The organism is Kribbella voronezhensis (assembly GCF_004365175.1).
In the GTDB taxonomy this organism is placed as follows: domain Bacteria; phylum Actinomycetota; class Actinomycetes; order Propionibacteriales; family Kribbellaceae; genus Kribbella; species Kribbella voronezhensis.
The window spans coordinates 686,184-743,854 of the sequence record NZ_SOCE01000001.1; the positions used below are offsets into that span (position 1 = coordinate 686,184).

General features: G+C 68.8%; 42 protein-coding genes and 1 riboswitch (1 of these 43 only partly in view). Of the genes, 22 read left to right on the plus strand and 20 right to left on the minus strand.

The genetic code is table 11. The features are described 5' to 3' along the window. Both EV138_RS37835 and EV138_RS03075 read right to left on the minus strand, forming a co-directional pair. Positions 1 to 3,417, minus strand: partial view of a PKD domain-containing protein gene (locus EV138_RS37835; RefSeq protein WP_238157934.1) — the 5' portion only. Its footprint begins 171 nt before the window's first position; 3,417 of the gene's 3,588 nt are visible here — the first part of the coding sequence; it begins with the start codon at positions 3,415 to 3,417; its stop codon lies beyond the left edge, outside the window. A 311-nt stretch (positions 3,418 to 3,728) separates the two neighbouring features. Then, positions 3,729 to 7,079 (minus strand): PKD domain-containing protein, encoded by a 3,351-nt coding sequence (locus tag EV138_RS03075; RefSeq protein ID WP_133976932.1) that lies wholly within the window; start codon positions 7,077 to 7,079, stop codon positions 3,729 to 3,731. A gap of 391 nt (positions 7,080 to 7,470) precedes the next feature. On the opposite strand from EV138_RS03075, the gene EV138_RS03080 reads away from it, so the two are divergent. Genes EV138_RS03080 through EV138_RS03115 form a run of 8 tightly spaced genes read left to right on the plus strand, consistent with a single transcriptional unit; the run spans position 7,471 to position 18,266 of the window. Beyond that, on the plus strand, positions 7,471 to 8,880 hold the full coding sequence (locus EV138_RS03080; protein ID WP_133976933.1) for an O-antigen ligase family protein: 1,410 nt from the start codon (positions 7,471 to 7,473) through the stop codon (positions 8,878 to 8,880). Further along, positions 8,877 to 10,106, plus strand: a complete 1,230-nt coding sequence (locus EV138_RS03085) for a hypothetical protein (RefSeq protein ID WP_133976934.1) — start codon at positions 8,877 to 8,879, stop codon at positions 10,104 to 10,106. Before EV138_RS03080 ends, EV138_RS03085 begins: the two co-directional genes overlap by 4 nt. Then, positions 10,103 to 11,017, plus strand: coding sequence for a sulfotransferase family protein (locus tag EV138_RS03090; RefSeq protein ID WP_133976935.1), 915 nt, complete (start codon positions 10,103 to 10,105; stop codon positions 11,015 to 11,017). The genes EV138_RS03085 and EV138_RS03090 overlap by 4 nt, the downstream gene beginning before the upstream one ends. Continuing rightward, positions 11,014 to 12,324, plus strand: a complete 1,311-nt coding sequence (locus EV138_RS03095) for a GumC domain-containing protein (RefSeq protein WP_166678471.1) — start codon at positions 11,014 to 11,016, stop codon at positions 12,322 to 12,324. The genes EV138_RS03090 and EV138_RS03095 overlap by 4 nt, the downstream gene beginning before the upstream one ends. After that, positions 12,324 to 13,277 (plus strand): glycosyltransferase family 2 protein, encoded by a 954-nt coding sequence (locus tag EV138_RS03100; RefSeq protein ID WP_133976937.1) that lies wholly within the window; start codon positions 12,324 to 12,326, stop codon positions 13,275 to 13,277. The genes EV138_RS03095 and EV138_RS03100 overlap by 1 nt, the downstream gene beginning before the upstream one ends. Beyond that, a complete protein-coding gene (locus EV138_RS03105) occupies positions 13,274 to 15,316 on the plus strand; it encodes a hypothetical protein (RefSeq protein ID WP_166678472.1) in 2,043 nt (680 codons plus the stop codon). The genes EV138_RS03100 and EV138_RS03105 overlap by 4 nt, the downstream gene beginning before the upstream one ends. Beyond that, positions 15,316 to 16,917, plus strand: coding sequence for an oligosaccharide flippase family protein (locus tag EV138_RS03110; protein ID WP_166678473.1), 1,602 nt, complete (start codon positions 15,316 to 15,318; stop codon positions 16,915 to 16,917). The genes EV138_RS03105 and EV138_RS03110 overlap by 1 nt, the downstream gene beginning before the upstream one ends. Then, entirely contained in the window at positions 16,914 to 18,266 is a 1,353-nt protein-coding gene (locus tag EV138_RS03115) for an RCC1 domain-containing protein (protein ID WP_133976940.1), read from the plus strand. The genes EV138_RS03110 and EV138_RS03115 overlap by 4 nt, the downstream gene beginning before the upstream one ends. A gap of 147 nt (positions 18,267 to 18,413) precedes the next feature. On the opposite strand, the gene EV138_RS03120 is transcribed toward EV138_RS03115, so the two are convergent. The 10 genes from EV138_RS03120 to EV138_RS03170 all read right to left on the minus strand — a co-directional run bounded on the left by EV138_RS03120 (position 18,414) and on the right by EV138_RS03170 (position 29,507). Then, on the minus strand, positions 18,414 to 19,610 hold the full coding sequence (locus EV138_RS03120) for a glycoside hydrolase family 26 protein (protein WP_133976941.1): 1,197 nt from the start codon (positions 19,608 to 19,610) through the stop codon (positions 18,414 to 18,416). Positions 19,611 to 20,308: 698 nt separating this feature from the next. Further along, positions 20,309 to 22,033, minus strand: a complete 1,725-nt coding sequence (locus EV138_RS37565; RefSeq protein ID WP_202866604.1) for a CBM96 family carbohydrate-binding protein — start codon at positions 22,031 to 22,033, stop codon at positions 20,309 to 20,311. Positions 22,034 to 22,098: 65 nt separating this feature from the next. Next, positions 22,099 to 22,268: riboswitch (cyclic di-AMP (ydaO/yuaA leader) on the minus strand. A 379-nt stretch (positions 22,269 to 22,647) separates the two neighbouring features. Then, complete coding sequence (locus EV138_RS03135) at positions 22,648 to 23,193, minus strand: glycosyltransferase (protein ID WP_133976943.1); 546 nt, start codon at positions 23,191 to 23,193, stop codon at positions 22,648 to 22,650. After that, positions 23,190 to 23,663, minus strand: a complete 474-nt coding sequence (gene pssD, locus EV138_RS03140; RefSeq protein ID WP_202866605.1) for a PssD/Cps14F family polysaccharide biosynthesis glycosyltransferase — start codon at positions 23,661 to 23,663, stop codon at positions 23,190 to 23,192. Before pssD ends, EV138_RS03135 begins: the two co-directional genes overlap by 4 nt. Next, the gene (gene cysN / locus EV138_RS03145; protein ID WP_238158394.1) at positions 23,660 to 24,904 is read right to left on the minus strand and encodes a sulfate adenylyltransferase subunit CysN; all 1,245 of its coding nucleotides are present in this window, start codon (positions 24,902 to 24,904) and stop codon (positions 23,660 to 23,662) included. The genes pssD and cysN overlap by 4 nt, the downstream gene beginning before the upstream one ends. Positions 24,905 to 24,912: 8 nt before the next feature. Then, complete coding sequence (gene cysD / locus EV138_RS03150) at positions 24,913 to 25,818, minus strand: sulfate adenylyltransferase subunit CysD (protein WP_133976944.1); 906 nt, start codon at positions 25,816 to 25,818, stop codon at positions 24,913 to 24,915. Next, on the minus strand, positions 25,815 to 26,582 hold the full coding sequence (locus EV138_RS03155) for a 3'(2'),5'-bisphosphate nucleotidase CysQ (protein WP_133976945.1): 768 nt from the start codon (positions 26,580 to 26,582) through the stop codon (positions 25,815 to 25,817). The genes cysD and EV138_RS03155 overlap by 4 nt, the downstream gene beginning before the upstream one ends. A 77-nt stretch (positions 26,583 to 26,659) precedes the next feature. After that, on the minus strand, positions 26,660 to 27,892 hold the full coding sequence (locus tag EV138_RS03160; RefSeq protein WP_238157935.1) for a sugar transferase: 1,233 nt from the start codon (positions 27,890 to 27,892) through the stop codon (positions 26,660 to 26,662). 533 nt (positions 27,893 to 28,425) lie between these two features. Then, positions 28,426 to 28,701: a PspA-associated protein PspAA gene (gene pspAA, locus EV138_RS03165; protein ID WP_112240191.1), complete on the minus strand. Its 276-nt coding sequence runs from the start codon at positions 28,699 to 28,701 to the stop codon at positions 28,426 to 28,428. Further along, complete coding sequence (locus EV138_RS03170) at positions 28,698 to 29,507, minus strand: PspA/IM30 family protein (protein ID WP_112240189.1); 810 nt, start codon at positions 29,505 to 29,507, stop codon at positions 28,698 to 28,700. Before EV138_RS03170 ends, pspAA begins: the two co-directional genes overlap by 4 nt. A 183-nt stretch (positions 29,508 to 29,690) precedes the next feature. Here EV138_RS03170 and EV138_RS03175 point away from each other — a divergent pair, with 183 nt between their 5' ends. The 14 genes from EV138_RS03175 (at position 29,691) to EV138_RS03240 (ending at position 43,978) form a co-directional block, all read left to right on the plus strand. Then, on the plus strand, positions 29,691 to 30,278 hold the full coding sequence (locus EV138_RS03175) for a DUF3043 domain-containing protein (protein WP_133976946.1): 588 nt from the start codon (positions 29,691 to 29,693) through the stop codon (positions 30,276 to 30,278). 182 nt (positions 30,279 to 30,460) lie between these two features. Next, entirely contained in the window at positions 30,461 to 31,471 is a 1,011-nt protein-coding gene (locus tag EV138_RS03180; RefSeq protein ID WP_112240178.1) for an aldo/keto reductase family protein, read from the plus strand. After that, entirely contained in the window at positions 31,468 to 31,677 is a 210-nt protein-coding gene (locus EV138_RS03185) for a hypothetical protein (RefSeq protein WP_133976947.1), read from the plus strand. Before EV138_RS03180 ends, EV138_RS03185 begins: the two co-directional genes overlap by 4 nt. Positions 31,678 to 32,006: 329 nt before the next feature. Next, on the plus strand, positions 32,007 to 32,750 hold the full coding sequence (locus tag EV138_RS03190) for an SCO2322 family protein (protein ID WP_133976948.1): 744 nt from the start codon (positions 32,007 to 32,009) through the stop codon (positions 32,748 to 32,750). Beyond that, entirely contained in the window at positions 32,751 to 33,848 is a 1,098-nt protein-coding gene (locus tag EV138_RS03195; RefSeq protein WP_133976949.1) for an energy-coupling factor transporter transmembrane component T, read from the plus strand. Further along, a complete protein-coding gene (locus EV138_RS03200; protein WP_133976950.1) occupies positions 33,845 to 35,455 on the plus strand; it encodes an ABC transporter ATP-binding protein in 1,611 nt (536 codons plus the stop codon). Before EV138_RS03195 ends, EV138_RS03200 begins: the two co-directional genes overlap by 4 nt. Continuing rightward, positions 35,452 to 36,264, plus strand: coding sequence for an ECF transporter S component (locus EV138_RS03205; protein ID WP_133976951.1), 813 nt, complete (start codon positions 35,452 to 35,454; stop codon positions 36,262 to 36,264). Before EV138_RS03200 ends, EV138_RS03205 begins: the two co-directional genes overlap by 4 nt. Further along, complete coding sequence (locus EV138_RS03210) at positions 36,257 to 36,964, plus strand: bifunctional adenosylcobinamide kinase/adenosylcobinamide-phosphate guanylyltransferase (protein WP_133976952.1); 708 nt, start codon at positions 36,257 to 36,259, stop codon at positions 36,962 to 36,964. Before EV138_RS03205 ends, EV138_RS03210 begins: the two co-directional genes overlap by 8 nt. Next, positions 36,961 to 37,893, plus strand: coding sequence for an adenosylcobinamide-GDP ribazoletransferase (cobS, locus tag EV138_RS03215; protein ID WP_133976953.1), 933 nt, complete (start codon positions 36,961 to 36,963; stop codon positions 37,891 to 37,893). The genes EV138_RS03210 and cobS overlap by 4 nt, the downstream gene beginning before the upstream one ends. 170 nt (positions 37,894 to 38,063) lie before the next feature. Further along, the gene (locus EV138_RS03220) at positions 38,064 to 39,254 is read left to right on the plus strand and encodes an ROK family transcriptional regulator (protein WP_133976954.1); all 1,191 of its coding nucleotides are present in this window, start codon (positions 38,064 to 38,066) and stop codon (positions 39,252 to 39,254) included. Positions 39,255 to 39,355: 101 nt separating this feature from the next. Continuing rightward, complete coding sequence (locus tag EV138_RS03225; protein WP_112240150.1) at positions 39,356 to 40,429, plus strand: substrate-binding domain-containing protein; 1,074 nt, start codon at positions 39,356 to 39,358, stop codon at positions 40,427 to 40,429. Positions 40,430 to 40,504: 75 nt separating this feature from the next. Further along, the gene (locus EV138_RS03230) at positions 40,505 to 41,320 is read left to right on the plus strand and encodes an ATP-binding cassette domain-containing protein (RefSeq protein WP_112240148.1); all 816 of its coding nucleotides are present in this window, start codon (positions 40,505 to 40,507) and stop codon (positions 41,318 to 41,320) included. Beyond that, on the plus strand, positions 41,317 to 42,612 hold the full coding sequence (locus EV138_RS03235) for a sugar ABC transporter permease (RefSeq protein ID WP_133976955.1): 1,296 nt from the start codon (positions 41,317 to 41,319) through the stop codon (positions 42,610 to 42,612). The genes EV138_RS03230 and EV138_RS03235 overlap by 4 nt, the downstream gene beginning before the upstream one ends. Positions 42,613 to 42,763: 151 nt before the next feature. Further along, the gene (locus EV138_RS03240) at positions 42,764 to 43,978 is read left to right on the plus strand and encodes a low temperature requirement protein A (protein WP_133976956.1); all 1,215 of its coding nucleotides are present in this window, start codon (positions 42,764 to 42,766) and stop codon (positions 43,976 to 43,978) included. A 1-nt stretch (position 43,979) separates the two neighbouring features. Here the strand turns inward: EV138_RS03240 and EV138_RS03245 are convergent, their stop codons facing one another. From EV138_RS03245 to EV138_RS03280, 8 genes are all read right to left on the minus strand, one after another. Then, positions 43,980 to 46,844, minus strand: a complete 2,865-nt coding sequence (locus EV138_RS03245; RefSeq protein ID WP_133976957.1) for an AfsR/SARP family transcriptional regulator — start codon at positions 46,842 to 46,844, stop codon at positions 43,980 to 43,982. A gap of 86 nt (positions 46,845 to 46,930) precedes the next feature. After that, a complete protein-coding gene (locus EV138_RS03250) occupies positions 46,931 to 47,992 on the minus strand; it encodes an ABC transporter ATP-binding protein (protein WP_133976958.1) in 1,062 nt (353 codons plus the stop codon). Positions 47,993 to 48,000: 8 nt separating this feature from the next. Further along, a complete protein-coding gene (locus EV138_RS03255) occupies positions 48,001 to 49,191 on the minus strand; it encodes an ABC transporter ATP-binding protein (RefSeq protein WP_439648958.1) in 1,191 nt (396 codons plus the stop codon). After that, the gene (locus tag EV138_RS03260) at positions 49,188 to 50,180 is read right to left on the minus strand and encodes an ABC transporter permease (protein WP_133976959.1); all 993 of its coding nucleotides are present in this window, start codon (positions 50,178 to 50,180) and stop codon (positions 49,188 to 49,190) included. The genes EV138_RS03255 and EV138_RS03260 overlap by 4 nt, the downstream gene beginning before the upstream one ends. A gap of 94 nt (positions 50,181 to 50,274) precedes the next feature. Continuing rightward, the gene (locus EV138_RS03265) at positions 50,275 to 52,032 is read right to left on the minus strand and encodes an ABC transporter substrate-binding protein (RefSeq protein ID WP_133976960.1); all 1,758 of its coding nucleotides are present in this window, start codon (positions 52,030 to 52,032) and stop codon (positions 50,275 to 50,277) included. 41 nt (positions 52,033 to 52,073) lie between these two features. Beyond that, a complete protein-coding gene (locus EV138_RS03270; protein ID WP_133976961.1) occupies positions 52,074 to 53,081 on the minus strand; it encodes an ABC transporter permease in 1,008 nt (335 codons plus the stop codon). 400 nt (positions 53,082 to 53,481) lie between these two features. After that, positions 53,482 to 54,762 (minus strand): AfsR/SARP family transcriptional regulator, encoded by a 1,281-nt coding sequence (locus EV138_RS03275; RefSeq protein WP_133976962.1) that lies wholly within the window; start codon positions 54,760 to 54,762, stop codon positions 53,482 to 53,484. Next, entirely contained in the window at positions 54,759 to 57,563 is a 2,805-nt protein-coding gene (locus tag EV138_RS03280) for an AfsR/SARP family transcriptional regulator (protein WP_166678475.1), read from the minus strand. Before EV138_RS03280 ends, EV138_RS03275 begins: the two co-directional genes overlap by 4 nt. Positions 57,564 to 57,671: the final 108 nt, after the last annotated feature.

The window sequence follows — 57,671 nt, forward strand, 5'->3', positions numbered from 1 at the left end:
CGGCGGCACCAGCGAGGTCGTCGCGGACGACTTCTCGCCCCAGTAGCTGAGCAGCCGGGCCCCGGCCACCGTGGACGCCACGGTCGGTGTCGTGTGCGTCGTCCGGTTGACCGTCTCGCTGCCCGAGGCCGAAGCCGCGACCGGCGTGGTACCGGAGATTCCCGCATAGGCCAGCAGGGTGGTGTCGGCCTTGGTGGTCGCCGACGTGTTCACCCGTACCTGACTGCCGGCATCGGTAGCGGTGGCCGTCTTGCGCCAGACGCGACCGTTCTGGTTCGTCGACGACACGGTCTGGACCTGGGTCCAGCCGGCCGGCCCGGTCACGGCAGGCGCCGGATCGTTGTCACTGAAGAACAACAGCAACAGGTCGCCGGCGGACACCCCGGACGGAACGGTCACCGTGAACTGGGTCGCGTTCGCGTTCAGATTGTCGGCGCCCTTGAACGTGATCGGATCCGAGTTCGCCGTCGCCGACCGGGTGGTGCTGTCGGTGCCGCCCTCGCCGTCGTTGACGGTGAGCCCGATGGTGAAGGTGCCCGTGGCGGCGTACGTGTGCGAGGCCGTCACGCCGGTCGCAGTACCGCCGTCGCCGAACGTCCACGCATAGGAGCCGATCGGGCCGTCCGGATCGGTCGAACCCGATCCGTCCACCGAACACGTCAGCCCAGCACAGGAAACCGTGAAGGACGCTGTCGGCGTCGCGTTGACGTGCGTCACCGTGACCGATTGCGTCGCCTGCGCGGTGCCCCCGTCGTTGTCGGTCACCGTCAGGGTCGCCGTGTACGTGCCGGCCGCCGGGTACCGGTGCGCCGGGCTGGCCCCGGTGTCCGTCCCTCCGTCACCGAAGTTCCACGCGTACGACGTGATGGTGCCGTCCGGATCGGTCGAGCCGGCCGAGGAGAAGGCGCAGTCGAGATCGTTGCAGGTGACGCCCGCGTGCGCGACCGGTACCTGGTTCGGCGGAGTGCCGTTCGTGGACTGGAACAGGAACAACGTGTGCGCCCGCCAGTCGTCGGTGGACACCGTGGTGGACGATCCCGTCGGCGCACCGGTCGCGGACGACCAGTCGGAGCGCCGCAGGTTGCCGTCCGCCGAGTTCGCCCAGTAGATCGACGAGGGGGTGATGAACATGCCGTTCACCTTGGCGAAGTCCACGCCGGCGACGTTGCCGGTCGCGGTGAAGCGGTACGAGCCGACGACCCCGCTCTCCGGCGTGAAGTAGCGGTAGTACAGGTTCGACTGGCCGGCCAGCGTGTAGTAGAGCCTGCCCGCGTCGAAGAACATCCCGCTGATCTGGCTGACCTCACTGTGCCAGTCGGTCATCGGGACCAGCGCGTCGGCGGTATTGATGGCGGTCGCCGCGCCGAAGGTGGTGCCGTCGTAGCTGCGCCGCGTGAAGCTGCCGTCCGACGAACCGGCGTACAGGACGCCGTTGAGCATGAAGGCGCCACGGTTGTCGCGCCAGCTGATCCCGCCGTTCGGGGTCGAGGTGTGCGCCCCGAAGGTCGTCCCGTCGTACGCCGTCTTCGTCACCGCGTCGGCCGCACCGGTGTCGGTCAGGTCGGTGCGGACGATCTCGATGCCGTTGATCAGCGGGTTCTCCACCACGTTGGTCAGGCTGAGGTCCACGCTGCCGTCACTGGTGATGTCGAACGACTTCATCGTGCCGGTCTGGTCACCCGCGTCGGCGACGATGTCGTAGTCGTTGAGCACCGTGGTGCCCTCCAGCGACACGTCGAAGACGCGCTGGCCGACCGACGAGGTGCCGCCGTACCGGTTGGCGAAGTACAGCCGGACCTGCAGCGGTACGCCGTTCGGGACCGGGAAGCTCCAGGTCTGCGCACCCCATCGCTCGCTGTCGAAGATCGCCCGGGGTGTGGAGGCCGGAACCGTCGCGGCGACGTTCGGGACCGGGCTGTAGCCGGCCGTGTTGCTGCCCGCACCATGGTGTGAATCCGGCGCAGCGGCTGTATCGGCAGCCCAGTCGGACCCGCCGTCCGCTGCGCCGATCGCGTCACCGGCCGCGTTCACGCGGTACAGGATGCTCGGACTCGCAGCCGGGCCACGCGGACCGGCCGCGTAGATGTTGTTCGGCAGCCAGGAGGTGTTGTTCGGCTTGACCACCGTGCCGCCGGCGAGCGGGAAGAACGCGATCCGCGGGTGGTACTCGAAATTGGCGCCGAGGTGCTCGGTGTCCGAACCGACCCACAGGCCGGTCGAGGTGGAGTAGAGATCGAAGACGCCGACGCCGCGTTCGCGGGTCGGGTTCCAGGAGAACGGCAGGCCGTTGGCCGGGTCGAGCGCGGCGATGCCCTGCCGCGAGACCGCACCCGGACCAGGGCTGTCACCCGCGAAGGGGTTGTTCTGCCAGCGCTGGTGACCGCCCACATAGACAGCGGTGCCGGTCGCAGCCACGGCGTACGTCGTGTCGCCGCCGGTGTTGTCGATCCAGCGATAGGACAGGTTGCTGCCGCGGGCGCTGGTCTCCCAACGCGAGGTCGAGTCGCAGGCGACGTTCGCGCCGCCGTACGCGCCGGTGGTCGAGATGACGAAGTACGAGCCGTCCGGGGAGATGTCCAGATCGCGCATGTAGGTCTGGAAGGCGCCCGAGCAGCCGGTGGTGTAGAAGTTCGTCTGCCAGTTCTCCACCGCCGCGCTCGGGCCGGTGAGGTTCAGCATGAACACCTGGTGGTGCTGGACACCCTCGATGTCATTGAAGTTGCCGATGGCAACCAGCTCGCTGCCGTCCGGGGTGACGTCCATCTTCATCACGGTCGGCACGCCGCCGTTGTGGACGCCGGCGATCGCCAGGCCCATGAACGGGTCGAAGGCACCGGTGGTCGCGTTGACGGTGGCGAGAGCGGCCTGCGGCTGGTCCTGCACCGTGGTGAAGTAGCCGGCCAGCCAGAGCCGGTTGCCGACCAGGCGCATGTCCTTGATCCGGCCGTCCAGCTTCGGCGGCTTGAAGGTGGTGATCCGGGCGCCGGTGGTGGCGTTGATCCGCGCGGTGCTCGGTGAACCGGCGCCGCTGACGTTGTTGAAGTAGCCGCCGATGTAGACGGTCGAGCCGTCACCGGACGGAATGATCGTGGTGACCTCGCCGTCGGGATTCGGCACGAACGTGGTGCTGATCGCACCGGTGGTGGCGTCGAACGCGGCCAGGTTGTTCCGGGTCAGGACCGGTCCCCCGGTCGATGCCTGGATCTGGTGGAAGTCACCACCGATCAGGACGGTGTTGCCGATCTGCTGGATGGACTCCACCGAGCCGTCCAGCACGTTCGGCGTGAAGTTCGCCGGATCGGCGCTCACCAGCCGATCCTGTGGAACGTGAACGGCCTGGCTCGCCTGGACCGGGATCACCCAGGCCGGCACTGCCAGGGCGATCGCGAGCAGGACGGAATAGACACTTCTTCGCACGAGTTCCTCCCCCGGCCGGCGCACGAGCGTGCACCGGCCCCTTCCCCTGATACCGGCACCGAGATCCGGTGGCGGTCCCCCTTACACGGAGAGTTAACACCCGCCGGACGGCCGCGTCAGCACTTCGCCCGGAAATGATCGAGGTTTCTTTTTCACCTGCCGGACGAGCAATCCTGCAAACACCCCGCGTGACAAAGTCTGGCAATTCGATAACACCGGCACAGGTACTTCAAGAATGCGCCCCGGGTGGAAATGCCGGACAGCCGCCGACCGGTGAGGGTCGACGGCTGCCGGTACTGCGGGGTGGGGGGTCAGTTCGGCGCCAGCACCACCGTGAACATCAGCGCCCGGGCGGACGCGGAGTCTGCGACCGAGGTGAGGCCGCCGACGGTGCCCGGGACCACCGGGCTGTCGCTGTCCACGGCCAGCGCGGTGATCCGGCCGGAGCCGGAGCCGGTGCTGCTCGCCCGCGAGGTCGTCCCGGCCGGGACGGACAGCGTGGTGGTGAGCGACGACTTCTCCGCCCAGTAGCTGACCAGGCGGCCGCCGACAGTGCTCGTGGTGAGCGTCGGAGTGGTGTGCGCCGTCTGGCTGACCGTCTCGCTACCGGTCGCCGAGTTGGAGACTCCGGTAGCACCGCGGTACGCGAGCAGGGTGGCATCGGCCTTCGTCGCCGCCGACGTGGTCACCGCGACCGCGGTACCCGCGTCGGTCGCCGTCGCGGTCTTGCGCCACAGCCGGCCGTTCTGGTTGGTCGAGCCCACCGTCTCCACCTGGGTCCAGCCGGCCGGACCGTTGACGGTCGGGAGCGGGTCGTTGTCACTGAAGAACAGCAGCAACGTATCCCCGGCCGCGACTGCCGCCGGCACCGTGTTGGTGAAGGAGGCGGCGTTGCCGTTGACCCGGCTGGCGCCGACGAAGTCCACCGAGCGAGCCGGGTCGACGACCGCGACCGACCGCGTGGTCGACGCCGTCGCGCCGTCGTTGTCGGTCACTGTCAGGCTGACCGTGTACGTCCCGGCGGCCGCGTAGGTGTGCGACGCCGTGACGCCGGAGCCGGTGGCGGAGTCACCGAAGTCCCACGCGTACCCGGTCAGCGTGCCGTCCGGGTCCTGGGAGGCCGAGCCGTCCACCGTGCAGGCGAGGTTCGTGCAGTTGGTGGTGAAGCTCGCCGTCGGGCCCTGGTTGATCCGGGTCACCGTGACGGTGTGCGAGGTGGTGTTGGTACCGCCGTCGCCGTCGGTCACCGTGAGGCCGACCGTGTAGGTCCCGCTGGCCGCGTAGGTGTGCGACGCGGTGGCGCCACTGCCCGTCGCGCCGTCACCGAAGTTCCAGGCGTACGAACTGATCGGGCCGTCGGCGTCGCTCGACGCGGATCCGTCGAACGCGCAGGTCAGGCTGTTGCAGGTCTCCCCGAAGGTTGCCACCGGCAACGTGTTCACGTGGGTGACCACCTTGCTCACCGTCTTGGTGTTGGTGCCACCGCGGTTGTCGGTGACCGTCAGGCCGACCGAGTACGTGCCGGCCGCCGCGTAGTGGTGCGACGGGTTGGCGTCGGTGCTGGTCCCGCCGTCACCGAAGGTCCAGGCGTACGACGCGATGGTGCCGTCGGGGTCGGAGGAGCCGGCCGAGGAGTAGGTGCAGTTCAGGTCGGTGCAGTTGACCGCGGCCTGGGCCGTCGGCAACTGGTTCGGGCCCTGACCGGTCGCGTCCTGGTAGAGGAACAGCGTCCGGGAGCGCCAGTCGATGCCACCGGTGTTGAGCGACACCGCCGTACCGGCTACTGGTGCACCGGTGGCGGAGTTGAAGGTCATCTTGCGCAGGGTGCTGTCGCCGGACTGGGCCCAGTACAACTGGTTGCCCGCCAGGAACATGCCGGTCACGTTCGACCAGGTGATGCCGGTGACGTTGCCCGTCGCGGTGAAGACGTTCGCCCCGACCACGTCGCTCTCCGGCGTGAAGTACCGGTAGTACAGCGAGCTCTGGCCCGACCGGGTGTAGTAGATCCGCCCGGAGTCGAAGAACATTCCCGTGATGCCCTGCACCTCGCTGTGCCAGGTGGACATGTTGGTGAGCAGGTCACCGGTGTTGACCGCTGTCGGTGCCCCGAACGTGGTGCCGTCGAACGTGCGCCGGTCGAAGCCGCCGTTGGACCAGCCGGCGTACATCTGGCCGTTGAGCATGAACGCACCACGGATGTTGCTCCAGGTGATCCCGCCGGCCGGTACCGCGCTGAGCGGCGTCGCGGTGGTGCCGTTGTACGACGACTTGCTGATCGTGTTGTCGTAGCTCGGGATGAGGATTCCGCTGCGGCGACTGGCGACGAACACGTTGTTCGGCAGGGTCGGGGTGTTGCCCGGCGGGATCAGCCCGCCGCTGGTGAGCGGGAAGAACGCGATCCGGGCGTGGTACTCCGAGGCGCCGATCCGGTCGGTGTCGGAACCGACCCACAGGCCGGCCGGGGTCGGCAGCAGGTCGAAGACGCCGACGCCACGGTCCCTGGTCGGGTTCCACGACAACGGCAGTCCGTTGATCGGGTCGAGCGCCGCGATGCCCGGCCGCGAGACCGCACCCTGGCCGGGGCTGTCGGCCGCGAACGGGTTGTTCTGCCAGCGGGCGTGACCGCCGGTGTAGACGACGGTGCCGGTGATGGCGACCGCGTACGTCGTGTCGCCGCCGGTGTTGTCGATCCACTTGGCCGTCAGCCCGGATCCGCGCGCGTCGATGTTCCAGCGCGAGGTGGAGTCACAGGCGATCATCGAACCGCCGTACGCGCCGGTGGTGGAGATGACGAAGTACGACCCGTCCGGGGAGATGTCGAGGTCGCGCATGTAGGTCTCGAAGCTGCTCGAGCAGGCGGTGTTGTAGAAGTTGGTCTGCCAGTTCTCCACCGCGGCGGTCGCGCCGGTCAGGTTCAGCATCAGCGCCTGGTGGTGCTTGACCCCGGAGATCGTGTCGAAGTTGCCGATGGCAACGAGCTCGCTGCCGTCCGGGGTGATGTCCATCTTCATCACGGTGGTCACGCCGCCGTGGTGGACACCGGCGATCTGCAGCCTCATGTACGGGTCGAACGCGCCGGTGGTCGGGTTCACGGTCGCCAGCGCGGTCTGGGCGTTGCCGGCCACGGTGGTGAACAGGCCGGCGATCCACAGCCGCCCGTTGGACAGCCTCAGGTCCTTGACCCGGCCGTCCAGCTTCGGTGCCTTGAAGCCTGAGACCCGGGCGCCGGTGAGGATGTTGATCTTCGCCAGGCTCGGCGAACCGCCACCGGAGATGTTGTTGAAGTACCCGGCGACGTAGGCGTTCACGCCGTCCTCGGCCGGGATGATCGTGGAGACCTCACCGTCCGGGTCGGGGACGAAGGTGGTGTCGATCTGCCCCGTGGTCGCGTTGAACGCGGCCAGGTTGTGCCGGGTGTAGGTGGTGGTGCCGTCCTTGGACTGGATCTGGGAGAAGTCTCCACCGATCATGATCCGGTCACCGAACTGCTGGATCGACTTCACCGAACCGTCGAGCACGTTCGGAGTCCAGTTCGCCGGATCGTCGCTGACCAGGTGGTCCTGGCTGACGTGGACGGCATCCGCCGACGGCGCCAGGAAGACCACGAAGCCCGCCAGCGCCGTGACCAGCGCGACGAGCAGACAGACAACAGACTTGCGCACAGTGTTTCCTCTCCCCTGCCCGCCGGCGCTCAGAAGGCCGTGTCGGGCACACCCATGCCTGGCGTACCACTCGCACACCAGGTCCCCTTGGTCGGACAGTAAACACCCTCCGGGACCCGCCCTGCACCACTTCGTCCACAAAACACTTGCCTGCCGCGCCAGATCGCGTTACAAAGAACTTCAGGACACCGAAATATCACCCACAGTGACGGAATTCCGGGCACTCTCTCCCCGCGGCGCCAGCTCCCGGACACCTGCTGGTCACGGACAGGTGCTTAAACCGTCACCGATCATTGGCGATCTGCCCACCCTGCGCCTATCCTCTCCGTGGGGGAGCCAGTGTGCCGGGGGGCGGAACGTTGGCTCAGAGATCAGGTGTGGGGGAATCCAGTTGTCGTCACCGAACGTCGCCGCGGGCACTGACGCTGTCAGCGCCGCCGCGGTCGCCGGACCGCGCCGGCGCCGGCGCTGGTCGGCGGGCTGGCCGCTGTCCGTGCTCTTCCTGGGCTTCCCGCTGTGGTGGGTGCTCGGGCTGACCGAGTTCGCGTTCTTCCTGGCGGCGATCCCGATGGCCTGGTCGCTGATCAGCCGCCGGACGGTGATCGCGCCGCGTGGCTTCGGCTGGTGGATCGGGTTCCTGGCCGTCGTTCTGGTCAGCGGCACGATGCTCACCACCGACGCGCCGTTCAGCAACCTGAGCCCGCTGGGCAACACCCTGCTGACCTACACCTTCCGGCTGATCTGGTACTTGTCGGTCACGATCGTCCTGCTGTACGTCGGCAACACCAGCCAGGCCGACCTGCCCACCGCCAAGGTGGTCCGGCTGCTGGCCTACATGTTCGTCGTGACCGCGTTCGGCGGCCTGCTCGGTGTCGTCGCCCCGCACTTCGAGTTCAAGTCGGTGCTCGAACTGGTGCTGCCGCACTCGGCGGCGACGAACCGCTTCGTGCACGCGCTGATCCACCCGGCCACGGCCGACATCCAGAGCGTGCTCGGCTTCGCCCAGCCCCGGCCGCGGGCGCCGTTCTCCTACGCGAACTCGTGGGGCGCGAACCTCTCCTTCTACCTGCCGTTCTTCCTGTACTCGTGGTTCGGCCGCGACGCCGGCTGGCGCAAGGTCGCCGCCGTACCGGTCCTGATCGTCGCCGCCGTCCCGGTCGTCTACTCGCTGAACCGCGGCCTGTGGGGCGTCCTGGTGATCGGCATGCTGTACGCCGTGGTGCAGGTGATCCGCCTTCGCGGCTTCAACGCCGTCGCCTGGCTCGCGCCGGTCGGCGTGCTGATGGTCGTCGGGGCACTGTTGTCGCCGCTGCCGACGATGGTCAGCGAACGGTTCGCCCACCAGCACAGCAACGAGCGCCGCGGCGAGCTGGCGATCAAGACGATCGAGTCGACGATCAAGGGCTCGCCGCTGATCGGCTTCGGCAACACCCGTGACGTGGAAGGCAGTTTCGGATCGATCGCCGGTGGGGCCACCCTCGGCTGCCCGGCCTGCGCGGTGCCGCCGTTCGGTACCCAGGGACACCTGTGGCTGGTGATTTTCGCCCAGGGCCTGCTCGGCACGGCAGTCTTCCTGGCCTTCTTCCTCATCCGGTTCGCGCGACACGTTCGCAGCCGCGATCCGGTGGCGATGATCGGGGTGGCGCTGATCATCTTCTTCCTGATCGAGATCTTCGTCTACGACACGTTGGGCTCGCCCCTGTTCACCTTGATGATCGCGCTCGCGCTGATGTGGCGCGCCGACCGTGACCAGCAGGCCGCGCGCCTGCCGGCGACCGAACAAGTGGTGGCGGCCCGATGACCGCCGATCAGAACGTCGACCGTCTGGTGCGGACGGTCGGCCGGCTCTGGCCCGGCCACGACGTCGCGCTGGTGACGAACCGCCGGCGGGACCGGTCCGCGCGGGAGTTGATCTTCGTTCCGTCACAGGCCTCGCCGCGGCTGCTGGTGCCCGCGGGGAGACCGGCCGCTGCCGCGAGTGGCCTGCGCCGTTTCAGTCGAGCCCTGTCCAGCAAGGAACGTGCCGTCCGCCTGGTCGGCTCCTATGCACTGCGAGCCGGAGCCGAAGGCCTGCTGGCCGACCGCATCCGGATGACTCCGCGAGCGGTGGGCGAAGCCTCGATCGAGCAGCACCTGTCGGAGGTGCTCGGCACCGCCGTCGTGGTCGGGCTCGGCGTCGGGTCCTTGCGGGCCAACCAGAAGCCGATTCTGCAGGTCTTCGACCGCCGGGGGCGCTGTGTCGCCTATGTGAAGGTGGGCGACTCGGAGCTGACCGCAGGGCTGGTCCGGCAGGAAGGTGCCGCGCTGGCCGGACTGGCCAAGCAGGACTGGCGGCTGCTCGAAATTCCTGCCCTGCTTCACCTCGGGGACTGGCAAGGGCTCGAACTGCTGGTGATCTCCGCACTCGACACAGCGGTTCGCCCGGCCGGTGGGCCGCTGCTGCAGCCACCGCTGGACGCACTCGACGAGCTGTACGACCGGTACGACGAGGGCTCGGCCGCGCTGGCCACTTCGGCGTACTGGCAGCACCTGGTCGGCACTGCCGAGGAAGTCGAGGACGCGCGACAGCGTACGGCGTACAAGGAAGCCCTGGAGCGGGTCGAGCAGAGTCACGGGGACGAGCAGGTCCGGTTCACCGCCTGGCATGGGGATTTCGCGCCGTGGAACCTGGGGATGCGCAGAGGCCGGCTGCAGCTGTGGGACTGGGAGCGCTTCGCCACCGGCGTACCGGCTGGGTTGGACCGGGTTCACTACGTGCTGCACACCAGCACGCGAGCTCATGGCTTCTCGGCCGACGTGATCGATACCGCGCTGGCCAGTCCGCACACGCATCACCCGGCTTGGTCCCCGGCCGCGCAGGAGTTGCTCGGCGTGCTCTACCTGGCGTCCATCACCGCGCGGTACCTGCTGGGCAGTCAGGGTGACCAGGGCGAGGTCATCCGGCCAACTCTTGACACTGTGCTCGACGCCTTGACCAAGCACAGTCGGCGGCTGTCCGCGCCGACTCCGAAGGGAGCCACTCGATGAGCACCGGCAACAGCGGCCTGGCCGCCAAGCGCACCGCAGTACTGCGTTCTACCCGGGACGTGCTGCCCGACGGGACGCAGGACGCGATCCGCAAGGCCACCAGGGTCGTCGGCCGGGCCACCGCAGGCGTGCGGATGCTGCCGGACTTCATCGTCGCCGGTGCCCAGCGCTGCGGTACGACGACGCTCTACCGGCTCCTGGTCGAGCACCCGGCCATCGTGCGGCCCTTGTTCCATAAGGGAATCGGGTACTTCGACGTCGGCTACGACAACCCCTGGTCGTGGTACCACGGGCACTTCCCGGTCGCTCCGGTCGCCGCGGCGCGGACCCGCAAGGTCGGCCGGCCGATGACGTTCGACAGCAGCGGCTACTACATGTTCCACCCGCTCGCCCCCGGCCGGATCGCCGAGCACCTGCCCGACGTCAAGGTGGTCACGCTGGTCCGCGACCCGGTCGAGCGCGCGTTCTCGGCGTACAAGCACGAGCTCGCCCGCGGCTTCGAGACCGAGGACTTCGAGACCGCGCTGGCGCTGGAGGACAGCCGCCTGGCCGGCGAGGTCGAGCGGATGCACGCGGACCCGTCGTACCAGAGCTTCCACCACCGCCACCACGCCTACGTCGGCCGCGGCCGGTACGCCGAGCAGATCGTCCGGTTGCAAGAGGCGCTCTCGCCGGAGCAGGTCTTCGTGATCGACGCGAACCGGTTCTTCGAGTCACCGGTCGAGCAGTTCGCCCGGTTGCAGGAGTGGCTCGGCCTGCCGGTGCACAACCCGGCCAAGGTCGAGCAGGCCAACGCCCGCCCGAGCAAGCCGATGCCGGCCGCGCTGCGTGAGCGGCTGCTGGCCGGGTTCGAGACCTCCGACACGGAGCTGACCAAGCTTCTCGGCATGCCCCCGAGCTGGCGCCCGTGAAACCCCACCGTCCGGCGCGCGTCGACGCCATCGAGCTCTCCGCCTACCTGCGTGCGATTCGCAGGGGGACGGTGGCCGTTGCCGTCTGCGCGCTGGTCGGCGCGGTCGTCGGCGTGGGCTGGATGCTCCGTACGCCGAGGGTCTACTCCTCCACGTCGGCCGTACTGGTCGCCGACGTTCCGCTCTACCTGGCCCGCAAGGGCGAGGTGGGCGCGAAGTGGTTCACGATCGACACCGAGGCGTCCCGGCTGGTCTCCGAGCCGGTCCTCGATGCGACCCGGCGGGCCACCGGTGAGCAGGACATCCGTGCGCACCTGCACCTGGCCGCCGTACCGACCACCAAGGTCTTGAAGGTCACCTACAACTCCACCGACAAGGTCGCCGCCCGCAAGGGCGCGGCGACGATGACCGAGACCTATCTGCAGCTGCGCCGCGCCGACCTGGAGAGCCGCCGCGACGACCGGGTCGAGCTGATCGGCCAGCAGATCGCCACCTTGAACGCGCGGCTGGACGAGACCGTCCTCAAGGGCAAGGCCAACGCCGGCAAGATCGCCGAGCTGACGGCCAACCGGACCGCCATCGTGCAGCAGATCGCGGCCCGGCAGGCCGAGTCCCGGCAGGTCCGCACCACCAGCGCCTACCCGGGCCAGGTACTGCGGATCGGTGACACCACCAGGTCCCGCCGGATCAACCCGTTCGTCGCCCCGGTCGACGGACTCGTGCTGGGCGGACTGGTGGGACTGCTGATCGCCTACATCCGGTCGACCCGGCTGGGTCGCGCGTCGGACGTGGCCCGGCTGGTTCCGGGCCGGTCCGTGGTGACGCTGCCGAAGCACTGGTTCGGGCCGCCCGGCGTGCGGGTGCACACGTGGGATCCGATCACCGTCGGCGTACTGGGCATCGGCGCGGGCACCGTGATGGTCGCACCACCCGATCGCGAACCGGGCGAGGCCGAGCGGTCCGCCGCGGACCAGCTGTCCGCGGCGCTGCGCTCGCACGGCCGGGAGTCGCGCGTGGTGGACCGGTCCGTCCTGCCCGGTGACACGATCCCCGCACTCGACCCGCATCAGGCCAGCACGGTCCTGGTCACCGGTGAAGGGGTCACCAGCGAACCGGGCTCGGTGCTCGCGGCGCTGGCCGGGAACGTCGTCCTGATCGTCACCCCGCGCACCCGGCAGCGGGCACTGATCAATGCCGTGCACCGCGCCACCGAGGTCGGCGCGACCGTTCAAGGAGTTGTCCTGCTGACCCGGTTCGCCGTTCCGGACGGCCGGTTCATGCCCGCAGGTCTGAGAAGGAGCAACTGATGAGTACACCTCCCGTGCCGACCGGTACCGCGGTCCCGACGGTCAGCGTCGTGGTCGCGACACGGAACCGGCCGGAGCTGCTCCGGAAGGCACTCGGCTCGATCGCCGCCCAGGACTACCCGGGCGCGGTGGAGATGGTCGTCGTCTACGACCAGAGCGAACCCGAGACAGGGCTGGCCGACGACCTCGCACTGACCGGACACGCGGGTGAGCGGACCCTGACGGTCATCACCAACACACGGGCGCCGGGCCTGCCCGGCGGCCGCAACAGTGGGGTGGCCGGCTCCAGCGGCGAGCTGCTCGCCTTCTGCGACGACGACGACAGCTGGAAGCCGGAGAAGCTGAGCACCCAGGTGGCGATGCTGACCGCGGCCGACGCCGGCCTGTCGGTGTGCGGCATCGAGATCACGATCGGCGACCAGCGGCACGTGCGAGTGCCCAGCCCCGCCGACGTGACCGTGGCCGAACTGGCCCGGCGCCGGGTGATGGAAGCACACCCGTCCACCGTGCTGGTACGCCGTACAGCCTTCGACCGGATCGGCTGGGTCGACGAGGAACTCCCCGGCGGCTACGCCGAGGACTACGACTGGATGCTGCGGGCCCTGGCCGCCGAGAAGGTCGCCGTGGTCAGCAAGCCGCTAGTCGAGGTGCTCTGGCATCCCGGTTCCTTCTACACCGCGCGCTGGGCAGTCATCATCGAAGCGTTGGACTATATGGTCGACAAGCATGCCGTGATCAGGGACAGCCCGCGGGGACTGGCCCGGATCTACGGTCAGAAGGCGGTGGCGTACGCAGCGTTGCGGCGCCGCTCGGATTCATCGCGGTGGGCTCTGCGAGCTCTCCGTCTGGCACCTGGTGAGAAGCGCGGATATCTCGCGCTGGCGATCGCGTCTGGGGTCGTACCGGCGAACAGAGTTCTGCAATGGGCGAACGCGAGAGGGCGGGGAATATGAGTAGCACGGGGACGTACACGGACACAGACACCAGCCAGCAGGCGCTGGCCAGCCGGTTCAGCTGGGCCGGCCTGGCCCGCCGGCTGCCGATCGTCGCGCTGCTGCTGGTGATCGGGACGGGCCTGGGCTATCTCGCGTCGATGCAGCAGCCGGCCACCTACACCGCGACGGCGACCGTGCTGGTCCAGCCGGCCGACGGCAACCCGTACGCGCCGGGCGCCCGCGGCCAGAACCTGGCGAACCTCGGCACCGAGGCACAGCTGGTCAGTTCGGACGCGGTGGCCCAGCTCGCCAAGACCTCGCTCCGCAGCAACGCCTCGGTCGCCGCCCTGGTCGAGCAGTTGAGCGTCACCAACCCGCCGAACTCGCAGGTCCTCGAGGTCGCGTACAGCGACATCACGCCGGTGGCCGCGCGCAACGGCGCGAACGCCTTCGCCAACGCCTACCTGGTCGCCCGCGAACGCCGTGCGGCCCAGTCGGTACAGGCCCAGATCAACAACCTGACCAAGGCCCGCACCGCCAACCAGTCCGCGTTGCAGCGCGCCGTCGCGACGCTCGGGAAGACCGCCGCCGGATCACCTGCCCGAGCGCTGGCTCAGCAGCGGGTGGAAACGACGACCGCCGAGGCCTCGAAACTGGAAAGCCAGATCAGCGACCTGCGGCTGTTCCAGGGCGACCCTGGTCAGGTGCTGTCGCCGGCCACCACGCCGACGAGTCCTGCCGGCCTGCCTGGCTGGATCCTGCCTGCCGCCGGCGCCGCCCTCGGCCTGCTGCTCGGTCTCGTGTTCGCCCTCTGGCGTTCGCTGAACGACCGCAAGCTGCGCACCCCCGACGATGTGAAGGCCATGGGCTACCCGGTGCTGAGCACGGTCTACACGACGTCGGTGACGCGCCCGGAGCACCTGCTGTCCGATGTGAACGCCGAACTGCCCGACGGTGCCCGCCTGCTCCGCAGCGTGCTCGGAGTGACGAGTCCGGAGGGTGGTGCGGTGCTGCTGGTCCCGGCGAGCCCGGTCGAGTCTCACACCACGACTCCCCTGGTTCTGGCGGCTTCGCTGGCTCGTGCGGACCAGAGCGTCACGCTGGTCGACACCGACGGCGAGCTCACCGAGGCGACCGGGCTGACGAAGCTCAAGGGTCTGGCCGAGGTGCTGACCGACGGGGTCCAGCCGCACGAGGTGGCCACGGAGTACCAGCCCGGACTTCGGTTCGTCCCGGCCGGCGTGCACCACAGCGGTTCGGTCGACAAGCTGGCATCGCCGCAGATGCGAGGCTTCCTGGACATGCTGATCCCGGGGAGCCGCTGGCTGCTGGTGGCCGGACCTCTCGCGTCGGCACCCGAGACGCTGACTCTGGCCGACCTCTGCACCGACGTGGTGATCCTGGTCAGCCTTGGTCACACCACGACGGTCGAGCTGCAGCAGGCCGCCGAGGCGGTCACGCGCGGCGGCGCGAAGCTGGCCGGCATCGTCCTCGACGCACCGGAGAAGAAGGGACTGCTGCACCGCTCGAAGCACGACGAGACGACGGCCGACGTGGCACCCGTGACCACCCGGTCACCCGAACCGGCAACCCCGGCCGCTGCTACACCCGCCGCTGCTAGCTCGGCTACTGCTACCCCGGCTGCTGCGACCCCGGTCGCGGAGGTCGCCGAGACGGCGACCGGGCTGGTTCCGGCACCGAAGGCCCGGCGTGCCGTGGCGGCCGTGGACGCGCGGACGGAAGAGATCCCCAAGATCGACGCCCCGCTGCCGGAGTCGTCCACCCGGAACGGAAGCAGCCGCGGCCTCGCCGACGACGCGACCAAGCCGAAGGTCAACGGCTCGACGAGCGCTGCCAAGAACGGCACTTCGGCCAACGGGGCGTCCAACGGTCATCTGACCAAGACCACCCCGATCGGCTCGAAGCCGCTGCCCACCGATGCGGCCGAGGTGCCGGCCACGCCAGCGCCGACGCCGTGGTTCGCCGAGGTCGAGGTCGACGACGACTCCGGCAACGGCGACGAGACCGACCTCGCACCGTCGCGGAGAATGATGTAGTGGCCGTTCCGCTGTCCGAAACGACTGACGCACCACCGGCCAGCCTGACCAAGATCGCCCGCGGCGGTTCGGCCAACCTGGTCGGTACGGCGGGTGGTGCGCTGCTCACCCTGCTGCTCACCTGGGTGGTCACCCGCTCCACCGATGCCACGGTCGCGGGTGGCCTGTTCGCGCTGACCTCGGTGTTCCTGATCGTCGCGGCGATCGCCGAGCTCGGCTCCGACGTGTCGCTGTCCAAGTTCCTCCCGCACTTCCTGGTCGAGGACCGGCTGGCCGACGCCCGGACCACCGTCCGGTTCGCCGCGCTGGTCTCACTGGCCGGTGGCAGCCTCGTGGGCGCCGTCCTGATCCTGTTCCGCGGTCAGGTCGCCGACCTCGTCCTCGGTGCCGCCGACCCGGATGCTCGCCGCGCGGTCGTCGTCCTGGCGATCTGCATCCCGCTCGCCGCGGTGATGAACACGGCGCTCTCGGCCACCCGCGGCTTGTCGACCATCCGGCCGACCGTGCTGGTCGACAAGATGGGCCGCGCGATGCTGCAGGTGGGCTGCATCGTCGTCGCCGTCGCTGCCGACGCGGGCCTCGGCGGCCTCACGCTGGCCTGGGCCGCTCCGTACTTCGTGGGCGCGGTCGTCGCGGTCGCCTGGTACGAGCGGATCGAGCACCGACTCATCTCCAAGCGTGGCCTCGGCCGGGCCGCGTCGACGAAGAAGGACCTCTGGCGCGAGTACGCCGTCTACACCTGGCCGCGGGTGATCTCGCGGATCAGTCAGAGCATCCTGCAACGGGCCGACATCGTGCTCATCGCCGCGTTCCGCTCGCCCGCCGAGGCCGCTGTCTACACGGTGGCGACGCGGTTGTTCGTGATCGGGCAGCTGGGCACACAGGCGATCCAGCAGGTGGCCGCACCGCACACCAGCGCGTTGCTGGCCTCCGGTGACCACAAGGCGACCAAGCGCGTCTTCCAGACCATCACTGCCTGGACGATGTCGCTCACCTGGCCGTTCTTCCTTGTTTGCCTGGCTCTTGCGCCTCTGCTGCTGCACCTGTTCGGCGGTTCGACGTACCGCAGCGGCCACGGCGTCGTCGTGGTGCTGGCGATCGCCGCGCTGCTGGCGGCGGCCGGCGGACCGGTGGACCTGATCCTGCTGATGGCCGGCCGGAGCGGCCTCAGCCTGGTCAACAGCCTGGTCGCGCTCGGGGTGAACCTGAGCCTGAACCTGCTGCTGATCCCGCCGCTCGGCATCATCGGCGCGGCCACCGCCTGGGCGGCCGCGATCGTGGTCCGCAACGTACTCGGCATGGCGCAGGTGATGAACAACCTGCACTGGCTGCCGTTCAGCAAGCTGTCGGTGTACGTCGGCGGGCTGGCGCTGGCCTGCTTCGCAGTACCCGCTCAACTGCTCCAACTCGCCGGCGATCCGTCCGACGGACTGCTTGTGGTGGTGCTGGCGGTCGGGGCCGTCGCCTACCTCGGCGCGCTGTACACCTTGCGCGACCAGCTCGCGCTGACGGCGTTCACCGCGATGCTGCGGCGCCGCCGTACCCCCGACCTGGCCGGTGACCCGCCGGCCGCGGAAGCGAAACCGGTAGAAACGTCATGATTTCCAGCCCCTCCTCGCTGTTCCACGCTTCCTCGCCGTCCCCGATCGTGCACCGTTCCGGCGGCGTGCGATCCGCGGTCGCCGTACTGGCTCTGGCCTTCGTCGGGGTGGCGGGATGTGCGCAGGCGGAGCCCCTGGCGGCTCCGAGCGCGGCGGGGCCGGCGAACACGGGCGGCCTGGTGCTGTCCACCGGCTTCTCGGATGCCAGCCAGCTGGGCCGTTCGGCGCCGACCGGGATCCGGACCAGCTTCGGACCGGTCCAGGATGCGGCCGGGCAGAACCTGGTCGGGGTGATCCGGCTGGCGGCCGGCGAGCAGCACTCGCTGGCGTTGCGCCACGACGGCAGGGTGCTGTCGTGGGGAGCCAACGAAGACGGCCAGCTCGGCAACGGCAGCCGCGCGGCGTCGTCCTCCCCGGCGTACGTGCGGGCGCCCGACGGCGCACCGGGGCAGTTGACCGGGGTGACCGACATCGCGGCCGACTCCAACACTTCCGTTGCCCTGCGCAAGGACGGCACCGTGGTGGTCTGGGGCCGCGACAATTCCGGCCAGCGCGGCAACGCCGACATCACCCCGGATCCGCTCACCCCGAGCATGGTGCTGAACCCGGGCGGAACGGCGCCGCTGACCGGCGTACGGGCGGTCGCGGTGGACGGCGGCAGCGAGCTCGCGCTGACCGACCAAGGCACCGTGCTCGGCTGGGGGGACAACAGCTTCGGACAGCTCGGTACGTCGGCGCCCGCGGTGGCGAAGCTGCCAGTGCTCATCACCGGGGCGGGCAGGGCGCCGCTGACCGGCGTACGGGCGATCGCGATCGGTGGCCAGCATTCCCTTGCCCTGCTGGGCGACGGGCGCGTCGTCGCCTGGGGACGCAACGAGGTCAGCCAGCTCGGCGACGGGACGACGACCGGGCGCAACATCCCGCGTGAGGTGCTGGTCGCGCCGGGCCGGCCGCTGACGGGGGCGACCGAGATCTCCTCGGCGGAGAAGCATAATCTGGCGTTGCTCAAGGACGGTTCGGTGGTGGGCTGGGGCCGGAACAACGGCGGTCAGCTCGGGGACGGCACGCTGAGGACCCGCGCGTACGCCACCCAGGTCCGAGGGCGCGGGAAGGACCCGAAACTCGTCGGCGTGCAACACGTCGTGGCCGGCGAGGGTTACAGCGTCGCAGTACTGACCGACGGCACCGTGATGACGTGGGGCGCCAACGGGCGTGGACAGCTGGCCACCGGCGACCGGAGCGACCGGAGCAAGCCCGGGCCGGTCACGGTCGAGAACGGCGTACCGCCACCGAGCTGGGTCACCGCCATCGGCGCGGGCCGCCGCCATCTCCTGATCGCCCTGCGCTGACAGGGCTTCCAGGCTCCAGCTGCGGTCCGGCGGCGCGCAACTGCCCTTCAGCGCTAGCTGCGCCCCGAGCACCGCTGAGCCTCAGCGCCGGCTGAACCTCGGCAGCGCCGGCTGAACCTCGGCGGCGGTGGCTGAGGTGGGCGGGTGCTACTTGACCTTGGGCACCGGCGGGGGTTTGAGCGGCTCGGCCTCGAGGATCTTGCGGAGGATCTGGACCGACGGGTCGGTGGGAGCCAGCAGGGTCTCCCCCACGGTGCCGTACTCGGTCTCGTTCCAGTAGACCATCGCCTTGAGCTGCGGGTACGGCCTCAGCTGGGCCGGGATCGCGCCGAAGATCGCGCTCCGCTTGGTCTCACCGAGTTTGCGGTCGACGCCCCATTCGCCGAGCATGAGCGGCTTGCCCGGATGTTTGGTCGTCGCCCAGGTGTAGAAGCCGGGCCACTTCGGATAGTTGGCGGCCTTCCGGTTCACGGCGCGGCCGAGACCACTGCCCCACTCGGGGTTCTCACCGAAGATGTACGGGTCCTCGGCGATCCAGTCGACGACGTCGTCACCGGGGTACAGGTCCTCGAACCACGGCTGCGAACCCCAGTGCGGCGTCCCCATGTAGTTCATCACGTAGACCGCGTTCGTCACGCCGTTCGCGCGCATCCGCTCGACCACGTGCCGGTACATCGCCGCGAAGTCCTTCGCGGTCATCCCGGAACCGGCCCTGGGCTGGATCTCTTCCTCCGGCTCGTGGTGGATCACCAGGAAGAACTTCTCCGGGAACGTGGACTTGAGGTAGCTCGCCTCGGCGTCGATCGCCGCGTCCACCACGTTGTCGCCGGCGGCCACCTGGGCCCAGGTGCGGCCCATCTCGGGCTTCCAGTTGAGCATCAGGATCCGCTTCTTCCCGGGCTCGCGGGCGCGCTTGATCATGTTCGAGCTCGGGAACAGCTGCGGGCTGGAGTTGTAGTAGTGCGCGATGTCGACCGGCTGCCCGATCACGTTCTCGAAGTCGGGCAGCGCCTCGTCCCACGACTCGTTGCCGATCGGGTTCGCCGCGGCACCGAACCAGACACCACAGTTCGGGACCAGCAGGTCGGTGACGCCGCAGCCGGGTGTCGGGGTCGGCGTACCAGGTGTTCCGGGTGTGCCCGGCGTTCCTGGGGTTCCGGGGGTGCCCGGCGTACCGGGGGTGGTCGGGGGGCTGGTGGGTGTGGGGATCGGACCGCCGCCGGACTGGCCGTCGTCGTCGGACACCAGCGCACAACTCACCAGGCCGATGGCGATCGCGCCGGTCGACACCGCCGCGGTCATGAACCACCGGTTCCAGCCTTGCCCCCTGCTCGGCTCCTTCATCACTGCATGTTACTGCCCACGCCACCGGATCAGGGAGATTGAACCCGCCCAGTGTCCAACGTGGTGGCGGAGCCGCTCGCAGCACGCACACCGCTACTACTGCTCGGTATCGGAGACGGTACTGCGGAGGGAGCGGTGGGCCAGTGTCCAACGCGGTGGCGGAGCCGCTCGCAGCACGCACACCGCTGCTCCTGCGCGGTGTCGCCGACGGCGGTACTACGTGGCCGGTGGGCCAGTGTCCAACGTGGTGGCGGAGCCGCTCGCAGCACGCACACCGCTGCTACTGCGCGGTGTCGCCGACGGCGGTACTACGTGGCCGGTGGGCCAGTGTCCAACGTGGTGGCGGAGGCGGTCGCAGTACGTGGGAGGGCGGTACTGCGGGGTTGGTGGGCCAGTGTCCAACGTGGTGGCGGAGGCGGTCGCAGTACGTGGGAGGGCGGTACTGCGGGGTTGGTGGGCCAGTGTCCCGCGGGGTGAGTGGGGGCGGGTGCATCCCGCGGGACCTGGTCCTTGCGGTGCCTGAACCCGTGGGGGAAGGGCTCAGGCACCTCCCGGGCTCCTGGCCCCTCGGGGGTTGGGCCAGTCCCGGTTTCCCGGACCTCGGAAGGCCGGGGGCTTGGGGTGGGGCGCCAGGCGGACCTGGCGCCCCGGGGAGGGCGGATGGGGTGCCAGGGCAGGGCCTGGCGCCCCGGGGAGGGTCAGTTCAGCCGGCGGAGCAACGATCCGCTGCCGAGCACCTGCTGGGCCGTGGACCTGGCCGCGCTCGACGAGTCCAGCCTGGTCTCCCCGACCGGGTTGAACTTGGTCTCGTTCCAGTAGACCAGCGCCTTGATCGCAGGCCGCTTGGCCAGCCCGGCGTTGACCGTGTTCAGCACGTCGGACTTCGACATGTTGAAGGCGGTCTGCTCGTTGACGCCCCACTCACCCAGCATGATCGGCTTGCCCGGGTGCTTGGTGGTCGCCCAGGTGTAGAAGCCCGGCCAGTTCGGGTAGGTGTAGGTGTCCTTGCGGTCGACCGCGCTGGCGAAGTCGGTCCACCAGTCCTTGGAGGTCCCGAAGATGTACGGGTCCTCCGCGATCCAGTCGACGACGTCGTCACCGGGGTAGAGATCGGCGAACCAGGACTGCGAGCCCCAGTGCGGCGTACCCATGTAGTTCATCACGAACACCGCGTTCGTCACGCCGTTGGCCTTCAGCCGCAGCGCCACGTGCCGGTACATCGCCTTGTAGTCCTTGGCCGTCATCCCCGACCCGGCGGCCGGCTTGACCTCGTCCTCCGGCTCGTGGTGGATCCCGAGGAAGAACTTCTCCGGGAACGTCGACTTCAGGTACTTGGCCTCGGCATCGATCGCCGCGTCCACCGTCGGGTCACCGGCCGCCACCTGGGCCCAGGTACGGCCCATCTCCGGCTTCCAGTTCAGCAACAGCATCCGCTTCTTGCCTGGCTCACGGGCCCGCTTGATCATGTCCGCGGTCGGGAACAGCTTCGGGCTCGAGTTGTAGTAGTGCGCGATGTCGACCGTCCGGCCGATCGTGGACTCGAACGCCGGCAGCGCCGCATCCCACGATTCGCTGCCCAGCGGGTTCGCCGCGGCACCGAACCAGGCACCACACGACGGCACCAGCAGAGCCGAGACCGTACAGCCCGGGCCGGCGGTGGGAGTCGAGGTCGGCTTGGTCGTCGTCGGCGTCGTCGTCGGCGGCTTGGTGGTGGTCGTGGTCGTAGTCGGCGTCGCCGTGGGCTTCGTCGGGACGACCGTCGGGGTCGAGGTCGGAACCGAGGTGGTCGGCTTCGTCGGCGCGGAGGTGGGCATGGACGGCGTCGGGCCGTCACCCTCGGGGACGTAGCTGATCTCGAGCTTCGACTGGTTCAGCCCGGACTCCCGGGCGCCGAAGACGGCGTAGTCGCTGCCGTCGGTCTGCGTCAGTGCCAGGTTGAGTACGCCGGCATCGGTCACCGCGGCCGACACGTCGATGCGCAGCTCGGCCGACGTACCGTCGTCCGCCACGGTCGCGATCGGCGTACCGGCGGCCTTCGGAGTGGTCGCGTAGGTGACGTTCTCGGCCCAGCCACTCGGACCGGTGGAGGCCGTGATCTTTCCGGCCGTACCACGGGTCAACCGGTGCAGGACCAGCGTCGCCTTGCGGTCGAACCCGGACGCCGCCACAGGGACCGTGTAGCGCACCAGGATCGATGCCTCGTTCGCCTTCGCCACCAGCCGGGCGGACCAGCCGTGGCGCTGCGTCGGGGACTTGCTGGAGATGTACGCGTCGGCGGTGGCCGACAGCTGGACGGGAGCCGGCGGCTTCGCCGGCTGGTTGAGCGCCGCGAAGCCCAGTCCGGTGGTACCCAGCAGGATCGCGATCGCCGCGACGATCGGGATCAGTGTTCTCCGGCCTGCTTTGGCGGCCGGTTCGTTCAAAACGTCGGAGGGAACGGCAGCACGATGTCGTGCGTGCCTACGGGAGATTTCATCCCGCATGGGGGCAGTCCTTCCTGCACGCCTGTGAGGTTAGCTGTCGGGCTCGGGTCGGAAGTATTACCCGGCCGCTGGCGCGGCTTCGCCCCAAGGACGTGACCGGACGTTTCGGTCCGGCGCGGTCCGGGAACCTGTGGGTCCCCCACTTCCGCCCTCTGTTGCCGGGTGGTAGGTGATCGCCGACCCGGAGGGCGGAACTCGGCGTTGCGAGTCGGCGACTTGGTGGAACCTGGCCATCCCCAGCCGGGCCAGGCGCGGTGAGCTTACGCAGAACTCCGGGACGTGCTCAAGACCACCGGATGCGGCCTTAACCTGCACGCTCCGTGACGAGAACACGGAGAGTAGTATTACAGCTAGATAACAAGCTGAATCGTTACGTAACGTAGAAGAAGTCCGGATATCCGGACACTCAGACCTTGATTCGATCTGAATCTGGGCTGTGATTTGAACGAACTCTTTACTCAAATCAGGCGGCCGGCGAGCGGTGCCCTGCCGCGGTTCCGATCCACATTCCCAGAGGTGAAACGCTTGTTTTGCAGGTGATTCAAGCGAATGATTCAGCGCTTTTTGCTGCGCCGGGCCAGCGCCAGCCGGTCGATGATGGCGCCGGTCGTGGCGACTGCAGCGGCCACTTGCGCTCTGTCACGTTCGTTTTCCTGCTCGGTCACCGCATGGGCTTCCGGGTCTTTCAGGATGGCCGCCAAGGCATCCAGGAACGCCCCGCGCTCCTCGCAGAGGGTGACCAGCCCGAGTTTGCCCATCCGGCGGGAGAACTCCTGCTGATGCTGGTCCACGTGCTCGCCCAGCGCAGGGTCCCGAGGCACCACCAACGGCTTGCGGCCCTGCTTGCGGACCTCCAGCATCGTGGCCGGCCCGCCGTGCGTGACGACGGCGGTCGCCTGCCGCATCAGGCGCTGCAATTCGTCGTACGGAACGATGCCGACACCTTCGGCGCGGCGTGGTGGGGCGGTGTCGCCCAGTTGCGCGAGGGCCCGCAGAGACTCGTTGCCGGGCTGCTCCAGGAAGGCGTCCAGCCAGCTGATCAGGCGGTCGAAGTGGTGGTGGTCGGTCCCGAGGATGACCAGGACGTCGAGCTGGCTCACAGCAGTCTCCCGACCACGGTCGATCCGGCGTACAGGTCCTTCTGCTCTTCCCACTGGACCAGCATCCGGGTGGTGAACGGGCGGCACAGCTTGGCTGTCAGGGTGGCGTGGTCGATCCGGTCGAAGACCTCGATGTAGACGGTCGGGATCCGGCTCAGCCTGGCCAGGACGAAGAACGGCAGGGCGACGCCGGCGCCGGTCGTGACCACCACGTCGGGTCGCTCCTTGCGCATCACCCGGAGCGCGAGCACGGTGTTGCGGAGCAGGTTCTTGAGGTTGCGGGTGGTCGGGTAGTAGGCGAAGTACGTCCGCTCCCCCGCCAGCAGGGACCGGCCGTCCTCGGTCGGGAACGTCACCCAGGCGGTGTCCCGGTCCGACCACCACGGTTTCAGCGTCATCAACTGGGCCAGGTGACCGCCGCTGGAACAGACCATCAGCACCCGCAGGTCGGCGGGCTCGCTCGTGCTCACCGGGCCTCGTTCACCATGCCGGCCCCGACGGTGCGGTTGGTCGCCTCGTCGATCAGCACGAAGCCGCCGGTCGAGCGGTTGCGCTTGTACTCGTCGCAGAGCAGCGGCTGGGTGGTGCGCAACCGGACCCGGCCGATGTCGTTCAGCCCGAGGTGGTCGGCGGCCATGTCGCGGTGCAGCGAGTTGATGTCGAGCCGGTAGTGCAGGTCCTTCACCATCGCCCGCGCCGACCGGGTCGTGTGCTTGATGGCGAGCTTCTGCCCCGGCCGCAGCGGGGTGTCGTCCATCCAGCAGACCATCGCGTCGATGTCCTGGGTGACCGCCGGTGCGTTGTTCACCCGGCAGATCATGTCACCCCGGGAGACGTCGATCTCGTCGGTCAGCCGGATCGTCACCGACATCGACGGGAACGCCTCCTCGACCGGGCCGTCGGCCGTGTCGATCGAGCGGATCGTGGTGGTGAAACCCGACGGCAGCACCATCACCTCGTCGCCCGGCTTGAGGATGCCGCCGGCCACCTGGCCGGCGTACCCGCGATAGTCGCGGTGCAGGTCGGACTGCGGACGGATCACGTACTGGACGGGGAACCGGACGTCGATCAGGTTCCGGTCGCTCGCGACGTGCACGTTCTCCAGGTGGTGCAGCAGGCTCGGCCCTTCGTACCAGCTCATCGCGGTCGACCGGGTGACGATGTTGTCGCCGACCAGTGCGGACACCGGGATGATGGTCAGGTCGCCGACGTCGAGCTTGGCGGCGAACTGGGTGAAGTCGGCGCGGATCTGCTCGAAGACCTCTTCGGAGTAGTCGACCAGGTCCATCTTGTTCACGCACAGCACCAGGTGCGGGACGTGCAGCAACGTGGCCAGGAAGGCGTGCCGGCGGCTCTGCTCCAGCAGGCCCTTGCGGGCGTCGACCAGAATCAGCGCGAGGTCCGCGGTGGAAGCACCCGTCACCATGTTGCGGGTGTACTGGATGTGGCCCGGCGTGTCCGCGACGATGAACTTGCGTCGCGGTGTCGCGAAGTACCGGTAGGCGACGTCGATCGTGATGCCCTGCTCCCGCTCGGCCCGCAGGCCGTCGGTCAGCAGCGCCAGGTTCACGTAGTCGTCACCGCGGTCGCGGCTGGCCCGTTCGACCGATTCGATCTGGTCGGTGAAGACCGACTTGGTGTCGTAGAGCAGCCGCCCGATCAGAGTGCTCTTGCCGTCGTCGACGGATCCGGCCGTGGCCAGTCTGAGGATGTCCACGATCAGAAATACCCTTCCCGCTTGCGGTCTTCCATCGCGGCCTCGCTGAACTTGTCGTCGCCGCGAGTGGCGCCGCGCTCGGTGATCCGGGTGCTCGCGACCTCGTCGATGACCTTCGCGACGGTGTCGGCGTCGGACAGTACGGCGGCCGTCAGCGAGGCGTCGCCGACGGTCCGGTACCGGACGGTCGCGGTGAACGTCTCCTCGCCGGCCTTCGGCACGCAGTACTCGTTCGCCGCGTACAGCATGCCGTTGCGGTCGAACACGGTCCGCTCGTGCGCGTAGTAGATCGAGGGCAGCTCGAGCCGCTCCTGCTCGATGTACTGCCAGATGTCCAGCTCGGTCCAGTTCGACAGCGGGAAGACCCGGATGCTCTCGCCGAGGTGGATCCGGCCGTTGTACAGGTTCCACAGCTCGGGCCGCTGGTTCTTCGGGTCCCACTGGCCGAACTCGTCGCGGAACGAGTACACCCGCTCCTTGGCCCGGGCCTTGTCCTCGTCGCGGCGGGCACCGCCGAAGACGGCGGTGAACTGGTGCTTCTCCAGCGCCTCCAGCAGGACCGGGGTCTGGATCCGGTTCCGGGTGCCGTCCGGCGGAGCCTGGACGAAACCGCGATCCAGCGCTTCCTGCACGCTGGCCACCACGAGCTGTACGCCGACCTCGGCGACCCGGCAGTCGCGGAATTCCAGTACTTCGGGGAAGTTGTGCCCGGTGTCGACATGCATCACCGAGAACGGGATGCGGGCCGGGTGGAACGCCTTCTGCGCGAGCCGCAGCATCACGATCGAGTCCTTGCCGCCGGAGAACAGCAGCACCGGACGCTCGAACTCGGCGGCCACCTCGCGGAAGATATAGATCGCTTCGGACTCCAGGGTCTCCAGTTGGGTCAACTGGTAGTTCCGGCTCACGAGACTCTCACTTCCGCGACGTCGTGCTGACTGGCAATGGCAGCCAGCAGCTTCGCAGAGAACTCCGGGCGGCACACCAGCAGGTCCGGCAACTTCGGGCTGGCCTGGTTGTAACGCAGCGGCGATCCGTCGATCCGGCTGCAGAACAACCCGGCTGCCTCGGCGACCGCGACCGGCGCTGCCGAGTCCCACTCGTACTGGCCGCCGGCGTGGACATAGGCGTCCACCTCGCCGCGGAGTACGGCGGTCGCCTTGACGCCGGCCGAGCCCATCGGGACCAGCTCGGCGTCGAGCTCGGTCGCCAGATACTCCACCAGGGCCGGCGGGCGGCTCCGGCTGACGGCGATCCGCAGCGGGCCGTCCGCGCGCGGCGGCACCTGCTGAGGCTCATCGGTGTCGTGGACGATCTCCTGAGCCGGCAGCGCGACCGCACCGGCCGCGAGCTCACCCCGCTCCCAGAGCGCGACGTGAACGGCCCAGTCGGACCGGTCACCTTCGCCGTACTCCCGGGTGCCGTCCAGTGGGTCGATGATCCAGACCCGATCGGCCGACAGCCGCGCGGTGGTGTCCGCGGACTCCTCGCTCAGTACTGCGTCGTCGGGCCGGCGCTCCGCCAGGCCCGCGATCAGCAACTCGTTCGCGCGCTGGTCGCCTTGTACCCCCAGCTCTCGCCCCGACAGCGCTGTGCCGCGCAGCTCGAGCAGCAGCTCCCCCGCGGCGGCGGCTAGTTCCACGGCCAGTACGCCGTCTTCCGTCGTCGCCATTCGGTCCCCCTTCGTCATTCCCCAGCAGCCCCGGCGGCCGACGTCGCCGACGGAGCCCTTCCCCCAGCCCGGCCGCCCTAGTAGGCGCCCGAGCCCTTCACCACAGCTCGCACGGTCTTCCACAGGATCAGCAGATCCAGCGTCATCGACCAGTTGTCCACATACCGCAGGTCCAGCAGGACCGACTCGTCCCAGGACAGGTCGCTGCGGCCACTGACCTGCCACAGACCGGTCAGCCCGGGCTTGACCAGCATCCGGCGGGTGTCGTCGGCGGCGTACATCGCGACTTCCTGCTCGAGCGGAGGTCGCGGCCCCACCAGCGACATCTCGCCGCGCAGGACGTTGATCAGCTGCGGCAGCTCGTCGAGTGAGAAGCGCCGCAGATACCCGCCGATCTTGGTGACGCGGGGATCGAACCGGAGCTTGAACAGGACCGTGTTGCCGTCGCTCTGCGGCTCCAGCTCGGCCAGCCGCGCCTCGGCGTCGACGACCATCGTGCGGAACTTCAGCATCGTGAACACCGCGTTGGCCCGGCCGACCCGCTGCTGCTTGAACAACACCGGACCCCGGCTGCTCAGCTTGACCGAGAGCGCGATCCCGGCCAGCAGCGGCAGCGCCACGATCAGCAGGATCAGCGCCACCACGCGGTCGAAGATGCTCTTCAACAGGTGCGGACCCGCACTGGCCGACGGCCGCTCCAGGTGCAGCAGCGACAGCCCGGCGACAGGCCGGATCGAGATCCGTGGCCCGGCCACCTCGATGATGCCCGGCGAGACGATCAGCTCGACACCGTGCTGCTCGAGGGCCCAGGACAGCCGCCGCAGCGACTGACCGGCCAGGTCGGGGTCGGAAGCGATCGCGACCACGTCGACCGAGTGGCGGTTCACCGCGGCCATGATGTCGGCCTCGTCCAGCGCGTCGGCCGGCGTACCGCCCGGGCGGGAGTCGCCGCGGGGGCGGCAGACCGCGACCACGCGGTACCCATCGGCCGGGCGCTTCTCCAGCCGCTCGCTCAACTCCGCCGCCTCGCCGTTGCGGCCGACCACCAGCACGCGACGCATACAGCGTCCGCGGTACCGGTGGCGGCTCAGGTCACGACGCAGGAAGTACCGCAGCAGCAGGGCGAGCAACACGGTCGCGGGAATCGCCAGCACGACGAACCCGCGGGCGATCTCGCTCTTCGTCGCGTACGACGCGATCGCGACGACCGCGGTCAGCCCGACCCCGGACCGAAGAATGGAACGGAACTCGTCGGCACCGGCACCGAAGGCCCGCGACTCGTAGGCCCCTCGACAGGGCGACCGCGGCAACCCATGCCAACGGCAACAGACTGCCGAAGATCAGATAGCCCGCGCCGACGGTGTAACCGAACCTGGTCAGCAACGCGACCGAGGCCCCGATCACCGCGGCGAGCAGGTCACCGCCGATCGCTGCCCAGCGGTAGACGGCCACCCACGGGGGCTCCGTCACCCAGGCCGAGCGCGGCACGATGGCAGGCACCGTGTCCGGAACCACCCAGACCGGCCGACGCCGATCGAGCACGTCCGTAGCGGTCGGGTCGATGGAACCCACCTCCGGCATGTTTTCCCCCATGACGGCATTGTCCGTCACCCGCAGTCACCCCCCGGTGAGAATCGGTCCCTGTTTCCCCCGGGTCCGATTTGCCGCATCTTCGCCACCCCGTCGGCGGCAATTCACCTGAGAGTACTACGCCTCAGCGCCTTCCGACAGCAACAACTCACAAGTCTGGGGACAACCTGTGAACCGGCGATGGGCCGGACCCTTGCGGGCCGGCCCATCACACTGTGTGTCCCGGTCACCGACGGCGTCCGGGACATCGCTGTCAGCCCGCGATCAGGCCGTCGCCACTGATCAGCTCACGCATCTCGGCGAGCGTGCTGTCACCCGGCGGCAGGATCGCGTCGGAGTCGTGCAACTCGTTGTCGGGCACCCGCTCACCGCCGCGGACGAACTCCAGCAGCGCGCCGAACGCCGTACGGAACCCTTCTTCGTCTCCCGAGGAGACGGCCTTCTCCAGATCGGTGTCGACCGCGTTGAGCTGGTCGAGCTTGTCATCGGCCAGCTTCCACTGACCTTCACCCATGATCCGGACGATCATCGTGCGTCTCCGTCCTGCGGTCGAACCGGCTCTGCTTGCTGACTGGGCTGCTGAACAGGCTGCGCCGCACCGGGCGCGTCCTGGGCGATCTCCTTCGGTGCCGAGCCTCCGCTCAGCTGGGCCTTCATCGCGGCCAGCTCGTTCTCGACGTCGGAGCCGGACGACATCCGCTCCAGCTCGAGGGTGATGCTGTCCTTGTTCGAACCGCTGGCGTCGTCGAGCGCGCCGGAGGCGAGCAGCTCGTCGATCGCGCCGGCCCGGGCCTGCATCTGCTGGGTCTTGTCCTCGGCCCGCTGGACCGCCAGGCCGACGTCGCTCATCTCCTCGGAGATGCCGGAGAAGGCCTCGTTGATCCGGGTCTGCGCCTCGGCGGCCGTGTACGTCGCCTTGATCGTCTCCTTGCGGGTCCGGAACGACTCCACCTTCGCCTGCAGCCGCTGCGAGGCGAGGGTGAGCTTCTCCTCCTCACCCTGCAACTGGGCGTGCTGGGCGGTCAGGTCGTCGATCTGGCCCTGCAGGCCGGACTTGCGGGTCAGTGCCTCGCGGGCCAGGTCCTCGCGGCCCATCGAGAGCGCCTTCTGGGCCTGGTCCTGCAGCTTCTGCGACTGTGACTGCAGCTGCGACGCCTGCAGTTCGACCCGCTTGCGGCTGGTGGCGACGTCCGCCACACCACGGCGCACCTTCTGCAACAGCTCGAGCTGCTTCTGGTACGAGTAGTCAAGGGTTTCGCGAGGATCCTCAGCCTTGTCCAAAGCCGAATTGGCCTTGGCCTTGAAGATCGTCGACACCCGCCTGAAGATGCTCATCGATATCCGTACCCCTTCTGTGCCGGAGAGTGGACCCGGCGTGCGTGTCAACCACCCTATGTCCCGATGGGTCACCACACCATCAGGACCGGCCCCGATAAAGTGGTGGTCAGGTCCGGGGACCACCCCGAGTCGGGCGAGCCGCCCGGTTGAGCCAGCCAGTCCGAATGAGGTCCAGTCCCCGTGTTCCGACGTACCAAGTCTGAGACATCGCCCCAAACTCCGGCGAGCACCCCGGCCAAGGTCGGCGGCAAGGGCCGGCCGACCCCGACCCGGCGCGAGGCCGAGGCGGCCCGCAAGCAGGCGCTGAAGAAACCGCGCAACCGCAAGGAGGCCGCGGCGTACCGGCGCGAGAAGGTCCGGCTCGAGCGCGGCAAGATGCAGGAGGCGATGAAGACCGGCGACGACCGCTACCTGCCCGCCGCCGACAAGGGCCCGGTACGCCGGTTCGCCCGCGACTACGTCGACGCCCGCTGGTCGGTGATGGAGTTCGCGCTGCCCGTCCTGCTGGTCGTCTCGCTGCTCGGCGTCGTCTTCGCCCAGGCGTTCGTCTGGCTGCCCGGACTCGTCAACATCCTGTTCCTGCTGATGATCGTCGCGATCGCCGCCGACTGGTTCCTGCTCACCAGCGGCCTCAAGCGCGCCGTCGCCCGCAAGTTCCCCACCGAGCCGGCCAAGGGCATCGGCTTCTACGCCGTCCGCCGCACCATGCAGATGCGCCGCTGGCGCCTCCCCAAGCCCATGGTCGCCCGCGGCGAAAAGCCCAGCTAGTACTGCGAACCCGCTTCGCCGACCGCTGCTCAAGCACAGCTGAGCGTTCGAGCTGTGCGAGATCTCGGCAGACGAACGCCTCGACCTTCCGGCGTCCTGGGGTGGGTGGGTCGAGCGTCGGCGCGGGAGGCGCGATGTGGGTTCGACGTACGGGGGCGGCGTGGGGGAAGTAGGGTCGGGGTATGGACTTTCGGTATCTCGGGAACAGTGGGCTGAAGGTCAGCGAGATCTCGTACGGGAACTGGCTGACGCACGGGTCGCAGGTGGAGAACGAGCAGGCGAAGGCTTGTGTGAAGGCGGCCCTGGAGGCCGGGATCACCACCTTCGACACCGCTGACACCTATGCGAACACCAAGGCGGAGAGCGTGCTCGGGGAAGCCTTGGAGGGGGTCCGCCGCGAGTCGGTGGAGATCCTCACCAAGGTGTACTGGCCGACCGGGCCCGGCGGGCCGAACGACACCGGGTTGTCCCGCAAGCACATCCACGAGTCGATCAACGCGTCGCTGAAGCGGCTGAAGACGGACTACGTCGACGTCTACCAGGCACACCGCTACGACACCGAGACGCCGCTCGAGGAGACCATGGAGGCGTTCGCCGACGTGGTCCGCCAGGGCAAGGCGTTGTACATCGGTACGTCGGAGTGGACCGCCGAGCAGCTCCAGGAAGGGCACCGGCTGGCCCGTGAGCTGCGCATCCCGCTGGTGTCGAACCAGCCGCAGTACAGCATGCTCTGGCGGGTGATCGAGGCCGAGGTGGTGCCGGCGTCGGAGGAGCTCGGCATCGGGCAGGTGGTGTTCTCGCCGATCGCGCAGGGCGTGCTGACCGGCAAGTACCTGCCGGGGCAGCAGCCGCCGGAGGGTTCGCGCGCCACCGACAAGGACGGCGCGAACTTCGTCAAGCGGTTCCTCACCGACGACGTGCTGACCCGCGTGCAGCAGCTGAAGCCGATCGCCGACGAGGCGGGCCTGTCGCTGGCCCAGCTCGCCGTCGCCTGGGTGCTGCAGAACCCGAACGTGTCGTCCGCGATCACCGGCGCGTCCCGCCCGGAGCAGGTCACCGAGAACGTGAAGGCCGCCGGGGTGAAGCTCGAGGAGGGCCAGTTGAAGCAGATCGACGAGGTGCTCGGCAACGTGGTCGAGCGGGATCCGGCGAAGACCTTGCAGAACGCCCCGCAGACCCGGCCGGGCTCATGAGCTGGACGTGGCGGTTCGAGACCGCGACCGGCGCGCCGGCTGATCCGGGTGACCTGACCGGGGCGGAGTTCTCCGCCCAGGGTGACGCGGAGAGCTGGCTGGGCGAGACCTGGCGCGAGCTGGCCGACAAGGGTGTCGGGCAGGTGTACCTGCTCGAGGACGGCCGTGAGGTCTACGGCCCGATGAGCCTCGCCGCGCAGGAGTAGCACCGACAGGACGACGACGAGCCCGTACGGCGAACCGCGCGCTGCCGCAGGTCCGCCGTACGGGCTCGCGTGCGGTCGGCGGTAAGCTGCGCTCGAACCAAACTCCTGTGCCACAGGGAAGCCGGTCGAAACCCGGCGCTGACCCGCAACCGTAGGCCGTGGTGGTCCCAGCGACCACCCGGCGAGCCGGACCACTGTGACACAGGCTGCAGGCTCACCAACCCGCCGTGGCTCGCGGGTGGAGCCGGGCCGCTCGGCCCGACCTTCGGTCGCCGGATCGGCGCGAAGTCCTCCACCGGGGTCCCGGCCTGAGCGAGGACAGACGACAAATGAGTGCACACCGGACCGTACGACTGGTCCTCAGCCTGCTGGCGGGTCTCCTGCTGGCGGGGACCGTCACCACCACAGCCAACGCGGAGGACGGCTTCCGCTTCTGGGGCTACTACCAGTGGAGCGGTGGCCAGTGGGCCTTCGCGCAGAAGGGCTCGGACGGCGTCGTACCGAAGGACGGTGCTGTCGAGGGCTGGCGGTATGCCGTCGGCGGCGCCAAGCCGCGGGTGCCCCGCGCTGCCGGTGACTTCCAGGCGATCTGCGGTACGACGCCGGTCGAGTCGGGCAAGAAGCGGGTCGCCCTGGTGATCGACCCCGGGACGCAGGCCGACTCGGCCAGCGGTCAGGCGCCGCCGGCCGCGACCGGAACCTGCGTGGTCGCCGATCCGGCTGCCACCGGCGCGAAGATCCTCGCCGCGGTCGGACCGGTCCGGATCGAGAAGGGCCTGACCTGCGGCATCGGCGGCTACCCGGAGACGGGCTGCGGCCAGCCGCTGAAGAACATCAAGGTCCCTGCGACGGACGACCCCGTTCAGCTGCAGATCCAGGCACCGGTCGGCTCGACACTCATCCCGACTGCCACTCCCGGCGCCAACTCGCCCACCACCACGCCGGTCAAGCAGGACGACGACAGCGGTGCGCCCTGGGCGGGCATCATCATCGCGGCGGTCGTCGTCCTTCTGCTGGCCGGTGGCGGCCTCGTCCTGAGCCGCCGCCGCAGCAGTCAGCACGTAGGCCAGTAGGTGCGCGCCGTCCACCACCTCACACTCCCCCGGGCTTTGCACCCGGGGGCTTGGTGGTTGTGGGCGCTCGGCCTCGCCGTGGCCGCCAGCAGGACCCGCAACCCGGTCCTGCTGGTCCTGATCCTCGCCGTCGCGGGCTTCGTGGTCGCCGCACGCCGCAGTGACGCACCCTGGGCCAACAGCTACGTCGCGTTCCTCAAGCTCGGCCTGGTCGTCATCGGCCTGCGCATAGTGCTCCAGGCGCTCCTTTCCACCCGCTCACAGGGCAACACCGTCCTCTTCACGCTTCCCCAGATTCCCTTACCGGATTGGGCGAACGGCGTGAAGCTTGGCGGTGAAGTGACCGCCGAAGCCCTCCTGACAGCGCTGTACGACGGGGGCCAGCTCGCCGTGATGCTCTGTTGCATCGGCGCGGCCAACGCGCTGGCCAGCCCGCGCAGGTTGCTCAAGTCGTTGCCTGGGGCCCTCTACGAGATGGGGGTCGCCTGCGTGGTCGCGCTGACCTTCGCTCCGCAACTCGTCACCGACGCCAGACGGATCCGCGGTGCGCGGCGACTGCGCGGCCGCACCAGAGGTTCCTTCCGTACTACGGCAATGCCCGTACTGGAGGGCGCTCTGGACAGGTCGGTCGAGCTGGCCGCAGCGATGGACTCTCGCGGCTACGGCCGCACCGCACAGGTCCCGCGTCGACAGCGCAGGATCACCGGCGGCTCTGTGCTGCTAGGCCTGCTGGGCATCGCACTGGGCGTCTACTCGCTGCTCACAGACGCCATGGCCTTCCCAGTAGCCGCTGCGGCCCTCACCATCGGTTTGCTTCTTGCTGTCGCAGCCATGGCCGTCGGCCGCCAGCGAGTGACCAGAACCCGCTACCGCCCGGATCCGTGGGCACTCCCCGAATGGCTCGTCACAGCAGCAGGAGCCGCCGCAGCAGCAACCATGATCGTTGCCGCCGCTCGCGGAGTGAACGGCCTCGTACTGGCAGGCCCGCTGGTGGTCCCGCCCGTCCCTGTCGTCCCGGTCATCGGCCTGTTGATCGGCCTCGCTCCGGCCTTCGCTGCACCTCCACTGACCCGACGCGTAGAGCTGGTGCCCGCATGATCGAGTTCGACCGCGTCACAGTCACGTACGCCGGCGCCAAGGACCCCGCGATCCGCGACGTGAGCTTCACCGTTCCGGAAGGCGAACTGGCGTTGGTGATCGGGCGCACCGGCTCCGGCAAGTCCACCCTGCTGCGAACCATCAACGGTCTCGTCCCGCACTTCACCGGCGGCACGCTGGCCGGCCGGGTGCTGGTGAACGGCCGCGACACCCGCGAGTACCGCCCGCGCGATCTGGCCGACGTGGTCGGCATCGTCGGCCAGGACCCGATGGCCGGGTTCGTCACCGACACGGTCGAGGACGAGCTTGCCTACAGCATGGAATCTCTCGGTGTCGCTCCGGACGTGATGCGCCGCCGCGTCGAGGAGACCCTCGACCTGCTGGGACTGGCCGATGTCCGCGACCGCGCCCTGACATCGCTGTCCGGTGGTCAACGACAGCGGACTGCCATCGGCGCAGCGCTCACCTCGCACCCCGCAGTACTGGTTCTGGACGAGCCGACGTCGGCGCTGGATCCGCAAGCTGCCGAGGAAGTGCTGGCCGCGCTGCAACGTCTGGTACACGACCTCGGCGTCACTGTGGTGATGGCGGAGCACCGGCTCGAGCGGGTCATCCAGTACGCCGACCGGGTGATCGAGGTGCCCGGTGGATCGACTGCCGTGACCACCGGCCTCCCGGTCGACCTGATGGTCAGCGCGCCCGTCGCCCCGCCTGTCGTCGAACTGGGCCGCCTTGCCGGCTGGTCTCCGCTGCCACTGTCGGTTCGCGACGCCAGACGTGCCGCAGTCGCGCTCAGAGGACGGCTGGCCGACCACGCTCCGCTCCGGCCGGTCCCGGTCGAGGGCCGTGAGCTTGCCAACTGCAACGACCTGGTAGTGGCCTATGGCAACGTCACTGCGCTGCGCGGAGTCTCCCTGACCATCAAGGCCGGCGAGATCGTTGCCCTGATGGGTCGCAACGGAGCCGGCAAGTCGACGTTGCTGAACGCACTGGTCGGCCTGGTCACCCCACGCTCCGGTACTGCGACGGCGGCCGGCGCCGACCCACGGCGTACGCGTCCCAAGCAACTCGTCAAGGCAGTGGGGCTCGTACCGCAAGAGCCCGGGGACCTCCTGTACGCCGCGACGGTGGCGGACGAGTGCGCGGGAGCCGACTCCGATTTCCGGGTGCCTGCGGGAAGCTGCCAAGCACTGCTGAACCGCCTGGCCCCCGACATCGATGACCAGCAGCATCCCCGCGACCTGTCGGAAGGGCAGCGCCTTTGCCTCGCCCTCGCAGTCGTGCTCTGCGGCGCTCCCCCGCTGCTGTTGCTGGACGAGCCGACCCGCGGCCTGGACTACGGGGCCAAGCGCCGCCTGGTGGAGATCCTGCGGGAACTCGCAGCAGCCGGCCACGCGGTCGTGCTGTCGACCCATGACGTAGAGATGGTCGCCGAGGTGGCCACTCGCGTCCTGGTCCTGGCTGACGGCGAACTGGTGAGCGACGGCGAGACCGCGACCGTCATAGCGGGCTCACCTGCCTTCGCACCACAGGTGGCGAAGATCCTTGCCCCGCTGCCGTTCCTCACAGTCGGCGAGGTTGCCACCGCTCTGGACCGCGCCTCATGAGACTGATCCGCCTCAAGCCACGCAGTACGGCGACGCTCGTGCTGGCGTCTCTGGTCGGCTTACTGGCCTTCGGTTGGCCGCTGTTCTGGCACAGCGCACAGGGTGGCGAATCGGCGCTCGGGCATACGACGGACGCTCCCTGGTTGTTCGTCCTGCTACTGCCGCTGCTGGTGGCCGTAGTACTGGCAGAGCTTGCCGAGTCGGCTATCGACGCCAAGGTGATCTCTCTGCTCGGCATGCTGGCAGCGGTGAGCGCTGCGCTCCGCGCGCTCGGCCCTGGGACGGCAGGGCTCGAGCCTGGATTCTTCCTGTTGATCCTGGCCGGGCGTGCCTTCGGTGCGGGCTTCGGGTTCGTGCTCGGTTCGCTGTCGCTGCTGGCGGGCGCCCTGATCAGCGGTGGGGTCGGGCCGTGGATGCCCTTCCAGATGTTCGCCTGCGCGTGGGTGGGCTGCTTCGCGGGCTTGCTCCCCCGCCTCGGCGGCCGGCTGGAAGTGCTGCTGCTGGCCGCGTACTCGATGGTCGCCGGTGTCCTCTACGGCCTGGTGATGAACCTGTGGTTCTGGCCGTACGCGACCTTCGGCAGCGACTTCTCCTTCGTCCCCGGCGACTCACTCCTGGACAACCTGCACCGGTACTTCCTGTTCGTCGTAGCCACCTCACTGGGCTGGGACATCCCCCGCGGCATCCTGTGCGCAGTACTGGTCCTCGTCCTCGGCCGGCCGATCCTCAACGCGTTCCGCCGGACAGCACGCAAGGCGGCCTTCGACGTACCGGTCGTCTTCGAAGCCGGGAACCGCAGCGATGGCTGAACTCGTCACCGGCCCCGACGGCGCACTGGTCGACGGCGTCCTGCGTCTAGGCGCCGACGGCATCGTCGCCGTCGAGGGCTACGAGGTGACGACCACCCGTACGCCGGACGGTCTGCGCTACGACATCCGTACGCCGGGCGGCGAGCGCCTCGCCTGGACCGCACCGACCACGACGGGCCACCGGACCCTCGTCCTGGGCGGGGCGCGCTCGGGCAAGTCGACCGAGGCCGAGCGTCTCCTCCACGACCACCCGGACACCGTGTATGTGGCGACCGGCTACACCGGAACAGCTGACGACCCGGAATGGGCCGAGCGGATCGCCAGGCACCGCGAGCGACGACCGGCGACCTGGGGTCTGGCAGAGACCGTCGATCTCGTGCCGCTGCTGGCGACGGACGGGCCGCCGTTGCTGATCGACTGCCTGACACTCTGGCTCGCCAGGGTGATGGACGACTGCGAGGTCTGGACTGACCACGCCGGGGTGCCCGATGTGGAGAGCCGGATCGCACAGCTGGCAGCCGCGTGGTCACAGACGCCGCGACTAGTGGTTGCCGTCAGCAACGAGGTGGGCTCGGGCGTGGTCCCCGCCGACGCCGGCACACGCCTCTACCGCGACCTGATGGGCCGCCTGAACGCAACCATCGCCCGCCGCTCCGACCACGTCCTCTGGTGCCTCGCAGGACGGACCATCCCCCTATGACCACCGAGAACGCCACTCCAGACCCCGACCCGGACAACGCACCCACCACCGGCGACGAACCTCCACGACTCAGCACCGGCGACGAGCTACCGTCCCTGGGCACCGGCGACGAGCCGGCCGTTCACGAATCCGGCGACGCGGCGAGGCGGCGGCGGTGGAGTGACGGGTGCCGGCTGGCGGTTGGGACCTTGTCGGTGTTGCCCGCGCCGATGCCGCGTGTTGTTGATCGCACGGTGGCCGGGAAGGCGATGGTGCTCGCTCCTCTGGTCGGGTTGTTGCTGGGCGGCATCGCGGCGGCTGTCGTGGCCGGCGTACATGCACTGCAGCCAGGCGCCCCGCTGCTGGCCGCAGTACTGGGCGTTGTGGTTCTAGTGGCGCTGTCCGGCGCACTGCACCTCGACGGGCTGGCCGATACCGCGGACGGGCTGGGCAGCCGGCGGGACCGCGAGACGATGCTGCGGATCATGAAGCAGAGTGACATCGGCCCGTTCGGCGTCGTTGCGATCGTGGCCGTGCTGCTGATCGACGTCGCCGCCCTGACAGCTTGCATCCAGGCAGGTTTCGGCTGGCAGGCGATCCTCATCGCCGCAGTCGCCAGCCGCCTGACCCTCCCCTGGTCCTGCCGCACGACCGTCCCGTCAGCAAGACCCGACGGCCTAGGCGCCATGGTCGCCGCCACGGTCCCTGCCCTCGCCGTACTCATCACCACCGCCCTCGCCCTCGCCGCAGTCACCCTCACGACCTACGCCAGCCGCGGAGACGTTCAGCTTGTTGGTGGAGCGTTCGCTGTCGTCGTCGCGATCGCAGTCGGCCTGCTGATGATCCGCCGGGCGAGAACAGCATTCGGTGGCATCACCGGCGACACCCTCGGCGCCACCGTCGAACTCGCCCTCGCCGCCGCCCTGCTCACCCTCGCCGTAGTCACCTGACAGACTCGCTCGGCGGCGCTGCGGGGTGCTGACCGGTGGGTGCATTACTGTCCTGCCGGGGGCTGGGACGGACAGGACCGAGCGTAACGACGAGGACACATGGCGATCACTTTCCGGGTGGGGACAATCCGAGAGGCCGCGAAAGCGCCGCGATCCGTTATCTTTATGTAATGAACGCAACCCGCCCCGCGCCTGGCTCGCAGGCTTCGCTCCGCGAAGCCAACCGCGAGCGCGTTCTGGGGGTTGTCCGCCAGCACGGCCCGCTGACGCAGGTCGAGATCGCCGCCGCCTCCGGGCTGTCCGCGGCGACCGTGTCGAACATGGTCAAGGAACTCGACCAGGCCGGCCTGGTCGGACTCTCCCGCAGCATCCGCAACGGACGCCGCGCAGTACTGGTGTCGTTGGCTTCAGGTGGCGGCCTGCTGGCCGGCGTCGCCTTCGGCGAGCGTGATGTCCGCGTCGCGATCGCGTCCGAGAGCCGCGAGATCCTCGCCCAGCAACTGATGCCTTTGCAGGCCGACCACGTCGCCGACGACGGGATGGAGCGCGCGGCCCGGCTGCTCGCGGACCTGGCCGAGACGGTCGGCGCGGGTGTCGAGGACATCGGCGCGATCGGCTTCGGCCTGCCCGCCCCGGTGGATTCCGTCAGCGGCCAGGCCGGCTCTGACGCGGTCCTGCCGGGGTGGCGCGGCGTCAACGTCGCCGAGGCGATGGCCGGCCACCTCCGCGCCCCGGTCGTCCTGGACAACACCGCGAACCTGGCCGCCCTCGGCGAGCTGCGGGCCGGCGCGCTCCGCGGCGTACAGCACGGCTGCTACCTCAAGTTCTCGTACGGCGTGGGCGCCGGCATCGTGCTCGGCGGCGAGGTCTTCCGCGGCTCGGCCGGTACGGCGGGCGAGATCGGCCACCTCACCATCGACGAGAACGGCCCGATCTGCCGGTGCGGCAACCGCGGCTGCCTCGACACCTTCGTCGGCTCCCGGGCGTTGCTCAGCAGCCTCGCCGCCTCACATGGCCCACTCCGCCTGCGCGACATCATCACCCGGGCACTGGCCGGTGATCTCGGCTGCCGCCGGGTGATCGAGGACGCGGGCCGCCGGGTCGGCGTGGCCGTCGCCGGCCTGGTGAACCTGTTCAACCCTGAGGTCATCGTGGTCGGCGGCAAGATGGCCGAGGCCGGCGACCTGATCATGATCCCGCTGCGCGAGGCCCTGGACCGGTGCGCGATCCCGAGTGCCGCCGCGACCGTCGAGTTACGGCCGGCTGAACTCGGTGACGAAGCCGATGTGCTCGGTGCCATCGAGTTGGCATCGGTACTCAGCCACGCCCGGGCCGCCAAGCCGGCGGAGACAACCGTGTAACAACGATATGTCTATTTCTTGAATTCAAGCCTTGACGTCAAGGCCGGTTGTGACCTTGACTCTGCTCAGGCCTACTCGGGCCCTCACGTCAAGGAGTCGCTATGTCCGTGTCACCAACCCGTCTGCTCGGCCTCGGCATCGCCGTCACCGCCGTTGCCCTCTCGCTGGCCGCTTGTGGGTCGGACGACAAGTCCGACGCGGGCGGCAGCAAGTCCGGTAACAAGATCGCGCTGCTGCTGCCCGAGTCGAAGACCACCCGGTACGAGAGCCTCGACCGGCCGCTGTTCACCGCGGCCCTGAAGACCGACTGCGCCGACTGCGAGCTGATCTACAGCAACGCCGACCAGGACGCGGCCAAGCAGCAGCAGCAGGCCGAGGCCGCGCTGACCCAGGGCGCCAAGGTGCTCGTGCTCGACCCGGTCGACGGCAAGGCCGCCGCCGCGGTCGTCGCCGCCGCGAAGGCGCAGAACGTTCCGGTCATCGCCTACGACCGCTTCATCGACGGCGCCAACTACTACGTCTCGTTCGACAACGAGACGGTCGGCAAGCTGCAGGCGCAGACCCTGGTCGACACCTTGAAGGCGGCCGGCAAGACCACCGGCAACCTGGCCGTGATCAACGGCTCGCCGACCGACCCGAACGCGGCCGACTTCAAGAAGGGCGCGCACAGCGTGCTCGACAGCAGCGGCTACAAGGTCGCCGCCGAGTTCGACACCCCGGACTGGAGCCCGGACAAGGCCCAGGCGTGGATGGAAGGCCAGCTCAGCGCGATCAAGAACGGCCTCGTCGGCGTGTACGCCGCCAACGACGGCACCGCCGGTGGCGCCATCGCGGCCCTCAAGGGTGGTGGCGTGAAGCCGCTGCCGCCGGTCACCGGTCAGGACTCCGAGCTCGCCGCGATCCAGCGGATCGTCGCCGGCGACCAGGCGATGACGATCTACAAGGCCGTCAAGCCGCAGGCCGAGGCCGCCGCCAAGGCAGCCGTCGCGCTCGCCGGTGGCGGCAAGGCCGACTCGACCAGCGACTTCAAGGGTGTTCCCGCGACGATTCTGGACCCGATCGCCGTCACCAAGGCCAACATCAACGACACTGTGGTGAAGGACGGGATCTACAAGGTCACCGACATCTGCACCGCGTCGTTCCAGGCAGCCTGCGCAGCCGCCGGCCTCAAGTAAGCCCGTTCCGGTGTGTGTCCCTGTCCCGGGGGCATACACCGGAACTGTGTGTCGTAAGCCTCAGGAGGCTGATCAATGACTGTCACTCCCACCCCTGCAACAGTGGGCACCGGCACGGTGCTGTCGCTGCGGGGCGTCTCGAAGCGGTTCGGCGCCGTCCAGGCGCTGAAGAACATCGAGCTCGACGTCCGGGCCGGCGAGGTGCTCGCGCTGGTCGGCGACAACGGCGCCGGCAAGTCGACGCTGGTGAAGACCATCGCCGGCGTCTACACCGCCGACGACGGCTCGATGGTGTTCGACGGGGCGGAGGTGCGAGTGGGCAGTCCGGCCGAGGCACAGCAACTCGGCATCGCCACCGTCTTCCAGGACCTGGCCCTGTGCGACAACCTCGACGTGGTCGCGAACCTGTACCTCGGGCGCGAACTGCGCAACGGCAAGGTGCTCGACGAGGTGGAGATGGAACGCTCCTCCTGGGAGCTGCTCCGCCAGTTGTCCGCCAAGATCCCGAGCGTCCGGATCCCGGTGGCCAGCCTGTCCGGCGGTCAGCGGCAGACGGTCGCGATCGCCCGCAGCCTGCTCGGCCAGCCCAAGGTCGTCATGCTGGACGAGCCGACCGCGGCCCTCGGCGTCGCTCAGACCGCCGAGGTCCTCAACCTGGTCGAGCGGCTGCGCGAGCGCGGGCTGGCGGTCATCCTGATCAGCCACAACATGGCCGACGTGATGGCGGTTGCCGACCGGGTCGCCGTCCTGCGGCTCGGCCGCAACAACGGTGTCTTCACGGTCAGCGAGACGAAGTCGCAGGACATCATCGCCGCGATCACCGGCGCCACCGACAACGCAGTCTCCGAGCGCGCGGCGCGCCGGACCCGGCAGGAAGGTTCCGCATCATGAGCACCCCGGTCGACGGATCGAAGGCTCCCGTGCAGGACACCGTGCCGGAAGCGCAGGAGGCGGCGGCACTGCCCGCCGACCTGCAGGACGAGCGCCTGATCGCGAGCAACGGCGTCAGCGGAGCGATCTCCGCCTTCACCTCGCGGCTGCGGTCCGGTGACCTCGGGTCGGTGCCCGTGGTGGTCGGCCTGGTCATCATCTGGGCGGTCTTCCAGATCGCCAACAACTCCTTCCTTTCCAGCCGCAACCTGGTCAACCTGACCTTGCAGACGACGTCGGTCGGGGTCATTGCCCTGGGCATCGTTCTTGTCCTGCTGCTGGGTGAGATCGACCTGTCCGTCGGTTCGGTCAGCGGACTGGCCGGTGCCGTGCTCGGCGTGACGTTCGTCAACAAGGGCTGGCCGCTACTGCTGTCGCTGGTGGTCTCGGCCCTGCTCGGCCTGGTGATCGGCTTGTTCTACGGCGCGTTGTACACCCGCTTCGGGGTGCCCAGCTTCGTCATCACGCTGGCCGGCCTTCTCGGCTTCCTCGGTCTCCAGTTGCTGGTCCTGGGCAAGGAAGGCACGCTGAACATCCCGTTCGACTCCGGCATCGTCAAGTTCGCCACCCAGAGCTTCCTGTCGCCGGCGCTGGCCTACGGGCTGGTCGTGGTGGTCGTCGCGGCGTACGCGCTGAGCCGGCTGCGCAACCGGGGTGCCCGTGCGGCCGCGGGCTTGTCCACGGCGCCCACCGCGATGATCGCGATCAAGGCGGCCGCCCTCGCGTTGGTGCTGTTGATCCCGGTTCTGGTCCTGAACGGCGACCGTGGTGTCTCGTCGATGTTCCTGCTCTTCGTCGCGTTGGTGCTGGCCACCGACTTCATGATCCGGCGGACCCGCTGGGGCCGTTCGGTGGTGGCGGTCGGCGGCAACGTCGAGGCGGCCCGGCGAGCCGGTATCAACGTGCGGTTCATCTATCTGTCGGTCTTCGCGGCCTGTTCCACCTTCGCCGCCGTCGGTGGCATCCTGGCCACCGCCCGGCTGATCGCGGTGAACCAGAGCACCGGTGGTGGGGACACCAACCTGAACGCGATCGCTGCCGCCGTCATCGGTGGTACCAGCCTCTTCGGTGGCCGCGGTTCGGCGTACTCCGCACTGCTCGGCGCGCTGGTGATCATGTCGATCTCCAACGGCCTGGCGCTGCTCAGCCTGGACTCCAGCGTGCGCTACATGGTGACGGCCGGCGTTCTGCTGGTCGCCGTCACGATCGACTCCCTCAGCCGTCGCAGCCGGCAGGCGCACGGCCGGGCGTAACCGACCCGGTGGGCCCTCGTCAGACCCCTGCTCGGCGAGGGCCCGCCGTTCCACCTCAGTAACCCCCCCGTACGACGGAGGCGTCGCTCCCCGCCCGGAGCGACGCCTCCGTTGCCTTGTGCCCCGATCGGCATGGGCCAGAATGTGGACCATGAGCATTCGCCGGGCGTCGATCAAGGCGCAACCGACCACCGAAGACCACGCCGTCACCACGCTGGAACTGTTCTTCGACCTGGTCTTCGTCTTCGCGCTGACCCAGATCACCGCGCTGATGGCGCACGACCTGAGCTGGCAGGGCGTACTGCGTGGCCTGTTGCTGATCGGGCTGCTGTGGTGGAGCTGGATCGGGTTCTCCTGGCTCTGCAACCTGGTCAAGGCCGACGAGGGATCGGTCCGCGGCGTGATGGTCGCCGCGATGGCGGCGATGTTCGTGATCGCCCTGGCCATCCCGGAGGCGTTCCACGACCTGCCCGGCGGCCTGCCCGGTCCGGTGGTGATCGCGATCGCGTACTTCGTCTTCCGCGCGATGCACCTGTGGTTGTTCTGGCTGATCGCCGACGGCGACGCCGGACTGCGCCGTACGCTGCTCAGGTTCGCGCCCTCGATGCTGGCCGGTACGGCGTTGCTGCTGATCGCCTCGCAGTTCCACGGCAACAACCAGACGCTCTTCTGGGCTCTCGCGCTGGCCGCGGACTACGGGGGCACCTATCTGATCGACGCCCGCGGCTGGCGGCTGCGCTCGGCGGCCCACTTCGCCGAGCGGCACGGCCTGATCGTCATCATCGCGCTCGGCGAGTCGATCGTCGCGATCGGCGTCGGCGTCACCGACCTGCCGATCTCCTGGCCGATCCTGCTCGCCGCCCTGCTCGGACTGATCGTCTCCGCGGCCCTGTGGTGGATCTACTTCGACGCCACCGCGCAGTACGGCGAACAGGCGCTCGCCTCCGAGCCGCTGGAGACCCGGCCGAAGCTGGGCCGCGACGCCTACACCTTCCTGCACTTCCCGATGGTGGCCGGCATCGTGCTGCTCGCGCTGGGGCTGAAGAAGGTGCTCGAGTACGTCGGCGACAGCGAACACCACCACCTGGACGACCCACTCAAGGGCATCGGCCTCTACGCGCTCTTCGCCGGCGTCGTGCTCTATCTGCTCGGACACGTCGGCTTCAAATGGCGGACCACTCACCGGCTCGGCGTGAGCCGCCTGGTGACGGCAGCACTCTGCCTCATCGCGATCCCGGCCGTCGGCCACCTGCCGGCGCTCGCCGAGGTCGCAGTACTGGCTGCGCTGCTGTCGTTGCTGGTCGCCTTCGAGGCGGTCCGCTATGCCCGCGAACGTGAGGAACTACGGCACGGCGCCCACGAGTAGCTCAGCGCCGGTTCGCGGGGTCGCGCGGATCGTTGTCGAGCTGGTCGCGGATGAACTGCTCGACCGACTTGTCGCCGGAGGCAACGACCTCCTCGATCAGCTGGAGCCGAATCCGGCGGCCCTCGGCGTAGTCACCGGCCGCCATTGCGATGTCGGCTTCGGCCAGGCCGATCCGGAGCCACAGATAACGGCTGGCTGTCTCGGCGTACAGGGCCTTCGGCTGGGTCAGCAGCGAGCGGGCCTCGTCGAGCCTGCCCTGCTTGGCCGCGATGGCCGCCCGCAGGGAGTTGGTCTGGGCGGCGCCATGGTCGTTGGACAACGCGCTGAATGTCTCCACCGCCTTCGTGAGCTGCGCCTCGGCAGCGTCGTACTGCTCGACCTCGGCCTGGACCTCACCGAGCACCACCCGGGCTTCGGCTTGCACGTTGCTGTCCGGCGGCGCGAGGCCGATGGCCTCTTCACCCCAGCTGATGGAAGCGTCGTAGTCCTTCAGCTCCGCGGCGACGTGCATCAGGTCGCGCAGTACGAAGAAGCGAAGGTGCTTCGGGCCGTCCGGCCGGTCGATCAGGGCGAGCGCGGCCAGGCCGTGCTCGCGACTGTGCTGATAGTCGGCCAGCTGCACCGAGGCCATCGCGATCTGCAGCTCGGCGCGGGCCTGCAGGTCGAGTGAGCCGGTCTGCTCGGCGAGCCCGCGCAGCCGCTCGCCCTCGCTTCGGCGCTCGGCCGGAGGCACTACCCGATACGTATGCCTGGCCAGCTCGATCCGGACCAGGAGCTCCAGCGGACCGGTCTCGGCCAGCACATCCCTGATGGTGGTCAGCAGGTCGTTGCGCGCTTCGCGCAGTTCCCGAACACCCAGGTAGCCGATCAGCAACAATCCGATCGTGGCCGCGAGCTCCGGGGCTCCGCCGACAAGGGCCGAGCGCGCGGCTGCATCGACCAGTCCCCAGCTGGATTCGAACCACCGGATCGCATCGGCCTCGATCGCCTCCTCCGCATCCGGTAGCACCGGAGCCGGCGGTGTCCGCAGATGAGCGGCGGTGGTCCAGCCATGGTTGACAGCCGAGTTGGCCAGCGCCGTCAGCCGATGCACCGCTTCGAGATAGCGTCGCATCGGTTCGGCGGAGTCTCCGGCGCGGGCGAGCTGCTCGGCGGCGTACGAACGGACCAGCGCGTGCATCTTGTAGCGCCGGAACGGTTCCAGGCCGGCGAGCTCGACGAGGCCGAGGTCGACGAGCTGATCGAAGGCGGCGGCCCCGGCCGGTTCGTCGCAGTCCAGCAGCGGTGCCGCCACCCAGACGGGGAACTCGGTCACGCCGACCAGCGACAACCGTGCCAGCAGTTCCCTGGTCCGCGGCTCGGCCAGGCTGAGGCTGCGGTGCAGACTGGTCCGTACTGCGAGGTCGCCGGCCACCATCGAGTCCAGCCGCGCCTCGTCGTCGGCCAGCGCGCCCGCCACCGCCGGCAACGCGTCGTCGCCGGACAGGGCCAGCCGCGAACCGATGATCCGGAGCGCCAGCGGCAGACCCGCGCAGGCACCGGCCACGGTCGCGATCGCAGCCTGGTCCCGCAGCGAGCGGCCGATCAGCCTGACCAGCAGGTCGTTGCCGGTGGCATCCTCGAGCGGCAACACCTGCCGATGAGTCGCCTTCTTCAACTCTGGAAGGGATTTCCGGGACGTGACGACCGCTGCGCAGCGCGGTCCGGACGGGAGCAACTGTTCAACTTTCTGGGCATCGAGCGCGTCATCGAGGACGACGAGCAACGCCCGGTCGGCGGTCCGCTCCTGGAAGAGCCGGATCCGATCCGCCAGCGAGTCCGGGACGGCCGGCGGCGGAACTCCCACTGCCCGCAGCATTCGACCGAGCAGGGTCCGGGCCGGCACGGCCGCTCCCCCGACGTCCTGCAGCCGGGCGAACAGCTGACCATCGGGAAAGGCCTCCGCCACGAGATGCCCGATCCGCGTCGCCGCGGCGGACTTCCCGACCCCGGCCGCACCCCACAGACAGACGACCGCGGCCTCTTCCCGCCCTCGATCGGTCAACACCCGTACGCCGTCCGCCAGCAACTCGTCCCGCCCGACCAGCAGCGAGACGTCCACCGGCAGCTCGCGCGGCGTCGTCGGATCGGCGGTCGACCTGACCGGGCCGAGCGGGTCGTCGCGAAGGATCGTCAGGTGCAGCCGCCGCAGCGCCGGGGCCGGATCCAGTCCGTACTGATCGGCCAGCCGCTCCGCCAGGTCGGCGTACGCGGTCAGTGCTTCCTGTTTGCGTCCGGTCCGGTACAACGCGGTCATCCAGGCGATCACGAGCCGCTCGCGCAGTGGATCGGCCGCGACCAGGCGCGCCAGCTCGGGCACCAACTGCTCGTACTTGCCGGCGGCGAGATCCGCGTCGATCCGGTCTTCCAAGGCGGTTGTGCGTTCCTCCTCGATCCCGGCACACAACCGCGCCCGGATCGGCTCCGAAGTCACCTCCCCCAGCGGCTCGCCCCGCCAGAGCCCGAGCGCCTCGGCGAGCGCGGCGGACCGCAGTACAGGATCCTTCAGAGCCCGCGCTCGGGCGGTCTGCTGCCGGAACCGCCCGAGATCGACGGCCTCCGGCGCCACCCGTACGGCGTATCCGGAGCGGCTGCCCTCGATCGGCACACCCGCCTTGCGCAACCGCGAAACGTACACCTGCAAGGCACTTCGCGCCCGCGCCGGCGGATCCTGCGGCCACAACAGATCGACCAGCTCGTCCACCGGCAGCACTTCATTTGCCCTCAGCAACAACACCGCGAGCAGCAGCCGCTCCTGCCGCCGCGGCAACCCCACCGGCCGGCCACCGTCCCGGACTTCGACTGCCCCCAGCAAACGAAACTCCATCCCCGAACCTTAACCAGTCCAGCGGACCGCCGGGACGGACGAGAGCCGCCCGGCCAGGTGGTCGGGGCGGCTCTCGGACAGCTGGATCAGGCCGTGGCGGCGGTCAGGTCGACCTTGGGCTCGGCGAAGTGGCAGGCGGCCGCGTGGCCGGGGCCGGACTTGGCCTGGGCGACCAGCGGCGGTTCCTGGGTGGCGCAGATGTCCTCGGCCTTCCAGCAACGGGTCCGGAACCGGCAACCGCTCGGCGGGTCGATCGGCGACGGTACGTCGCCGACCAGGCGGATCCGTTCCTTCGGCGGGACGCCGCGGATCGTGCCGAGGTCAGGAGCCGCCGACAGCAGCGCCTGGGTGTACGGGTGCTGCGGGGCGCCGTAGATCTCGTCCCGCGTTCCCTGCTCGACGATCTTGCCCAGGTACATCACCGCGACCCGGTCACAGAAGTGCCGGACCACACCGAGGTCGTGCGCGATGAAGACGAAGGCGATGCCCAGATCGCGGCGCAGGTCCTCCATCAGGTTCATCACCTGGGCCTGGATCGACACGTCGAGCGCGGACACCGGCTCGTCGGCGATGATCACCTCGGGCTCCACCGCGAGCGCCCGGGCGATCCCGATCCGCTGCCGCTGGCCACCGGAGAACTCGTTCGGGTACCGGTTGTGGTGCTCGGGGTTCAGGCCGACCCGTTCGAGCAGTTCCTGGACCCGCTCCAGTTCCTTGCCGCGCTTCACCAGGTTGTGCACGCGCAACGGCGTACTGATGATGTTCGACACGGTCTGCCGCGGGTTCAGCGAGCTGTACGGGTCCTGGAAGACGATCTGGAGCTGGCGGCGGAACGGCCGCAGGTCCTTCTCCTTCATCTGGGCGATGTCGGTGCCCTTGAAGATGATCTGGCCCGCGGTCGGCGTCAGCAGCCGGGTGATCATCCGGCCCGTCGTCGACTTCCCACAGCCGGACTCGCCGACCAGCCCGAGGCTCTCGCCGGCCTTCAGGTCGAAGTTGACCCCGTCGACGGCCTGGACCAGTTTCTTGGCTCGGCCGAGGCCGGCGGCCTCCTTGATCGGGAAGTGCATCTTCAGGTCGCGGACCTGCAGCAACGCAGGCTCCGTGCCGCCGGTGGTCGCATCCACGGGGCGCACTGTCTTGCTCATGTCTCTCCTCAGCCCAGTCTCGGTGCGACCTCGGCCTCGTAGATCGAGGCCTTGTCGTGCAGGTGGCAACGGGATGTGTGTGCGCCAGCGCCGTCGACCGGCAGCAGTTCCGGCAGGTCGGTGATGCAGCGCTCGCCCTTCACCCGGTCCTTGTACGGACAGCGCGGGTTGAAGGAGCAACCACTGGGCAGGGCCAGCAGGCTCGGCGGCAGGCCCTTGATCGGGCGCAGTCGCTCGGAGGCGGCCGACACGGTCGGGATCGACTCCAGCAGACCCCACGTGTACGGCATCCGCGGCCGGGCCAGCACGTCCTCGGCCGTGCCGTACTCGACACAGCGGCCGGCGTACATGACCAGGACGTCGTCGGCCATCTCGGCCACCACACCCAGGTCGTGGGTGATCAGCACGATCGCCGAGCCGAACTCCTTCTGCAGGTTGTTCAGCAGATCGAGGATCTGTGCCTGCACGGTGACGTCCAGCGCGGTGGTCGGCTCGTCGGCGATCACCAGCTTCGGGTCGTTGACCAGACCCATCGCGATCATCGCGCGCTGCCGCATACCACCGGAGAACTCGTGCGGGTACTGCTTGAACCGGCGGATCGGGTTCGGGATGCCGACCAGGTCGAGCATCTCCAGGGCGCGCTTCTTCGCGACGTCCTTCGACACCTTGTGGTGCACCCGGTAGGCCTCGGAGATCTGGTTGCCGACCGTGTACAGCGGGTGCAGCGACGACTGCGGGTCCTGGAAGACCATCGCGACCGCGTCACCGCGGATCTTCATCAGTTCGCTCTCCGGCAGACCGACGATCTCGTCGCCGCCCAGCCGGATCGAACCGGTGATCCGGGTCCGCTTACGGTCGTGCAGGCCCATCACGGCCATACTCGACACCGACTTGCCCGACCCGGACTCGCCCACGATCGCCAGCGTCCGGCCGAGCGGAACGGCATAGCTCAGCCCGTTCACCGCGCTGACCACGCCGTCGGCGGTCGGGAACTTGACGGTCAGGTCCTCGACCACCAGGTACGGCGTCTCGCCGCTCGGGGTCAGCGCCGTCGAGCGGCGCTCGCGGGTCGCGATGGAGGGGTTGCGGGCGTCCCGCGCCACCTCGCCGTCGCTGGGTACGGTGCCGACCATGGTGTCCTGGCCAACCTTTCTGTCCTGGACGGCCTTGCGTCCCTCTTCGTTGGCAGGTGTCGTCACGCGAGCCTCACCCGCGGGTCGATCAGGCTGTAGGCGATGTCGACGATGAAGTTCATCATCACCAGGAAGACCGAGGCGACCAGCACCGTGCCCATGATCACCGGCAGGTCGTAGTTGTTCAGACTGTCGATCACCAGGTTACCCAGTCCGGGCAGATCGAAGATCTTCTCGGTGAAAATGGCACCGGCGAGACTGCCGGCGATGTCGAGGCCGAAGATCGTGACGACCGGGATCAGGCCCGAGCGCAGGGCGTGCTTGTAGGTGACCCTCCGATCCGACAGGCCCTTGGCGCGCGCCGTACGGATGAAGTCCTCGCTCAGCGTCTCCACCATCGAGCCGCGGGAGAACCGGGCGTACTGCGTGCAGTTGTAGATCCCGAGGACCAGCCACGGGGTGAGCAGACCGGCCACCCACTTGCCGGGATTCTCCGTCAGTGGCGTGTACCCACTGCGCGGCAGGATCGGATAGAGGATGGTGAGGTAGAGCGAGATCATCAGGGCCACGATGTAGTACGGGATCGAGCTCAGTACCAAGGTGCTGGTCATCAGCGCCCGGTCGCCCATGGTCCCGCGTCTCTTCGCGGCCATCGAGCCGACGAAGACACCGATCGTGAGGACGAGGACCGCGTACCCGGCCACCAGCGAGACCGTCACCGGCAGCCTGGTCTTCAGGGTCTCGTACACCGGCCGGTCGTTCTTGAAGGAGAAGCCGAGGCACGGCGCCGGGCACTTCTGCTTCACGCCGGCCGTCTCGAAGGTGCGGCCGGCGAAGATGCCCGCCGTGTACTCCGCGAACTGCTGGACCTTCGGGCGGTCCAGATGCAGGTTGCGCTTGATCTCGTTGTACCGCTGCTGGGTGCAGTTGCGGTCGCCACAGATCGCCGCCGCCGGATCGGTGGGGGCGACGAAGAACAACGTGAAGGTCGCGATCAGCGTGACCAGCACGACACTCAGCGCGCTGACCAGGCGGCGCGCCACGAAATAGAGCACGGGGCTTTCTCCTCACCGATGAGGGTGGTGACCGGACCGAGGGCCCGGTCACCACCCCTTCATTCAGAGCCGAACTTGTTGCTCAGGCGTTCGGTCAGGGCTGCTTGACGTAGATCGAGGTGAACTCGGGCATACCCTGCGTCACGTCGTTGATCACGTGGCCGAGGTTCTTCCCGATCGGGAAGTCCGAGGCGCTGTAGTACAACGGAATGGCCGGAAGGTACTTCTCGAGGATCATCTTGTCGATCTTGCCCCACTCCTTCAGCTGGGCGTTCGGGTCGAGCGCGGTGACGCGGTCGATCTCGGCGTCCAGCGTCTTGTCCTGGAGCTGACCGATGCTGTTGCCCAGGGCAATCGCGTCGGACTTGAACAGCACCGGGAACCAGCTGGTGCCGCTCGGCCAGTCGGAGCACCAGCCGGCCGGGGTCTTGCCGATGTTGACCGGAGCGTTCTGGTCACCGGTGTAGGTGCGGATCTTGGCCTTGGCGACACCGATGCCCTTGTACTTGAACCCGGCCGCCTCGAAGACCTGCTTGCGCAGCTGGAAGACCTGCGTCGAGATCTTGTCGTCGATCGAGTAGTACTGGCTGAGCTCGAAGCCCGACTTGCCGAGCGCCTGCAGCTTCGCCTTGACGTCCGCGGCGACCGCGGGGTCCTGGGCGCCCTTGCCGGTGCCGTTCAGGCCCGGCAGTTCGTACTTCTCGAAGCCGGGAACGGCCCGCGGCAGAATCGTCGAGGCAGGCGGCGAGTCGTTGGAGTTCAGACCCGCGACCTTGCGCCACGCGTCGTACGGGTAGGCCGCGGCGACCAGCTTGCGGACCTCCAGCGGGATCTTCCGGGTGTCCATCGGGAGCGTGATGGTGCACGGTCCGTCACCCTTGACCAACTGGCTCTGGTCCTTGACCTCAGGCAGCAGCGAGGTGTCGAGGTTGCTGTAGCTCAGCGCGTTGGCGTCCGGACCGTTGCTGGCCAGCACCTGACGCTGGGCCTTGATCAGGTCCTGGCTGAACTTGAAGTTGTAGCCGTCGACGTACTGGTGCCGCACCGGGTCGGTGTTCGGGTCCCAGTTCGGGTTCTTCACCAGGTTGAGCGAGGTGCCGGCGTTGTAGGACTGGACCATGTACGGACCGGTCGCCAGCGGCTTCTGCTCGTAGTTCTTCTGGGTGTCCTTGGCCTTCGGGATCGGCGTGAACAGCGGGAACGCCGCGTAGAACGGAAGGTCGTCGAACTTCTTGGCGAGGTGGATGACCAGGGTGTTCTGGTCCGGCGTCTCGACACCGGAGTAGTTGTCACCACCGGCGGCGTACGGGCCCTTGTACTTCTCGCCGTCCTTGAAGAACTGGATCTGGTACGTGGGTCCCGAGTCGTAGAGCTCGTGCGCGAAGGAGCGCTTGATCGAGTACGCGTAGTCCTCGGCCTTGACCGGGGAGCCGTCGCTGTACTTGATGCCCTGCTTCAGCTTGAACGTCCAGGTCAGGCCGTCGGCCGACTTCGTGCCCAGGTCCTCGGCGAGGTCCGGCACCAGGACAGGCTTACCGGTCTTCTCGTCCAGCTTGTACTGGGTCAGGGCCCGGTAGAACAGCTTGCCGATCTGGTTTCCGTCGACGTAGTAGATGTTCGTCGGGTCGAACGTGTCCGGCGTGACGTCGGACAGGATCGTGACGGTGCCGCCCTTCTTGGCACCATCGATCTCTGCCGCCGGCCCCTTGGCAGTCGGGTCGGTCGCCTTCTCCTGGGTGGTGCCCTCTTGGACCTTGCCACCACCAGAGTTGTTGTTCGACGACGGGCTGCCGCAGGCAACCGCGGCCAGCATGACCGTTGCCGCCACCGCGGTGATCCGTTTCCACTGCATTGTCGTGTTTCTCCTTTTCTGCCGCTGGGGCAATCGCCGTACTACCGGCGAGTCTTGGGGTCGAAGGCGTCGCGGACGGCGTCGCCGAGAAGGGCCATCGACAGCACCAGAGCGGTGATGCCGACCACCGGGAGCCACAAGAAGATCGGGTCCGCTTTGAACCAGTTCGTGGCAACCGCGATGGTCTGGCCCCAGGACGGAACCGGTTCGACCAGACCGACTCCGAGGAAGGAAAGACCTGCTTCCGCCGTCACATAGGCGGGCAGCGAGAGCGAGGCCGAGATGACGATCGGCGCCACCAGGTTGGGCAGCAGTTCCTTGAACAGGACCTGCCGGGTGGGCACCCCGATCGCCTTGGCAGCAAGCACGAACTCCCGTTCCCGCAGCGAGAGCACCTCACCGCGGATGATCCGGGCCAGACCGGCCCAGCCGAAGAACGAGAGGACGAAGATCAAGACGTAGAACCGGGTCGAGGCCTGTTCTTCCGGCGTCAGGTTGAACGACCCGCCGCGCATCGACTCCACGATCGGCACCAGCGCGATCGCGAAGAGCAGGTAGGGCAGGCTCAGGACGAAGTCGATGATCCAGGAGATGATCCGGTCGGTCCAGCCGCCGAGGAAGCCGGCCAGCAGGCCCGCGACCACACCGACGGCGGTGCCGAACAAGGTCGCCGAGAAGGCGACGATCAGCGACGGACGCGCGCCGTAGACCCAGCGGGCGAAGTTGTCCCGGCCGGTCTTCGGCTCGACGCCCAGCCAGTGCTGCGAGTTCGGGCCGGTGGTCGGGAAGCCGAACTCGTCCACCAGGTCGGTGTGGAACGCGTTGAAGGTCTGCCCCTCGAGCTTGGCCAGCAACGGCGCGAAGACCGCCACCAGGATGAAGAGCACGATGATGCCCACGCACACCATGGCCAGCTTGTCCTTGCGGAGCCGGTCCATTGCGATCCGGGTCGGAGACTTGCCGTGCGCGACCGTCGCCGCACGGACCGGCTCAGCCGACGCCGGGTGGTCCTCGACACCTACGGTCGAGTCAGGTGACCCAATACTCATTCGCGCTCCGTCAGCTCTGTCAGCCAGATTCAGGTGTTCTTGATCCGGCAGCGGTCTGTAGATCGTGCCGGCCATTTGGTCTTCCGAGCGGGCCCGAGTCAAATCCCCTTGACACGGCGATTCCCCCTCAACCGCGCGCTAGCCTGCCTGACACTGTGACACCAAACCAGCGGTGCCCGGCACCAGTGCACAAATCGTTACCGGAACGGGTACCGGACCGGAACATTTGTCTCCGATCGTCACGGTGAGCGACCAATACTTCGCGAAAAGCATCGGCACAGCACCGTCAGTGGCAATTTTGTGCCATATTGTCACGCAGGGTGTTGAATCTACAACCATCAGGTATATCGAGCCGCCGACGTCTCGCAATCCCGAATCGGGCCCGCTTCGTCCCGGTCGATCAAGCCCTCCGGAGGTCGGACCGGACTTCCCGTTGGACGGCGTCCTCGAGTCCGAGCAACGGTTGCTTCGCCGTGACGATCACCGCGCATCGCCCATCGGCCGGCAGCAGCGGCCGAAGCTGGCCCGCGTCTGCGGCCTCGTCCAGCACGAGTAGTACTGACCTGCCGGCCAGCCTGCTGCGCAGTACGCTCGCCCGCTCCTCGACCGAGGGCGGCCGGTCCGCGTCGTCGACCCCGAGCGAGCGCAGCAGGCTGCCGAGCACGGCCTGGGCAGGTACGGGTTCGCCTGAGCTGTCCTGGAGGCGGGCGAAGAGCTGTCCATCCGGGTACTCCCTCGCGACTTGATGCGCCAGCCTGATCGCCACCGCGGACCTACCGGCGCCGTACAGACAGACGACCGCCGGTACGCCGTCCGGCCGGCCCGAACGGCTCAGCTCAGCCATGAGCTCGCCCAGTAGCGCGCCATGTCCCCGTAGCGAGCCGTTGTCGGCGGGTAGCTGGTGGAGAGGCTGGTTCTTTGACTGCAGGTCCAGGGCAGAGTCCTGCCGCAAGATCGCCAACTGGAGTTCCTGGACGCTCTCACCGGGCGTTGTCCCGAGCTCGTCGGCCAGACGACGTACCAGGTCTGTATAGACAGCCAGCGCATCCGCCTGTCGCCCGGACCGGTACAGGGCCAGCATGTACGCCGACGCGATGGTCTCCCGGAACGGCAATGCTGTGCTGAGATCGGCCAACTCGGGCAGAAGGTCCTGGTGCCGCCCTAGCTCCAGTTCGGCGGCCACACGAAGTTCCTGCGCCTCCCAGCGAGCTTCGTCGAGGCCGGCAGCGAGCCGTCGGCGTACGTGCTCCTCCGTCACCTCTGCCAGCGCAGGGCCGCGCCAGAGCGCCAACGCATCCAGCAGCACCTTCCGGCGCCGCTCCAGATCCTGCGTCGCCTTCGCCTCCCGAACAAGCGCCTCGAACAGCTCCCAGTCCGTCCGCCCCGCAGGCCCCAGTACTGCGTACCCCTCGGCTCCACCCTCCAGACGGGTCTCCGGATCGACCTTGGCCAGCACAGCCCTCAACCGCGATGCGTACACCTGCAGAGCCCGCTTGGGATGGCCCGGCCCCTCCTCCGGCCACAGCAGCCCCACGAGCCGCTCGGCCGGCACCACCTTCCCCGGCTCGAGCAACAGAATCGCCAACAGCAACCGCTCCTGGCGCCGCTTGAGTTCAACCGGCCGGCCACCTGCCCGCAGTTGCACGGGTCCCAGCAACCGGTACTCGACGTCCGCGGTCATCGGTCGTGACCAGCGGGCTCGCCTTCAGCCGCCGCCTGCGCCTCGCTCAGCCGTTGCCGCAACTCGTCTTCGCGTGCCTCGTCCCCGGCTCTGATCGCCTCCCGCAGTCCGGTCTCGAGAGCAGGGACCGCTTCGTCGGGTCGGCCGAGGTCGAGCAGCACCTCACCCAGCTGGCCGACCGAGCCCGCTCTGTCGTGCTCCTGGCTCAGCTCGCCGTAGACGGCGATGGCGGCGCGAAAACGCTCGACGGCTTCGGCAAGCTGGTTGTCCCGGTAGGCCAGCACCGCGAGTTCATCGAGGATGTAGGCCTCCTTCCACTGGTTGCCGATCGATCGCGAGGACTGCAGGGCACTCTCCAGGTGCTGCCGTTGCCGATCGCGATCGTCCAGCGCCTGGTAGTGGAGGCTGACCACGAGATGAGCGCCCGCGGTGACCTCGCCCTGGTGCTCAGCCAGCCTGATCCCCCGGAGCCCGTGGTCGAGCCCCTCGGTGTGGCGGCCGAGGCCGTGGAGAATCTGGCTGTAGTTGTTCAGCGCGGCGAGTTCCGCGCGCGCGGCCTGGCAGCGCGCCAGCAGCGGAATCGCTTCCTGGTAGGCCTCGACGGCACCTTCGACATCACCGGAATAGGCGCGATAGATCCCCAGGTCCGACAGCAGAAGTCCTTCCGCCAACTCGTCACAGCTCTGCCGGGCGATCTCGAGCGCAACCGTCGCCCGGCGCAGCGCGTCCGGCCAGCATTCTCGCGAAAAGTTGTAGCTGGACAACCCGAGAGCCAGCGACAGCACACCTTCTCGCGTCGTTTCGCCGCAGTGTCTTCCCTGCAGGCACAAGGCGGTCAGTTTCGCGCCGGCGGCGTCCAGCCAGTCGAGGCCCTGCTCTCCTTGCAGGTTCTCCGGCACTTCGCCGGACTTCCGTCGGCCGGCTGCCCATTCCAGTCTCGCGGCGGTGGGATCACGGCCTTCCAGACAGTGCCAGGCGACCGCGGCGTACAGCTCGACGAGCCGCTCGATCACCCCGGCCCAATCGGTCGTCGTCAAGGCGGCCTCAGCCTGCTCCCGCGCGAAGGCCCACAGCAGGTCGTGCAGGCGATAGCTGCCCGGCGAGGGCGTCTCGAGGAGCTGGGCATCCACCAACCGCTCCAGGACGGTTTCGGCCGTTGTCTCGTCCATCCCGAGAACCCTGGCCGCCTCGAGCAACCGCAGGTGCGCGCCGTCCGGCACGCCGAGCCGGAGGAACGCTTCCGCGGCCCGGCGATCCACTGGGTCGGACGACCGCTCCAGGTGCTCCAGTGAACTGGCGAAGACGGTCCGGATACTCATCCCTTCCAGGCTGAGCTGGTCCAGTCGGCTGTGTACGTCGGTGACCCGCTCCACCAGGTGGCTGATCGGCCACGCCGGTCGGGAGGCCAGCCGCGCGCCGAGGATCCGGATCGCCAACGGCAGGTGCCCACAAGCGTTCAGCAGGGCGGCCGCGGCCTGCGGTTCAGCGGCCATCCGGGCGGGGCCGGCGAACTGCTCCAGAAGCTCGGCTGCTTCCGCGGCGGTCAGCACATCGAGCTGGAGCTGGGCAGCGTCCAGGCCCGGCAACGCCGAGCGGCTGGTGACGATGGCCGCGCTTGCGCCGAGCCCCGGCAGCAAGCCGTCCACAGCCGCTGATCCGGCCACATTGTCGAGGACGAGCAGGACTCGTCGCTCCGCCAGAATCGATCGGCAGCGGGCCGCCGCTTCGGATGGATCAGCCGGAATCTCGGTTCCCGCCACGCCCAGGCCTCGCAGCGCGATACCGAGCGCGTCGATCGGCGCCATCGGCTTCTCGGCGCCGTAGCCCCGCAGGTCGAGGAAGAGCTGGCCGTCCGGGAACAGGTCCGCGACCCGATGAGCCACCTCGACGGCCAGAGCGCTCTTCCCGACCCCGGCCATTCCGGAGATGGCGGAAACGACGACAACGGAACCCGCCGAGCCCTTCGCCCGGGCGGTCAGGAGCTCGGTCAGCGCATCGATCTGCGACTGCCGGCCGACGAACGTCCTCGGCGCGGGCGGGAGCTGACGCGGTACGGCGCCGGGCCGGTCGGTCAGCAGCGCCGGGTCGTCCTGCAGGATCGCCACCTCGAGTTCCTGCAGCCGAGGGCCGGGCTCCAGTCCCGTCTCTGCCCGGAGCGTCCGCTTCGCAGCTGCGACCAGTTCCAGTGCGTCCAGCCGGCGGCCGACGCGATAGAGCGCGACCAGCTGAGCGGCCAACAGACCTTCCCGGGTCGGGTGAACAGCCAGCAGGCCGGTCAGTTCGGGAACCAGCTCCGCACTCCGTCCTGCTTCCAGGTCCGCGTGGATCCGCTCCTCGAGCGCTGTCAGCCGCTCTTCCTCCAGCCCTGCGCAGAGCCGATGACGTAGCTCGTCGGAGGCCACGTCCGAGAGCGCCGGACCGCGCCACAGTTCGAGGGCCTGGCCCAGCAGTCGCGACCGTTCCGCGGCTTCCTGACCGACCGCGGCTCGTCGGAGCTCGCGGAAACGGTCAACGTCGATCGATGCCGGGTCGATGTCGAGCCGATAGCCCTGGTCCCGGCCCGTGATGCCGGCTTCGGCCGGTAGGGCCTTGCGCAGGCGGGAGACGTACACCTGCAGGGTCCGGTGCGGCTGGGCGGGGATCTCGTCCGGCCAGAGCAACTCGATCAGCCGGACCGCAGGGATCAGCTGATTGGCAGACAGGCCCAGTACGGCGAGCAGCAGGCGCTCCTGGCGGCGACCCAGCTGACTGACCTTGCCGTCGGCCACCACCTCCACGGGGCCAAGCAACCGGAGCTCCACGGGGGCAGCGTAGCTCGGTGGTAGGCGCTGGGTAACCGGGTTCCCACATGCTGCGACTACGTCGGCAGCAGCCGCCGTACGCCGCCCGGTCCACCGCTCATGGTGCCG

Bases quoted from the DNA above. Each gene is read 5' to 3' on its own strand.
- EV138_RS03085 (WP_133976934.1), top strand. From the start codon at position 8,877: ATGACCGCCGATCAGAACGTCGACCGTCTGGTGCGGACGGTCGGCCGG.
- EV138_RS03090 (WP_133976935.1), top strand. From the start codon at position 10,103: ATGAGCACCGGCAACAGCGGCCTGGCCGCCAAGCGCACCGCAGTACTG.
- EV138_RS03100 (WP_133976937.1), top strand. From the start codon at position 12,324: ATGAGTACACCTCCCGTGCCGACCGGTACCGCGGTCCCGACGGTCAGC.
- EV138_RS03105 (WP_166678472.1), top strand. From the start codon at position 13,274: ATGAGTAGCACGGGGACGTACACGGACACAGACACCAGCCAGCAGGCG.
- EV138_RS03115 (WP_133976940.1), top strand. From the start codon at position 16,914: ATGATTTCCAGCCCCTCCTCGCTGTTCCACGCTTCCTCGCCGTCCCCG.
- EV138_RS03120 (WP_133976941.1), bottom strand. From the start codon at position 19,610: ATGAAGGAGCCGAGCAGGGGGCAAGGCTGGAACCGGTGGTTCATGACC.
- EV138_RS03155 (WP_133976945.1), bottom strand. From the start codon at position 26,582: ATGGCGACGACGGAAGACGGCGTACTGGCCGTGGAACTAGCCGCCGCC.
- pspAA (WP_112240191.1), bottom strand. From the start codon at position 28,701: ATGATCGTCCGGATCATGGGTGAAGGTCAGTGGAAGCTGGCCGATGAC.
- EV138_RS03170 (WP_112240189.1), bottom strand. From the start codon at position 29,507: ATGAGCATCTTCAGGCGGGTGTCGACGATCTTCAAGGCCAAGGCCAAT.
- EV138_RS03180 (WP_112240178.1), top strand. From the start codon at position 30,461: ATGGACTTTCGGTATCTCGGGAACAGTGGGCTGAAGGTCAGCGAGATC.
- EV138_RS03185 (WP_133976947.1), top strand. From the start codon at position 31,468: ATGAGCTGGACGTGGCGGTTCGAGACCGCGACCGGCGCGCCGGCTGAT.
- EV138_RS03190 (WP_133976948.1), top strand. From the start codon at position 32,007: ATGAGTGCACACCGGACCGTACGACTGGTCCTCAGCCTGCTGGCGGGT.
- EV138_RS03200 (WP_133976950.1), top strand. From the start codon at position 33,845: ATGATCGAGTTCGACCGCGTCACAGTCACGTACGCCGGCGCCAAGGAC.
- EV138_RS03205 (WP_133976951.1), top strand. From the start codon at position 35,452: ATGAGACTGATCCGCCTCAAGCCACGCAGTACGGCGACGCTCGTGCTG.
- EV138_RS03210 (WP_133976952.1), top strand. From the start codon at position 36,257: ATGGCTGAACTCGTCACCGGCCCCGACGGCGCACTGGTCGACGGCGTC.
- cobS (WP_133976953.1), top strand. From the start codon at position 36,961: ATGACCACCGAGAACGCCACTCCAGACCCCGACCCGGACAACGCACCC.
- EV138_RS03220 (WP_133976954.1), top strand. From the start codon at position 38,064: ATGAACGCAACCCGCCCCGCGCCTGGCTCGCAGGCTTCGCTCCGCGAA.
- EV138_RS03225 (WP_112240150.1), top strand. From the start codon at position 39,356: ATGTCCGTGTCACCAACCCGTCTGCTCGGCCTCGGCATCGCCGTCACC.
- EV138_RS03230 (WP_112240148.1), top strand. From the start codon at position 40,505: ATGACTGTCACTCCCACCCCTGCAACAGTGGGCACCGGCACGGTGCTG.
- EV138_RS03235 (WP_133976955.1), top strand. From the start codon at position 41,317: ATGAGCACCCCGGTCGACGGATCGAAGGCTCCCGTGCAGGACACCGTG.
- EV138_RS03240 (WP_133976956.1), top strand. From the start codon at position 42,764: ATGAGCATTCGCCGGGCGTCGATCAAGGCGCAACCGACCACCGAAGAC.
- EV138_RS03245 (WP_133976957.1), bottom strand. From the start codon at position 46,844: ATGGAGTTTCGTTTGCTGGGGGCAGTCGAAGTCCGGGACGGTGGCCGG.
- EV138_RS03250 (WP_133976958.1), bottom strand. From the start codon at position 47,992: ATGAGCAAGACAGTGCGCCCCGTGGATGCGACCACCGGCGGCACGGAG.
- EV138_RS03265 (WP_133976960.1), bottom strand. From the start codon at position 52,032: ATGCAGTGGAAACGGATCACCGCGGTGGCGGCAACGGTCATGCTGGCC.
- EV138_RS03270 (WP_133976961.1), bottom strand. From the start codon at position 53,081: ATGAGTATTGGGTCACCTGACTCGACCGTAGGTGTCGAGGACCACCCG.
- EV138_RS03275 (WP_133976962.1), bottom strand. From the start codon at position 54,762: ATGACCGCGGACGTCGAGTACCGGTTGCTGGGACCCGTGCAACTGCGG.